Here is a 57,671-nt window from a genome sequence, read left to right as displayed (position 1 = left end):
TTCGCGCAGTCGGCAGCCGCTCTGGTCGTGCTCGCCGTGATGGCGGCCGTCACGATGGTCGGCTCGGCACTCGCCGCACTCGCCCAGGACGACATCAAGCGGGTCCTCGCGTACTCGACCATGGGCCAGCTCGGCTACATGTCAGGAGCCCTGGCCGTCGGCGACCGCGGAGCCGCCGTCTTCCACCTCCTCTCGCACGGCGCGTTCAAGGCACTGCTCTTCCTGGCCGCCGGCGTGATCATCCACGCCGCGGGCACCAACTCACTGACCGCCATGTCCCGGATGAGCGGCCTGGCCAAGCGCATCCCCGACGCCTACTGGACGATGACGATCGCCCTGCTCGCGCTCGTGGCCATTCCTCCCTTCGCCGGCTTCTTCTCCAAGGAATCCGTGCTCGTGGCCGCCGAGCACACCGCGCTCGGCGAGTCCGACTTCGCCCCGGCCGGGGCGGGCTGGACCGTCCTGGTCGCCGGTCTCCTCACCGCCCTCCTCACCGCGGCCTACGCCACCCGGCTGTGGCTGCTCGCCTTCCGGGGCCGCGGCGCCGAGGTTCCCGACCACGGCAAGCAGCCTCTTGCCATGAACGCCGTGCTCTGGGTGCTCGCGATCCCGTCACTCGGTTTCGGCCTGACCGCGGTGTACGTCGACGACTGGTTCGACGGACGCCCCCTCACTCCGACACTCACGACCGCGGTGCTCGGCACGGGCGTGGCCCTCGTCGGCGCACTGGTCACCTACGGCACCTGGCGGCACACCACAGCGATGGCGGCCCGGGCCCGGGCAGGCAAGCCCGCCCCGGTGCAGCCGCAGGTCGTGGCACATCCCGACGCCGAGCCCGCCCTGGTCGAGGCAGAGGCCCTGCACATGCCGCACCCCTCGGCGGACCCCGCCGACCCCGGCCGGCTGCTCCTTGGCCCGCTGCACCGCCCGGCGGCGGCCGGCTTCCACCTCGACGCCGTCTACCGCACCCTGTTCGTCCGCCCTGTCCTGGCCGCCGCCGAGCTGGTCCGCTTCCTCGACCGCGAGGTCGTCGAGACCTACGTACGCGGCGCGGGCACCGGGGCCAACGGGCTCGGACGGCTCGTCCGCCGCGCCCAGACAGGCAATGTGCAGACCTACCTCAGCGTCCTGCTCGCCGGCTCCGTCGTCCTGGCGATCGCCGCCGTACTCGTCGCCGCCGGAGTGTGAGCCGTGACCGATATCAGCGAATCCGTGATGCAGTTCCTTCTCGCGTTCATCGTCGTCGGCCCGCTCATCGGCGCCGCGGCGGCCTTTCTGCCGGCCCCGCCCGGGCTGAAGGGGAAGTCGCCCGACCAGGCCGTGCTCCGCCACGGGGTGACGGTCACCGGCGTGATCCTGGCCGCCGCGATCGTCCTCACCCTCGGCTTCGACCATGACCAGCCGTCGAGGATGCAGGCCACGACGGACATCAGCTGGATCCCGGCCCTGGACGTGCGGATCCACCTCGGCATCGACGGCATTTCCCTCCCCCTTCTGGTCCTGACCGCGCTGCTGACCTTCCTCTGCGCGCTGTACAGCTACTTCAAGATGCCCGCGGGCCCGTCCCCGAAGGCTTTCGTCGCCCTGCTGCTCGTCCTCGAGTCCGGCACCCTGGCCACCTTCGCCGTCCTCGACCTGCTGCTCTTCTTCCTCGCCTTCGAGATGGTCCTCATCCCGATGTACTTCCTCATCGCCCGCTGGGGCGGCGAGGGCCGCCGCCTCGCGGCCTGGAGGTTTATCCTCTACACACTGCTCGGCTCGGTCGTCATGCTGCTCGGCCTGCTCCTCGTCGGAGTCAAGGCCGGCACCTTCGACATGGTGGCACTCGCCACTGACAACGGCCGGGGGCTGAGCACATCCGTGCAGCTCATCGCCGTTTTCGCGATCGGGATCGGTCTCGCCGTGAAGACCCCGATGTGGCCGCTGCACAGCTGGCTCCCGGACGCCCACACGGCCGCCCCGACCGTCGGCTCGGTACTCCTCGCCGGGGTCCTACTGAAGATGGGTACGTACGGTTTCGTCCGTATCGTCCTCCCGATCACGCCTGACGGGATGCACACCCTGGCCCCGTACCTCGCCGCCTTCGCGGTCGCCGGCATCATCTACGGATCGCTCGCCTGCCTCGCGCTCGCCAGGCCCGGCGCGAAGGGCGACCTCAAGCGCCTCATCGCCTACTCCTCCGTGGGCCACATGGGCTTCGTGCTCCTCGGCATCGCGACCATGACCCCGACCGGTGTCAACGGCGCGCTCTTCGCCAACATCGCCCACGGCCTCATCACCGGCCTGCTCTTCTTCCTGGTCGGCGCGGTCAAGGACCGCTACGGCACCGCGGACCTCGATGCCCTCGCCGGAGCCACCGGCGCGGCGCTGTACGGCAGCGCGCCCCGTCTCGGCGGGCTGCTCGCCTTCTCGGCCGTCGCCTCCCTGGGCCTGCCCGGCCTCGCCGGCTTCTGGGGCGAGATGCTGGCGCTGTTCGGGGCCTTCGACCCCGCCGACGGCCTCAGCCGCCCGGCCTTCCTCACCTTCATGGTGATCGGCGGTCTCGGCACCCTGCTCACGGCCGCCTACCTCCTCGTGGTCGTCCGCCGCGTCTGCATGGGCGCGGTCAGGCCGGCCGGCGAGGTGAAGATCGCCGACGTCCAGGGGTACGAATTCGCCGCCTGGACGCCGCTCGTCGCCCTCACCGTCCTCGCCGGGCTGTGGCCCGCGGTCCTCCTCGGCCTCACCGACCCGGCCGTGCAGAAGCTCCTCGCAGGAGGAAAGGCATGACCTCCCTGGCCGCCGCCACCCATGTGCTGTCCGCACCCGTCGTCCAGTCCGTCGACTGGCTCGCGATCGCCCCGCCCACCATCGCCGCGGTGGCCGCGCTGGTCATCCTGGTCGCCGACCTCTTCGTCCCGGAGCGGAACAAGGCATTCCTTGGCTATGCGGCCATCGCCGGTCTCGCCGCCGCGGTGCTCTCCCTGGCCCCGCTGCGCAAGGGTGACCGCTCGACCTTCTGCCTCACCACCGCGCCGGACCACTGCAGCTACACGGCGGACCACTTCGCTCTGGTCATCCAGTTCCTGGTGCTCGGCGGCGCTCTGCTCACGGCGCTGATGTCGGTCACGGAAACGAAGGACCGGCTGCCCGCCGGCGAGTACTGGTTCCTGCTGCTGTCGTCGGCCGCCGGAGCCGCCCTGCTGCCGGCCTCGCGGGACCTGGTCACGCTCGTCGTCGCCCTCGAAGTGGCCTCGCTGCCCGCCTTCGCCCTGGTCGGCCTGCGGCGCGGGAACCGGATGTCGAGCGAGGCGGCGCTGAAGTTCTTCCTCTCCTCGGTGACGGCCACCGCCGTGATGCTGCTCGGCGTCAGCTTCGTGTACGCGACCACCGGCAGCCTGCACCTGACCCGGATCGCCACGCGCCTGGACGACGTCCCGGCACAGCTGGAGACCCTCGCCCAGGTGGGCGTCGCGCTGACCCTGGTCGGCTTCGCCTTCAAGACCGCCGCTGTTCCGTTCCACTTCTGGGTGCCCGACAGCTATGTGGGCGCGCCGCTTCCCGTGGCCGCGTACCTCTCCGTCGTCGGCAAGGCGGTCGGCTTCTCGGGGCTCATCCTGGTGACCGTCATCGCGTTCCCGGCGTACGCGGACGTGTGGGGGCCCGCGATCGCCGTGTTCGCGGCCCTGACCATGACCGTCGGCAATGTCGCCGCCGTGCGTCAGTCGGCCACGCGCGCGTGGAGCGCGGTCCGGCTGCTGGCCTGGTCGTCGGTGGCGCAGGCCGGCTACATCCTGGTGCCGATCGCGGCGGCGGCGTACTCCAGCGACGACCAGATCGGCTCCACCGTCGCGTACGCGCTGATGTACGCCGTCGTCAACCTCGGTGCCTTCGCCGTCGTCGCCCTCGTCGCCCGGACGAGCCCGCTGAACCGTATCGCCGACTACCGCGGGCTTTACGCCACCCGCCCGGTGACCGCGGTGGTGATGGGCTTCTTCCTGCTCTGCCTGGCCGGGCTGCCGCCCGGCATCATCGGTCTCTTCGCCAAGGTCACGGTCTTCTCGGCCGCCGTGGACGCCGGCCTGGGCTGGCTCGCGGTCATCATGGCCGTCAATGTCGTGATCGCGCTCTACTACTACCTGCAGTGGACCGCCCTGCTCTTCCGGGCACCCGAAGGGGCCGCCGAAGGAGCGTCCGGGGAACCGGCGGTACGGCACCGCGCCCCCGCTCTGGTCATGGCCACGATCGCCGTCACCGCTGTGGCGAGCGTTCTGCTCTCCGGCTGGCCCCAGCTCGTGCTGCGCTTCGCCGCGGTCAGTCTTTTCTGACCCGATCCGGGCGGTTCGACAAGCGGTGCCCGTAGAGGGCACCGTGTTCAGCGCACAAGGACACAGCGAACAGCGAGGGAGAGCCGGCTGTGCTGAGCGGGTTCAAGGACTTCATACTGCGCGGAAACGTGATCACGATGGCGATCGGTCTGGCCGTCGGGGCCGCCTTCACGGCGGTCGTGACCGGGTTCAGCAACGCCTTCATCACCCCTCTGATCGGCGTCGCCACCCGCGGCACCGGTGACTTCAGCAAGGCGGCCTTCCAGGTCCAGGACGTGAAGTTCCCGTACGGGCTCTTCATCAGCGCCACCATCGCCTTCGCGATCACCGCCGCGGTCCTCTACTTCTGCGTCGTCGTCCCGATGATGAAGGTGCAGAACCGCTTCACCAAGGAGGAGCCGGTCAGCATCAAGGTGGCCGTACGCGACTGTCCCCGCTGTTACAGCGAGATCCCCGCGATCGCCAGCCGCTGCGCACACTGCACCAGCGAGGTCGAGCCGGTCGCCGAGGCCCTGGAGAAGGCCGGGCTGCTGCCGGCCCAGCGCTGACCGGGCCGCTGTCACCCGAACGGCCCAAGCCCCCACCCGTGAGGACGGGGGAACCCGCTGCTCCCGCCTGGCGTTGACCAGTACGGGAGGGTCCACTGGAGAGCGGACCACGACCAGCGAAGGGTTCCCCTGCCGCACGACTTGGAGGGCGTACCGTGCACCGCCGGCACAACGGGCTGAGGACCGCAGTTCTCCTCGGGGGACTGTCCGCCCTCATCATTGTCATCGGCAGTCTCTTCGGCCGTACGGGCCTGATCATCGCCGTCCTCGTGGCGGTCGGGACGAACGCGTACGCGTACTGGAACAGCGACAAGCTGGCGCTGCGCGCCATGCGCGCGCGCCCCGTCAGCGAATTCGAGGCACCCGCGCTCTACCGGATCGTCAGGGAGCTCTCCACGGAGGCCCGCCAGCCGATGCCTCGTCTGTACATCTCGCCGACCCAGGCCCCCAACGCCTTCGCCACGGGACGCAATCCGCGCAACGCGGCGGTCTGTGTCACCGAAGGGATCCTCAGGATCCTGGACGAGCGCGAGCTGCGGGGCGTCATCGGCCACGAGCTGAGCCATGTCTACAACCGGGACATCCTGATCGCGTCGGTCGCCGGAGCCCTCGCCTCCGTGATCATGTTCCTCGTCAACTTCGCCTGGCTGGTCCCGATCGGCCGCTCCGACGACGACGAGGGCCCGGGCCTCCTCGGCATGCTCCTGATCATGATCCTCGGCCCGCTCGCGGCGTCCGTGATCCAGCTCGCCATCAGCCGGTCCCGTGAGTACGAGGCGGACGAGTCCGGTGCCCGGATCACCGGCGACCCGCTCGCCCTCGCCAGCGCCCTGCGCAAGCTGGACGCGACCACGAAACAGCTGCCGTTGCCGCCCGAACCGAAGATCGAGGCCACGAGCCATATGATGATCGCGAACCCGTTCCGCCCGGGCCAGGGAGTCGCGAAGTTGTTCTCCACACACCCGCCGATGGCAGAACGTATCGCCCGGCTCGAGCAGATGGCAGGTCGCCGATCATGAGGACAGTCCTGAATGTCATCTGGCTCATCCTGTGCGGCTTCTGGATGTTTCTCGGCTATCTCCTGGCCGGCGTGCTGCTCTGCATCACGATCATCGGTATCCCGTTCGGCCTGGCCGCCTTCCGTATCGGTGTGTACGCGCTCTGGCCGTTCGGCTACACGGTCGTCGAGCGGCGGGACGCGGGCGCGCCGTCCTGCATCGGAAATGTCCTGTGGCTGGTCCTGGCGGGTTGGTGGCTGACGCTCGGTCATGTCGTCACAGGCATCGCCCTGTGCCTCACGATCATCGGCATCCCCCTGGGGATCGCGAACTTCAAGCTGATCCCGGTCTCGCTGCTGCCGCTGGGCAAGGAGATCGTCCCGAGCGACCAGCCGTTCGTGGGCCGGTGAGCCGGACCGGACGACGGGAGTTCCCGGGCCGTTCACGGCCGCCTGCCCGAGCGCACACCGGGAGCCTGCCCGGTCGCTGACGCCGGCGCCGCCGGGTGCGCAGCCCTACGGGGGCATCGAGGCGGTCCTCGGCTGACGCGCACGGCCCGATTTTCAGTGCCGTGGTCCAGCATGAACTCATGACGAAGAGCGAGCAGTTGCCGGGCCGACGCGCCCACGGTGCGGGCATGCTCCGATGGGAGCCGCGCGCCCGAATATGAGCCGCTCCGGTATGAGCCGCGCGGCCTACGAGGGTCTGCGCTGCGCCCGTAGCGCGTACGCGATCGCCCCCACTGCCAGCACCGCCGCCCCCGGCACCACCGAGGACAGCGGAAGGGTGAACGCGAGCGCCAGACACCCCGCGAGACCGCACGCGGCGAGTACACGCCACCTGGAACCGAGCGTCCAGGCCGAGGCGTTGGCGATGGCGTAGTACACGAGCACCCCGAACGACGAGAAGCCGATCGCGCCCCGCACATCCGCCGTCGCCGCCACAACGGCCACCACCGCGCCCACCGCCAGCTCCGCGTGGTGCGGTACCCGGAAGCGTGGATGAACGACCGACAGCGTGCGCGGGAGGTGGCCGTCCCGGGCCATTGCCAGCGTGGTACGCGAGACGCCGAGGATCAGCGCCAGAAGTGAACCGAGCGCGGCCACCACCGCGCCCACCCGCACCACCGGGACGAGGCGGTCCGCCCCGGCCGCCCGCACTGCCTCCGCCAGCGGAGCCGTCGCCCGGCCCAGCTCGTCCGCCCCCAGCACGGAAAGGACCGCCACAGCGACGACCCCGTACACGACCAGCGCGATGCCGAGCGCCGACGGAATCGCACGCGGGATCGTCCGGGCCGGGTCCCGGACCTCCTCGCCGAGCGTGGCGATCCGGGCGTACCCGGCGAACGCGAAGAACAGCAGCCCGGCCGCCTGCAGTGCGCCGCCCACCCCGCTGCCGGGTCCGCCCGCACCCAGCCGCCCCGGATCCGCCGACGACGACATGAGAGAGGAGACGACCACTGCCGCCAGCACAGCGAGCACGACCGCCACGATCGCCCGGGTCAGCCACGCCGACTTCTGAACACCCCCGTAGTTCACGGCAGTCAGCGCCACGACCGCGGCGACTGCCACCGCGTGCGCCTGCTCCGGCCAGACATAGACGCCGACGGTCAGCGCCATCGCCGCACAGGAGGCGGTCTTGCCGACGATGAATCCCCAGCCCGCCAGCCAGCCCCAGAACGGGCCGAGCCGCTCGCGGCCGTACACATAGGTTCCGCCCGACGCGGGGTAGCGGGCCGCGAGCCGTGCCGACGCCATCGCGTTGCAGTACGCCACCACCGCGGCCAGCCCCAGCCCCAGGAGCAACAGCGGACCGGAGCCGGCGGCCCGGGCCGCGGGTCCCAGCGCCACGAAGATCCCGGCACCGACCATCGAGCCCAGCCCGATGACCACCGCGTCGACCACGCCCAGTGACCTGCGCAGCTCCTGTGTCATGGGCCGCACCCTACTGTTCACCGCAACCACGCCCCGCACGCCGGGCGTCCTCCACGACAGCAACGTACGAAGGTACGAAGGACGTACGAAGAAAGGCAGGTCACGGCGTGAGCATCGTCAGCTGGATCATTCTTGGACTGCTCGCCGGAGTGATAGCCAAGATCCTTCTTCCCGGTCGCGACCCGGGTGGGCTCATCGGCACCACCCTCATCGGCGTCGCCGGTGCCTTCATCGGCGGCTGGATATCGTCCCGCTGGCTGGACCGGCCGATCACCAAGGAGTTCTACGACGGCGCCACATGGGTGTCCGCCATCGGCGGCGCGCTCGTGCTGCTCATCGCGTACCGGATCCTCTTCGGTCACTCGCGTTCACGCTAGGCCGCCGGTACCGGGCCGCCCGCTCAGTCCTGGAGACCGGTCTCGCGCAGAGTGATGTTCAGCCGGCCGGTCAGGCCCAGTGCCGGATCGGCCGTGCCCGGATACACCTTCGGCACGCCGTGGTACGCGAACCGCGAAGCGCCGCCGAAGACGAACAGGTCCCCGGACGTCAGTTCCACATCCGTGTAGGGCCGCCCCCGGTTCTCGGTGTTGCCGAGGCGGAAGACGCAGGTGTCACCGATGCTCAGAGAGACCACGGGGGCACCGGAGCGCTCGTCCTTGTCCTGGTGCATGCCCATCTTCGCGTCGCCGTCGTAGAAGTTGATCAATGCGGTGTCCGGTGTGTACGGCTCCCCGCCGGCGTCCCCGTACGCCCCGGCCAACGCCTCGCGCCCCAACGCCACCAGCCAGTCCGGGAACTCCGCGACCGGCTCGCCGTTCACGTCGTCGGCCGTGCGCGAGTAGCGGTACGGCTGCCAGTGCCAGCCCACGCACACCGTCTGCACGGACATCACCCCGCCACGCGGCAGCCGGGTGTGCCTGATGGGCACCGGCCCGCGGGCCCAGCTCCGGCATGCCTCGACGAGCTCCCGCTGCCTGGCCGGCGGCAGCCACCCGGGGACATGTACCGCCCCGGGCGCCACCACGGCCCGCTCCTTGGGGAAGAGCCCCGCAGTCACGACACCAGCGCGCCTTCCAGGCCGAGCAGTCGCTCCTTGCGCGCCAGCCCGCCCGCGTAGCCGCGCAGCGCGCCGTCGGCACCGATCACCCGATGGCAGGGCCGGACGACCAGCAGCGGATTCCGCCCGATCGCGGTCCCGACCGCCCTCACGCCGGCCCCCGTGGAGCCGACCCGCGCGGCGATCTGCCCGTACGTCACGGTCTCCCCGTACGGGATCTCCTCCAGCGCCCGCCACACGCGCCGCTGGAAGTCGGTGCTTCCGCCGTCCCGCTCTGCGTACTCGATCGCGAAGCGGGTCAGTTCCCCGGCAAAATACGCCCGCAACTGCCCGGCGATCCCCACGAACGTCTCCGGATCGTGACGCCAGCCCTCCCGGACCACCGCCGCGCCCTTCTGCCCCGGAACGGAGAGCGACACAAGCGCCGTACCGCCGGGGGCGGTGACGGACTCCTCGCCGACCAGCAGCAGCTCACCCAGCGGGCTGTCGACCGTCGCGTACACCGTCATGGCTCTGTCCTCTCCTCGTACCGTTCTCGCGGCTACGAGTCTGGTCCTTGGACCCCGACTCCGGCTGGCGGTATTCGGACGTCGCACACGGCGGGGGCGGAGCGACCCGCCGCTCCGCCCCCGGGTGCCGGGAACCGCTCGCCGAACGCGTCAGCGGTAGTTCACGAACTGCAGGGCGAAGTCGAAGTCCTGGCCCTTCAGGAGCGCGATCACCGTCTGCAGGTCGTCCCGGCTCTTCGAGCTGACCCGCAGCTCGTCGCCCTGCACCTGCGCCTTGATGCCCTTCGGGCCCTCGTCGCGGATGATCTTCGCGACCTTCTTGGCGTTGTCCTGGGAGATGCCCTCCTCGATCGAGGCGAAGATCTTGTACTCCTTGCCGGAGAGCTGCGGCTCGCCCGCGTCCAGCGCCTTGAGCGAGATGCCACGCTTGATCAGCTTGGACTGGAAGACATCGAGGATGGCGTTGACCCGCTCCTCGGAGTTCGCCTCCATCAGGATCTTCTCGCCGGACCATGAGATCGAGGCGCCGACGTTCTTGAAGTCGTAGCGCTGCGAGATCTCCTTGGCGGCCTGGTTGAGGGCGTTGTCGACCTCCTGCCGCTCGACCTTCGAGACGATGTCGAAACTGGAGTCGGCCATGTGCTGTGGCTCCTTGAAGTCGGGGGCGAACGGATGCGTGGACAGGCGGCCGGACTCCCGGACCGCTGCGGCAAGCCTAGTCACCCACGAACCGCCCGGGAGCTGATCAAACCGGTGGCGGAGCACCCCCGAGCATCAGGTATCGTTTACGTCGTTGCCACGGAGCACCGCAGAAAAGCGGCCACTCCGACAGCAATCCCATGGCGGTGTGCCCGAGTGGCCAATGGGAACGGACTGTAAATCCGTCGGCTTAGCCTACCCAGGTTCGAATCCTGGCGCCGCCACGCGATGTGAGACCCCCGTTGACCTGCGGAAACGCAGGATGGCGGGGGTCTTCTCGTTGCTCCGGGCCGATGGTCCCGCACCATGGCTACCCTCCGCCCGAACGATCGCCCGACGGCCACTCCGGCGCCGGCCTCAACAGCTGTCCATACAGGCGACTTGCCGTGATGCCCGGCCACCCGAACCGGTTCCTCGATCACCGGCGATGAACGGGACCCCATGCCGCCGACTGGGGCGAGCTCACCGAGCCGCTCCCGGGCCTCGACCGTGGACGCACAGCGGCAGGTCACCGGCGCCCTCAGGGGAGCGGATGTTCCAGAGCCTCCCGGGCAGATCGGACGGCACCTCGGCCGGTCGTCGGTCGTTCCGGTTCTTCTTTCGGCCATGAGGATGTCCGATCCCGTGCATGGCATCAGAATTGGCGCTATCCACTGTTTCTGCCGGATCGGAGACAGCCCATGAAGGACCTCAAGTTTGAGCAGAAGCGCTCGCTGTCACGCCTTGAGGCGGCTGATCAGCTCATGGCGCTCGCGGCCGCGCTGAGGGAAGGCGGGGATGCCGAACTGGAATTCGGCCCCGGGACGCTGAGTTTGCGGATCCCCGACGACCTTCGCACCGAGATGGAGGTCGAGGTCGGTGACGGGGAGATCGAGCTGGAGATCGAGTTCAAGTGGCCGACCGCACTCACCCGAACAGCGCCGTCGCAGGCGGCGGGCACAGAAGAGGTCCCGAGGAGGCGGAAGAGCGCACCCGCCAAGCCCAGGCGGAGCAGCACCGCCACCAGCAGGAGCACAAACGCGAAGCGGTCCAGCACCAAAGCGCCCTGAGCCGCGCCGAGGCCCTTGTGCCGGCCACCACGGCCCAGCCGGCCGAGCGGGGGGCCGAACACAAGATCCGGGACGGCTCCGGGCCACCGGGAGGCGCCGAGCCGTTGCGCCGGGCGTATCCGCAGGTGAGAGGCACGACTGCGGAGACGCAGGACGGCGGGGGTTTGGGTTGTCTCGTTGCCCCGCAGCGATCAACAGCCGGGGCCGGAACCGTCACTGGAGAGCGTCGAGCAACTCGCGCTCGCGCCGGGCGCTGAGGCCGGCACGCCTGGCACGGTCCAGACCCTGCTCGCGTTCCCAGAGGAGTGTGTCGGACAGCAGCTCCGCCCGGGGGCGATGACGCAGCCCGGCGGCGCGCGCCGCGGACCCGTTCCGTGCCGACCACCCTCCCCAGCCCGGCTCGACCAGCCACATCGGCAGGGACTCGGCCCCCATGTACTCGGCCACGCTGTTCGCGAGCAGCCATGCGGAGTCGGCGGTGACCACCGGACCGGTGTGCCCGCCGACGGTGCGGGACAGGTCGATCCACTCTCCGAACGGAACGACCGGACCGACGGCGTCGTAGGTGCCGATGCGCCCCGCCTCTGCGGCGTCGAGCAGCCAAGCGGTGAGGTCCCGCACATCCACCGCCTGTGTCGGCATGGCCGGTGCATCGGGAACCAGCATCGGTCCTTGCGGATCGCGTGCGGCACGGGCGACCCAGTAGCCCGAGCGTCCGCTGTGATCGCCCGGACCGCCGATGAGACCGGCACGTGCGATGAGGAGGCGGTCGCCCACGGCGGCCGTCGACGCCTGCTCGCAGGCGGCCTTCGCCTCCCCGTACAGCGCGCGGTCGACCTCGCTGCGGTCGGTCGGAGCAAGGAGAGCTGCGGACTCGTCCGCGTCCGTCGTGGCGTGGGAGGCGTAGGCGCTGACGGAGGAGACATAGGCCCAGTGCCTGGCCCTGCCGCCCAGTGCCCCGAGCGCGTCACGAACGAAGCCTGGCTGCCACGAGACCTCGACGACCGCATCCCAATCGCGGTCGAGCAGTGGTCCGTACGCCGAAGGGTCGCGCCGGTCGGCGGCCACCAGCGTGGCTCCGTCCGCGACTTCCCCGCTCTCGCCGCGAGCGAGGCACGTCACCCGATGACCGCGCTCGACCGCCGACCGCGACAACTCCCGGCCCACCCATGCTGTTCCGCCCAGAACCAAGATCTCCATCCCGGCACCCAAGCACCTCGGACACCGAGCGTCCGGGCAGGTTCGCTGACGGCGGACCTGTCGGCGTCGACCGATGGACCGCGCACCCCACGTACCCCACTGGCCCGGCGACCCGCGGTGGAAGAGTCGTCCGGGACCCCGTGAGCAACTCGAGAGCCATCGGCATTGGCATACCCGGGGCCCGGGGCCCGGGCCCCGCGGCCTCCCGGGCAGTCGAATCCCGTGTGGGGACGCCCCGAGCTCCACGATCTTGGGTCATATACGCTGCGGCTACTTTTGTGCACCACGCCCGGGGGGCTTCCATATGACCGTCCTGTCCCGCGCGCTCCTGAGGAGCGCGCTCATTCCCGTGCTCGCGCTGACTGCCGCCCTGCCGAGCGCTCAGGCGACTCCGGCAGCGGCCGCTGCCGGCCGCGCCGGCGCCGTCCCGGTCGGGCCCGGCCCGTGGACCGCCCCGAAGGATCTGCCCGGGGTCACCCAGGTCGTCGATCTGCAGTCGGCCCGGAACGGCACCCTGGCCGGACTCTTCACGCAGGGCGGACAGACCGTGCTCTCGGTCAGGCCCGCCGGCAGCAGCACCTGGCAGTCGACCAGGCCGGCGCCCGGCGCCACGCTCCAACGGACGGACGACGGCGCGCTCACGCTCCTGTGGTGGGTGACGGCGGCAGACGGAGCGAACAGCACGCTGCGGATGTCCCGGCTGTCTCAGGACGCCACTGCCTTCGGTCCCGCCGAGGACGTCGCGACGGGCACGCTCGGGACCGACTGGATCGGCCCGCGGACGCGCGCCACCACGATCGCGGCCAACGCTTCGGGCCGCCAGGCGGTCGCCTGGATGGACAAGGACCACCGGTTGACGGTCGTCGAGCGGGCGGGCGCCCAGGAGGCGTGGTCCGCGCCGGTGACCCTCGACCAGCTCCCGGACCCGGTCGTCCGGGCCGACAACGACTACGTCTACACGCTCCGGGACCTGCGGCCGGCCGTCGCCGAGGACGGTGCCCTGGCATTGGTCTGGGGTGGCAACACTCACTACACGGGCGACGGGGTGGACCCGGACCCGACCGCTGACAAGTGGCACTACAAGTTCTTGGAGAAGCCCGCCGGGGCAGGCTCCTGGACCGCGCCGCGCGATCTGCCGCAGCTGGGCGCGAAGCCTGATCAGGTCGCGCTGGCCGCCCATCCGCAGGGCGGGTTCCACCTGCTCTCCCTCGGCAACTACGCCCGCAAGCCGGCCGGTGCGGCGGCATGGGGGCCGGCACAGAGCACAGGGGTCGGCGCGAGCAAGTACGCCCCCGCCGAGCTCTTCACTGCCCCGAACGGCGATGTCACGGCGGTGGGCGGGGGGTCAGGCCCGGTCGTGGCGACACGTCTGTCCTCCCGGGGAACCTGGGGCGCCGGACAGCAGCTGACCGGCTACGCCGAGGGGGACTCGCTCAGCAGCACCCGGACCGCGAACGGTTCGGTCGTCGTCACCTACACGCAGAAGCGTTTCGAGAGCAGCCGCACGATCCGCCGCGATTTCGTCGTCCAGACCGTCGCGGGCGGCAGCGTGTCGAAGCCGCGCACACTCAACGCCCTGAAGGACGGGACCAGCAGCGCGGGCCGGGTGGCCACCGATGGCAGCGGCCGTCCGCTGGCGATCTGGACGCAGTCGGCCGATGACGGCTCCTCACGCTCGTCGTTCACGGCGACCACGGGTGTCCGGGCCCTGCCCAAGTGGCACGACTACGCCGACAGCACCCGCTCGGACATCCTGGGCACGTCCTTCAGCGAGGCGATGAACCTGCTCACGCAGGACACCGCCAACCCGGTCCGCACCTTCCAGGTGCGCCCCTGGGCGCAGGGGACCCGCATCGTGCCCTTCGGGGACTTCGACGGCGACCGCTGCAACGACCTCGTCGTGCGGCTGCCGGGCGGCGAGACCCGCCTCCACACCCCCGTCTGCGGCGGCCTGCCCGCGCCCGACTCCGCCTACCGACGCCTGTCGCGGGACTGGAGCGCGTACGACACCCTGGTCTCCAGCGGCGACCAGAACGGCGACGGCCGGCCCGACCTGCTGGCCCGCGACGCGTCCTCCGGCAACCTCTACCTCTACGCCCACAACGGGACCGACGGCTTCCTGCCCCGCGTGAAGGTCCGCTCCGCCTGGACCGGGTACAAGCGCGTCATCGGCGCCGGCGACCTCAACGGCGACGGCATCGGGGACGTCCTGGCCCTCGACAGGTCCGACGAACTCTGGCGCTACAACGGCACCCGCAGCGGAACCCTCAAGGACCGCGTCCTGGTCTTCAAGGACTGGGGGCGCTCCTACAAGGACGTCATCGGCGCCGGGGACCTCGACGGCGACGGCAGGAACGACCTCGTCTCCCGCGACACCTCCAACCGCCTCTGGCTCAACGCGGGCACCGGCACCGGCACGTTCGCCGACCGCGTCCAGGCGGGAGACGCCACCTACTGGAACAACTGGGCGTCCATCGCCTGACCACGCATGCCACGCGGCGTGCCCGCCACCGGTTCGCGGAACGTGGGGTGGCGGGCGCGACCGGGGCCCGGGCCGGTCCTGCCATTTCCAAAGGGAACGCGTCGTCCCCGGTGGCCGGGGTGTGGTCGCTGGCCGGCTCGATGTCGGAGTCCGTCTCCATGAGCTGCGCGGTCGTCGGCATCGAGGCGTGCCGGGCTGGCTCCTGACACCCGTTCACGCCTGCCCGGGCCCGGAAAAGGGAGTGCGGCGGGGGAGAGCCGAGCCGCACACTCCCGGAGTGATTCTGGTGCAGCCCGTCCTGGAGATCCGCGTCCCCGACGGCTTCAGCCTCTGGCCGGTCGCCGAGTGCGAACGGTACGGCTTCCTGACGCTCAGCGGCGCCCTCGATCCTGCCGGGATCGGCACGGCGGTCGCGAGCATCGCCGACTGCAACGACACCGGTGCCGAGGCCGACGACCGCACGCCGAGGCTGGACGATCCGCTCGGAAGCTTCCTCCACGGACTGCGCACCGTGGACGCCCCTGTGGCGTCCGGCGGCCTGCGGGTCACGGACGCCTCAACGGGCACCACCCTGGTGCCGGGCTGCTGCAACGGGCTGGAGGAGCGGCGCGAGTGGCTCGAGGTCGTCGACGGCGACGGCTTCGCCTCCTTCGGTCATGGACCCTCCCCGCTCGCAGAACGGCTCGGTGACATGGTCCGGTTGACGGTCGACACCGAGCGGAGCGACAGCCCTGTGATCGAGCTACCGGTCGGCGAGCTGCGCCGCCTGCTCACCGACGTGGAGCGAGACCTGACCGACTTCCTTCGGTCGGCCGCCGTCTGGGCCGTCCGGCACCTGCCCGGCCACGCCGCCCATGTGATCACCGGCGTCGCCGGCGCCCTCGCCCTGCCCGCGCCGGCCGTACCGCCGAATCCGTAAGCCACCGCGCCTGCCCGGTGCAGGTTTCCGGACGCACTCCCGCGGCCACGCGCCACCGCGAAGGGCCCTGCGCCGGCCGTCGGGCGGATCGGTCGGCCCGTCCATCCGCTCCGCGCGAGAGCCGGGGACGCCAGGGAAGCGAAAAGCGCCCGGAAGGGGCCAGGACCGACGGTCCGGGCCCCTTCCGGGCACTGGTCGGCACGGCCCTGTGGGGCCGTGGGATGCCTCAGGTTCCGGGCTTGCGGCCGTAGACGAAGACGTCGTCGCCGTTGCGGAGCAGGCTCCAGTACTTCGCGGCGTCGGTCTTGGTCATGTTCACGCAGCCGTGTGAGCCGGGCGGCGCCCACACGCTGATGCCGACCGAGTGGAAGGCCTGGCCGCCGTCGAAGAACTGGCTGTACGGCATCGGCACGTTGTACAGGCTGGAGACGTGGTCGATGTCCCGCCAGTAGACCTTCTTGAGGCCGGTACGCGTCTCGTGGCCGTCGCGGCCGGTGCGCACGGGGACCGGTCCGTACACCAGCCGGCTGCCGTCCTGGATCCAGCTGAGCTGGAGCGTCAGGTCGACGCAGGCGATGCGGCCCTTGTTCGTCGGGCACCTGCCGGACTTGTTCGGGTTGGTCCCGACGGCCTTCTGCCTGGTCATGAGATCCATGACGCCCCAGGTGACGGGCCCCGCCAGCCCGACGTTCGGGCTGATCGAGTGCTTCGTCTGGAATGCCTGGATCGCCTTGCAGTCGGCGGCCGACTGCCTGCCGTCCACCGGGCGGCCGAGGAACTTCTCGACCTGCTTCTGGTACGGCCCGGTCTGCGTGGTGCACGACGGCGCCGCATGAGCGGTCGTGCTCCCCATGGCCAGGGTGAGCGGGGCCACCAACGCGGTGATCCCGAGTGCGACGACTCCTCGTCGGCGAATGTCCCCCACGTCTGTCGACTCCTTATGCGCGTGGTCCGAGTTCCGCCTGGTAGACGGCGGGCGGGACGCAGTAGTTGCACGGGAATCGGAGACGGTTCAGTAACAGCCGCCGGGCGGGCAGGGGCCGGACGGCTCGTGGCCCGACCGACCGCCTCACCTCCGGTCGACGGGTCCGGCGACCCGGCCCGGCGTGGCCGCGACGGTGACCCAGCGGTTGTGGGCGGGGCCGCCCGGGGCCTGCGGCCTGGACAGGTGGGCGATCAGGACGCTGCCACGGCCGTGCTCGTCGGCGGCGCAGCTACTGGTCCAGGGGCCGGGCACGGCGGCGGGGCCGCCGTCGCTGACCTTGATGCGCACGTCCGGCGAGCCGACGGCGGGGGCCGCGGGACGGAGACGGAGACGTAGCCGGAGCGGTGGGCGGGCGTGTTCGACCGCGTTGGTGACGAGTTCGGACACGACCAGCACGGCGGCGTCGATGCTGTCCGGTCGCCAGCCCCAACGAGCCAGCAGGGAACGGGTGATACGGCGGGCAGCCGCGGGCGCGGTGGCGTCGTGCGGCAGACGGCGGGTGGTTGAGCGCGGCGCCCGGCCGTAGGTGATGGGGGACATGCGGTGGCTCCAGTACTGCCCGTCCGGTGCGTGGGGGAAGGCAGCTCGTACGGCCGTCGGGGGGTCGTTGCGGCGAGTCCGACGCGGCCGTCCCGGACCCCGGGCTGTGTCCCGACGGTCCGTCGAGGCCGCGCGGTACACGCCTGGGGTCCTTGGACGGGCCGCTCGTCCGCCCGGCCGGGGTGGCTACGGGGCCTGTGCGGCCTCCGGGACCAGGGCGGTGATCGCGTCCACTTCCTCGGCCGAGAGGCCGATCGCGGCCGCGGCGAGGTTCTCGTCCAGATGGGCCGGCGAAGAGGTGCCGGGGATCGGAAGGATATGGGGCGACCGGTGCAGCAGCCAGGCGAGCGCGATCTGCGGCACCGTGGCGTTGTGCTTCTCACGGATGGGGTCGAGTACGGCGTCGAAGCGAGCGGTGTCGTCGCTCGCGTCCGCCGAGCCGGTCGGGAACTTCGGCAGGCTGGTGGGGAACCAGGGGGAGAAGACCGCGCCCGACTCCTCGGCGGCCGCGAGCAGAGCGGCCCCGGTGCGGTCGCCCAGGTTGTACAGCGCGGTGACTGCGGCGATGTCGACGATCGAGGTGGCTTCGCGGAACTGCTCGGGGCTGACGTTGGACAGGCCGATGTGCCTGATCACACCCTGTTCGCGCAGTTCGGCGAGCGTGGCGACCTGGTCGGCGAAGGGCACGTCGGTCGCGTTGGGGCTGTGCAGGTAGTACAGGGCGATCTGCTCGACGCCGAGGCGCCGGGCGCTGAGATGGGCCGCCTGGCGCAGATACTCGCGGTTGCCGACGGCGCCGAAGTCCGCGTAGTCGGGCCCGCCCCGGATGAATCCTCCCTTGGTCGCGACGACGAGGTCGGCGGGGTAGGGATGCAGGGCGTCGTGGATGAGCGTCTCGTTGGTGTGCGGGCCGTAGGCGTCGGCGGTGTCGATGAAGGTGACTCCGGCGTCGACGGCACGCCTGAGCAGCGCCGTCCCGGCCTCACGGTCGGGGAAGTCCCCCCACTGGCCGCTGCCGGTCAGGCGCATCGCGCCGTAGCCGAGCCGGTTCACCACCAGATCGGATCCGATGGTGACGGTGCGGGCGACCGGAGAAGCGTCGTGCTGGGGTATGGGCATGTCGAGTTCCTTGATCGATCGGCAATGGGTGCTGGAGGCTGCGCGACGGGCGCTGTGCCCTGGGCAGGCGCTGCCCTGTGCGGCCCGAGCGGCGCTCCCGGGCGGTCACCATCGTTCGGCGGAGCCCGTTTCGGCCGGTACATCCAGCTAACCGCCTGCCGGGCACGCGTGGTCCCGCAAAAGGGGCCCCCTTCACCCGGGGCCCGCCGGTCCAGGTCCTGCCGGACCCCCTTTCGGTCCCGTCCCCTTTCGGGCCCGCCCCCTGCCGCCCGACGACCCCCGCCCACCCGACGAACCCGGCGCCCGCGCCCAAGGGACGGACGGTCCCCCGGCCTATGCTGGATGGCATGACGAGCGCGTCTTCCGGCGCCGGCGACAACACGCAGCTGAGCGACTTCCTGCGGTCCCGCCGGGCCCGGGTGACCCCGGAGCAGGTGGGCCTCACGGCCGGCTCCGGCCGTCGCGTACCGGGGCTGCGCCGCGAGGAGGTCGCCCTTCTGGCCGGGCTGAGCGCGGACTACTACATCCGTCTGGAGCGCGGCCGCCCCGTCAACGCCTCGGAATCAGTGCTGGACGGTATCGCCCGGGCGCTGCGCCTGGACGACACAGAACGCACCCATCTGTTCGACCTGGCCAGGCGCACCGGCACGCGCACGCCGTCCCGCCCGGCACCCCCGCAGCGCGTACGGGCCGGCCTGCACCGTCTGCTGGACAGCCTCCACGACACACCGGCCATGATCGTCGGAAGCCGTATGGACGTCCTGGCCGCCAATCGACTGGCCCGCGCCCTGTACACCGACTTCGACGCCATGCCGCGCCGCGAACGCAATGTGGCGCGCTTCGTCTTCCTCGACCCCGCGGCCCGGGAACTCTTCGCCGACTGGCCGGCCGCCGGCCGCGATGCCGTCGCGTCGCTCCGCCTGTACGCGGGCCGTCATCCGCACGACCCGCTGCTGACCGAGCTGACCGACGACCTGTCGGCGCGGGACGAGGACTTCGGCCGCTGGTGGGAAGCCCATGACGTGGTCGAGCACACCTACGGCACCAAGAACTACCGCCATCCGCTCGTCGGTGCCGTCACTCTGGACTACGAAGCACTTCCCGTGCCCGGCGACCCCGACCAGGCGCTGATCCTGCAGACCGCGGAACCGGGTTCCCCCTCCGCGCGGGGCCTGCGGCTGCTCGCCGACCGGGCCGCCGACCCGGACCGGACGCAGGCGCTCGACGTCCTCGGCTGAAGGCCGTGTGCCCGCCGGTCCGGACGGCCCGCCGGTCCTGACGGCCCGCCGGCCCGAGCGGCGGTGCGCGACGCGGAACCCGGCGGTCAGTCGGCCAGCCGGAAAGCCAGTTCCATCTCCCACTTGCTCATGTCCGGCTCTACGGCGGGGTCCGTGAGGTACGACTCGATACGGCAGCCCCAGCGTTCCACGCCGTCGGGGTCGGTGATCAGGTCCCACTCCACGCCTTCGGCCACCGCCCACTCGCGCAGCCGCTTGATGCTGTCGAACAGCCCGTCGGGATGGCCGACATGGCGGAGGGTCGCATAGCGGCCCGCAGGGAGGGCGCCCACGATGATGTCGCCCTCGGGCTCGGGTGCGGAGGCGACGGGCACACCCGCCTCGACCTTGGACTCGCCGTCCATGTCGATGGCGAAGAAGCGGAAGAACGGGGCTCCGGCCGGAGCGGTGCCGTAGGAGGCGAGCCAGCCGAAGATCTCGGGAAGGCGGTCGGCGACGACATCGAAGGCGTCCATACGGACGGACCTTCTGACGCCCACGTAGATCTGCTCGGCGCGTTCGACGACAGTCGGTCGGGGCTGCATCTGCTCCCTCACGTCATCCGATTCATCCGTGGCACCCACGGTATCCGTCGCACCCGTCGCACCCGTCGCATCCACGGCATCAACGACCGTGTCCGTGGGCGCGACTCATAGGTCCGGCGGGCAACTGCGGTCAGTTTCCTGCGACGCCCTTCACGGCGACGGTCACCGGCACCGTCCCGCTGATGAGTTCCAGCGTCAGTCCGGCCGTCGCGGGAGTCTCGAGGAGCTCGGCCAGCACCGCCGCGACATCGTCGCGGGGCACGGTCCCGGGTCCGGTCCTGACGCCCAGCTGCACCAGCCCCGTACCCGCGTCGTTCGTCAGCATCCCCGGGCGCAGAATCGTCCAGTCCAGGCCCGTCTTGGCCTGGATGTGCGCGTCGGCCCGGCCCTTCGCCCGCAGATACACGTCGAAGACGTCGTCGCCCTCGTGGCTGGGGTCGGCGCCCATCGAAGAGACGACGAGGTGCCGCCGTGCGCCCGCCCGTTCGGCCGCGTCGGCGAACAGCGTGGCCGCGCCCTCGTCCACCGTCTTCTTGCGGGCGGGGCCGCTACCGGGTCCGGCGCCCGCCGCGAAGACGCCCGCGTCGGCGCCCTGCAGCACCGCCGCCACCTGTTCCACCGAGGCCGACTCCAGGTCCAGCAGGACCGGCTCCGCACCGGCCGCTCGCAGGTCCGCACCCTGCTCCGGCTTGCGGATGATGCCCGCGACCTCGTGGCCACCTGCCGAGAGCAGCCGCTCAAGGCGCAGCGCGACCTGTCCGTGTCCTCCAGCGATGACTATGCGCATGCTCACGACCGTACGCCGGTCCGATGCGACTCGCTCGTGGCGTCCGGCGCCCTGTCCGCCTCGACCAGGGCGTCTCCTCCCCGGAACGAGCAGGTCCCAGCCGGCTCAAGGGCCCGTTTCCGTCCGCCCCTGGCGCGGCAGTTCGAGCGCGAAGGCCGCCGCCGAGTCGCAGTACTCGCGGACCGCGCTCGTCCGTGCCACCACCCTGCCCCGGTGTACGACGATCCTGCTGTACGCGAGCGAGAGCACGCCCCCGAGCTCCTGCCCGCGCACGGCGAGCAGTTCGGCCGGAAAGCCCGCCTCCACCTTCACCTCGGGCAGCCCCATCGCCTCACGTGCCGCCGAGCTGACCGCGTCGTAGGCCTCCGTGATGCGCAGCCCGGCCTGTGAGGCCAGCAGATACGCCGCCTCCAGCGGGTCCCCGCGCCCCACCGGGTTCGCCACGTCGCGCATCGCACCGCTGCCCGCCGCGACCCGCACCCCGGCCGCCCGCAGCAGCCGGACCGGTGCACCGCCGCGCCGTTCCGCACCCGCGCAGCCGCCTTGCGGCAGACAGACCACCGTCACGCCGGCCGCCGCCAGCTGGTCCGCCGTGCGGGAGGCGATATCGGCGGGCACCCGGGACAGGCCCGCGCACGGGCCGATCGAGACGCCCGGCCGCAGGCCGCCCGCCATGACCGCGAGGCGGGCCAGACGCGCGGGGTCGTCACCGTCGGTGTGCAGATCGACAGGGCTGCCGTGCTCCGACGCGACCTCGAGCACGGTCTCGGTGTAACCGGTCGGATCCGGGTCGAGGTCCGGGCACCCGCCCACCACGGACGCCCCCATCTTCATCGCGTCGCGCAGCATCGCGAGCCCGTCCGACCCCGCCACGCCCGTGAGCAGCCGGGGCATGGCGACGGTGGTCAGGTCGGCCAGTCCGCGCAGCGAACGCCGCGCCTGCAGCACGGCTTCCAGCGGGTCGAGGCCCTGCACATCGCCGATCCGTACGTGCGAGCGGAGTGCCGTCGCGCCATGCCCCAGTTGCAGCAGCGCGGCCTCGGTGGCGCGCCGCTGGACCTCCTCGACGGCGTACGACACCGGCCCCTCGGACGTCGGCGCGGTCAGCGCCGTATCGCCGTGGGCATGCGGCTCCGCGGGGGCGGGCAGCAGCAGGAAGCCGCTGAGGTCGACGCGCGCGGAGTACGCCTTCGGCGCTGTGGTGAGGCTTCCGGCGGTGCCGACGGCCTCGATGCGGTCTCCGCTCAGCCGTACGTCGACGGTCCGCCCATCGGTGAGGCGGGCGCCGCACAGGAGCAGCGCCGTGGTGTCGGCGGTGGCGCCGTCGGGTGGCTGCGCCTGGCTGTCGGGCATCGCGCTCCTGAGGGGCGGGGGACGAGCGGCCGGCCCGTGACCGGGACGGGCCTGCGGACGATCAAGATCACCCGGAGTGGGTCGAGCCTAGGGGCGTGCGGACCGCGCATCGAGGAAGAGCGCAATAGTCGTACCGGTGTGACCACGAGTGGCGTACGGGATGGGCGTGGCGGTCGTCCCGTGTGCCCGCCCCGGGGCGCTCCCACCCGTGCCGCGCCTGGGCCGTGGCCGTGCCGTTCGTACGCTCCCGAGGGCCGTGAAGGGGGCTCGTAAACGGATTTGGGCGAACGGCGACCGACCGTGTAATGTCTTCATCGCTCGCCCCAATAGCTCAGTCGGCAGAGCGTCTCCATGGTAAGGAGAAGGTCTACGGTTCGATTCCGTATTGGGGCTCTGGTGTTGGAAGATCCTCGCCTTCGGGCGAGGTGATTCCGGCATCAAAGCGGTGTAGCTCAGTCGGTAGAGCAAGCGGCTCATAATCGCTGTGTCACCGGTTCAAGTCCGGTCACCGCTACACACAGTAGCCGATTGTGGGGTCGGTCCTTCGATCGGCTACTCTTTTCTGCGTTCACCCGTTCATCCGTCCGTCCAAGGAGCACTCACGTGGCTGCCACCGACGTCCGCCCGAAGATCACGCTGGCCTGCGTGGAGTGCAAGGAGCGGAACTACATCACCAAGAAGAACCGGCGCAACAACCCGGACCGTCTTGAGATGAAGAAGCACTGCCCGCGCTGCAACGCGCACACTGCGCACCGCGAAACGCGCTGAATCAGGCTCGTACACGAGGCCGTCCCCACCACGGGGGCGGCCTCGTGTCGTTTGTTCCGGTGTCCGGTAGATGGTCCGGTGCCCGGCCGGTGTCCGGGATCCGGCAGTGTTCAGGCAAGCGAGAAATACAGGAGGTAGCGAGTCCATGGCGCTCGACCAGTCCTTCGTCGGGCGGACCTATCCGCCCACCGCGCCGTACGAGGTCGGCCGGGAAAAGATCAGGGAGTTCGCGGAGGCGGTGGGGGACGCGAATCCGGTTTACACGGATCCCGATGCCGCCAAGCACCTCGGTCACTCCGATGTGATCGCTCCACCGACTTTTGTGTTTGCCATCACTTTCAAGGCCGCGGAACAGGTCACCGCCGACCCGCAACTGGGTCTGGACTACAGCCGCGTGGTGCACGGCGACCAGAAGTTCGCCTACACCCGTCCGGTGAAGGCGGGGGACCGGCTCACGGTCACCTCGACCATCGAGGCGATCAAGTCCATGGCGGGCAACGACATCCTGGACGTCCGCGGTGAGGTGCACGACGAGGCGGGCGAGCACGTCGTGACCGCCTGGACCAAGCTGGTGGCGCGCGGCGCCGAGGAGGCCTGATCCTGATGGCGGCGAAGATCGCATACGCGGACGTCGAGGTCGGCACCGAGCTGCCGGCCCAGACCTTTCCCGTGAGCCGGGCCACGCTGGTGCGCTACGCGGGCGCCTCCGGGGACTTCAACCCGATCCACTGGAACGAGAAGTTCGCCAAGGAGGTCGGGCTGCCGGACGTCATCGCGCACGGCATGTTCACGATGGCCGAGGCGGCGCGCGTGGTGACCGACTGGGTGGGCGACCCGGGGGCGGTCGTCGAGTACGGAGTGCGCTTCACCAAGCCCGTGGTCGTGCCCAACGACGACGAGGGCGCGCTCATCGAGGTCAGCGGCAAGGTCGCGGCGAAGCTGGACGACAACCGGGTGCGGGTCGACCTGACGGCGATGTCGGCAGGGCAGAAGGTGCTGGGGATGTCGCGGGCCGTCGTACGGCTTGCCTGACCTCGCGCGCGGGGCCGGAACGCCGGAGGAACGAGGGGCGCTGCTCACCGGGCAGCGCCCCTCGCGCCTGTCCGCAAGGCGACCGTTCCTGCCCCCGAGGCGACCCGTTGACGTAGTTAGTGATTGCGTACTAACTTAGCTCCCATGGTCCGGATGAGTGCAGAAGAGCGGCGCGAGAGCGTCATCCGTGCGGCGATGTGGGAGTTCGCACACGGCGGCTACAGCGCCACGTCCACCGAGTCGATCGCCAAGCGGGTGGGCGTCTCGCAGCCGTACCTCTTCCGGCTCTTCCCCGGGAAGAAGGCCATCTTCCTCGCCGCCGCGGAGCGCTGCATGGCGGAGATGCGCCAGGTCTTCGAGGAGGCGAGCGAGGGGCTGGAGGGCGAGGAGGCCCTGCATGCCATGGCCACGGCGTACACACGGATCATCGATGAGCAGCCCGAACGGCTTCTCATGCAGATGCAGACCTATGTCGCCGTTGCTGCCGCCGAGGCCGCGGGTGACCGTGCATTCGGCGAAACGATCCGCGCCGCCTGGATGGAGCTCTGGGAGGCCGCCCATCTGCCGCTCGGGGCGGACGTCGGTGAGACCACGCAGTTCATGGCGTACGGGATGCTGATCAACACGCTGGTCGCCATGGGCTTCCCGTCCGGTCATCGGGTCTGGGAGGGCTTCTACGCCTCCGCCCGGCGCCCGGGTCCGCAGGACTCCTGATTCCTAGTGCCGGGACGGCGGACTTGTTCATGATCAAGAAAGTTAGTCAGCAATAACTAACCAAGCAGGGGGAAGAGCTCATGAACCAGCAACCGGCCCGGAGCAGCGGCTCCGCCGTATGGGCCCTCGTCATCACCAGCGTCGCCGGCTTCATGGCGGCACTCGACAACCTCGTCGTCACCACCGCGCTGCCCTCCATCCGCGAAGATCTCGGCGGCGCCCTGGAGGACCTCGAATGGACGGTGAGCGCATACACCCTCACCTTCGCGGTCCTGCTGATGTTCGGCGCCGCCCTCGGTGACCGCTTCGGCCGCCGCCGGCTCTTCATGGCCGGGCTGACCGTCTTCACCGGGGCCTCCGCGGCGGCAGCCCTCGCATCCGGCATCGACTCCCTCATCGCCGCACGCGCCGTCCAGGGAATCGGCGCCGCGGTGATGATGCCGCTGACGCTCACCCTGCTCACGGCCGCGGTGCCGGCCGCCCGGCGCGGGGCGGCGCTCGGTCTCTTCAGCGCTGTCACCGGCCTTGCCGTTGCCAGTGGTCCGCTGATCGGCGGCAGCCTCACCGAGCACATCTCCTGGCAGTGGATCTTCTGGCTGAACGTGCCGATCGGGATCGTCCTGCTGCCCCTCGCCCGGCTGCGCCTGGACGAGTCGTACGCGCCGGGCGCCCGGCTCGACCTGCCCGGCACGCTCCTGATCAGCGCCGGACTCTTCGGCGTCGTCTACGCCCTGGTCAACGGGCAGGCGGACGGCTGGACCAGCGCCCCGATCCTCGCCGGGCTCATCGTCGGCACCCTGCTGATCCTGGTGTTCGTACGTCACGGCATGGTCGCCAGGAACCCGATGCTCCCGATGCGCCTCTTCCGTGACCGCGCCTTCCTCGGCATCAATCTCGCGAGCCTGCTGATGTTCCTGGGCATGTTCGGGTCGATCTTCCTGCTCAGCCAGTTCCTGCAGGGTGTCGCCGGGTACTCGCCCACAGAGGCGGGGCTGCGGATGCTTCCCTGGACGGGCATGCCGCTGATCGTCGCCCCGATCGCCGGGTATCTGTCCGACCGGATCGGCGGCCGGCCGGTCGTCGCCACGGGTCTCGCGCTCCAGGCGGCCGGGCTCGCTCTCTTCGCGGCGGTCCTCGAGCCGGGAGTGTCGTACACGGCCCAGCTCCCCGGTCTGATACTCAGCGGCATCGGCATGGCCCTCTACTTCGCCCCGGCGGCCAGCGTGGTCATGTCCAGCGTCCGGCCGGCCGAACAGGGCATCGCCTCCGGCGCCAACAACGCGCTGCGCGAGGTCGGAGGAGCCCTCGGCGTCGCGGTTCTCGGCGCGGTCTTCGCGGCGCGGGGCGGATACCGGACCCCTGAGGCCTTTACCGACGGAACCGTCCCCGCGCTGTGGATCGGTGCCGGAGCAGTGGCCGTCGCCGCGCTCGGCGCACTGCTGATCCCGGCCCGTCGGCCCGGCCCGGCGGAACCCGCGGGGAAGGCGGCGGACGCCGGGGAGCGGGAACTCGCGGCGGCGTGATCGAACCTTCGTACGAGTACGGTCCGTGGCCCGGCCCGAGCGCCCGGGCCACGGACCGTACTCTTGTCCCCGTGCAGGAACTCCATGACGCTCCCCTCGCCGCGCTGACCACCTTCCGCCTGGGCGGACCGGCCACGCGCCTCGTCACCGCCACGACGGACGACGAGGTGATCGCCGTCGTCCGGGAGGCGGACGCCACGGGGGCGCCGCTGCTTCTGATCGGCGGCGGGAGCAACCTCGTCATCGGGGACAAGGGGTTCGACGGCACGGCCCTCAGGATCGCGACCACGGGGTTCGTGCTGGACGGCACGAAGCTGGAACTGGCCGCGGGCGACGTCTGGGACCAGGCCGTCGCGCGGACCGTCGAGGCGGAGCTGGCCGGGCTCGAGTGCCTGTCCGGGATTCCCGGCTCTGCCGGAGCCACGCCGATCCAGAACGTCGGGGCGTACGGCCAGGAGGTCTCCTCGACGATCACGGAGGTCGTCGCGTACGACCGCCGCAGTGGGGAGACGGTGACCATCCCCAACGCCGAGTGCGGTTTCTCGTACCGGCACAGCCGCTTCAAGGCCGAGCCCGACCGCTATGTCGTGCTGCGCGTCCGGTTCGAGCTGGAGGCGGCGGGAGGCATGTCCGCGCCGGTCAGGTACGCAGAGACCGCGCGCGTGCTAGGTGTCGAGGTGGGGGAGCGTGTTCCGGCCGCGGTGGCCCGCGAGGCCGTTCTCAAGCTGCGGAGCGGCAAGGGCATGGTCCTGGACCCCGAGGACCACGACACCTGGTCGGCCGGGTCGTTCTTCACCAACCCGATCCTGAGCGCCGACGAGTACGAGACCTTTCTCACTCGGGTACGCGAGCGCCTCGGCGACGACGTCACCTCGCCCGCGTACCCGGCGGGCGACGGACACACCAAGACGTCCGCGGCCTGGCTCATCGACAAGGCGGGCTTCACCAAGGGATACGGCGACGGCCCTGCCCGGATCTCCACCAAGCACACCCTCGCCCTCACCAACCGCGGCGCGGCCACCACAGAGGACCTGCTCGCTCTCGCCCGCGAGGTCGTCGCCGGAGTCCGCGACGCCTTCGGGGTCACCCTCGTCAACGAGCCGGTGACGGTCGGTGTGAGCCTCTGAGCGACCGGGCGGCCCCGGTCCTCGCCGGACACGGCAGGGACCTCCGCCGGGCCCCCCGCCGCCCCTCGACGAGTTCGCCGGGGGACTCCGCCCGCACCTTGCTGCAGCGGAATCTCCGTTGAGGCGGGGCCCCGCTGAGCGTCATCCTGGGGACCATGTCCACCGACATGTCCGACCTCATATGCGGCTGAGGCTCTACGAGTTCAGACCGCGCACCGGCCCCAAGACGTACCGGACCGTGCAGCCCCGGCATCCTCTCCGGCACACCACGCTGAACGACCCCCTGCACGACAGATGGGGCTATCTGCTCGGTGACCACGAAGGGCTGTCCCGGCTCGCGGGACTGTTCTCCTTCGCCGCGTTCTCACGGCACACGCTCGTCCATGTGCCCCTGCGCGAGAGCCTGCCGAGGGCGTTCCACCCGGGCGTGCCCGTCGACATCGTCCTCGCCCACCACTCACCGGGGCTGCGGCCGGCCGCCTGGCCGGAGCTCCGCGCCAGGCTCCGCAACGGCACACCGCTGACGGTCCGGACGGACGAGCGTCGCACCGCGGCCCGCGCCGCCGCCTGGCGGAAGGAATGGGAGGACCACAACTGGCGCAGCTCCCAGTGGCTGCGCCCGGCCGTCCACGCACGGACCCTGTTCCTCTTCGGCAGCCGCGACGTCTTCGCCGAGGCCGCCACCTGCTTCGAGGCCGCGGCGGGGCACGGCCCCTTGACGAAGCGAGTGGAAAAGGGCCACGACGCCCTCGTCTCTTCCCTCACGCCGCTGTTCGAGCCCGACCACCGCTGGGACCGGCCGGAACTGGACATCGGCTTCCAGGCGTATCCGCCCTTCCACGACTTCAGGCCGCCGGGCCGGCCAGCCAGTCGTCGATCCCGGACAGCAGCTTCCCCCTGATGTCCTCCGGCGCCGAGGAGCCGCGCACGGACTGGCGGGCCAGTTCCGCCAGCTCCGTGTCCGTGAAGCCGTGGTGGCGCCTCGCGATCTCGTACTGCTCCGCGAGCCGTGACCCGAACAGCAAGGGGTCGTCCGCACCCAGGGCCATCGGCACGCCCGCGTTCCACAGCGTCCTCAGCGGCACGTCCTCCGGCTTCTCGTACACACCGAGCGCCACATTGGACGCCGGGCACACCTCGCACGTCACGCCGCGCTCGGCCAGCTTGCGCAGCAGCCGCGGGTCCTCCGCCGCCCGCACGCCGTGCCCGATCCGCGTGGCATGGAGGTCGTCGAGGCAGTCGCGTACCGAGAAGGGCCCGGTCAGCTCGCCGCCGTGCGGGGCTGCCAGCAGCCCGCCCTCGCGCGCGATCGCGAACGCCCGGTCGAAGTCGCGCGCCATGCCGCGCCGCTCGTCGTTGGAGAGCCCGAAGCCGACCACGCCCCGGTCCGCGTAGCGCACCGCGAGCCGGGCCAGCGTGCGCGCGTCCAGAGGGTGCTTCATACGGTTGGCGGCGACGACGACGCGCATCCCCAGGCCGGTCTCGCGGGCCGCGTCGTCCACCGCGTCCAGGATGATCTCCAGCGCGGGGATCAGCCCGCCGAGCATCGGGGCGTACGACGTCGGGTCGACCTGGATCTCCAGCCAGCGGGAACCGTCCCTGACGTCCTCCTCTGCGGCCTCCCGCACCAGCCGCCGGATGTCCTCGGGAGCGCGCAGGCACGACCGCGCGATGTCGTACAGCCGCTGGAAGCGGAACCAGCCGCGCTCGTCCGTGGCCCGTAGCTTCGGCGGCTCGCCACCGGTCAGGGCGTCGGGGAGGTGGACTCCGTACTTGTCGGCGAGTTCGAGCAGGGTGGCGGGCCGCATCGAGCCGGTGAAGTGCAGATGCAGATGGGCCTTGGGCAGCAGGCTGAGATCGCGGACTTGCTCCATTCACAGATCTTGCCGCAGAGGCCGCCCGCCCGGCAGCCCCTTTCCCCGATCGGGTCCTTGCCCGAACGAAGAAACGGGCTCCCGGCGGATGCCGGGAGCCCGTCCCCGAACGACTCACAAGCGGAAGCGGAACCTTAGTCCCGGGCCTCCGCGAGCAGCTTCTGGAGCCGAGAGACACCCTCGACCAGGTCCTCGTCGCCCAGCGCGTACGACAGCCGCAGATAGCCCGGAGTGCCGAACGCCTCACCCGGTACGACCGCGACCTCGGCCTCGTCCAGGATCAGCGCCGCCAGCTCCACCGACGTCGCCGGACGCTTGCCGCGGATCTCCTTGCCGAGCAGACCCTTCACCGAGGGGTACGCGTAGAAGGCGCCTTCCGGCTCCGGGCAGAGGACGCCGTCGATCTCGTTCAGCATCCGCACGATGGTCTGGCGGCGGCGGTCGAAGGCCTCACGCATCTTCGCGACCGCGTCCAGGCTGCCGGAGACGGCGGCGAGCGCGGCGACCTGCGCCACGTTCGAGACGTTGGACGTGGCGTGCGACTGCAGGTTGGTCGCGGCCTTGACGACGTCCTTCGGGCCGACGATCCAGCCCACCCGCCAGCCCGTCATCGCGTACGTCTTCGCCACACCGTTCACGACGATGCACTTGTCCCGCAGCTCGGGCACGAGCGCCGGCAGCGAGGTGAACTTCGCGTCCCCGTAGACGAGGTGCTCGTAGATCTCGTCCGTCAGCACCCACAGGCCGTGCTCCAGGGCCCAGCGGCCGATCGCCTCGGCGTCGGCCTCGCTGTAGACGGCACCGGTCGGGTTGGACGGGGAGACGAAGAGGACCACCTTGGTCCGCTCCGTGCGGGCCGCCTCGAGCTGCTCCACCGACACCCGGTAGCCGGTGGTCTCGTCGGCGACGACCTCCACCGGGACACCGCCGGCGAGGCGGATCGACTCGGGGTACGTCGTCCAGTACGGCGCCGGGACGATGACCTCGTCACCCGGGTCCAGGATCGCCGCGAAGGCCTCGTAGATCGCCTGCTTGCCGCCGTTGGTCACCAGGACCTGGGCGGGGTCGACCTCGTAGCCGGAGTCGCGGAGCGTCTTCTCGGCGATGGCCTTCTTCAGCTCAGGGAGGCCGCCGGCCGGCGTGTAGCGGTGGTACTTGGGGTTCTTGCAGGCCTCGACGGCGGCCTCGACGATGTAGTCGGGCGTCGGGAAGTCGGGCTCGCCCGCGCCGAAGCCGATCACGGGGCGGCCTGCGGCCTTGAGGGCCTTCGCCTTGGCGTCGACGGCGAGGGTCGCGGACTCGGAGATCGCGCCGATGCGGGCGGAGACCCGGCGCTCGGTGGGAGGAGTTGCAGCGCTCATGAAACCCATCGTCGCAGACCCCGGAGGGCCCGGGCACGAGGGTTTCGAGGGGCGGACGGGGGGCGCACAGGAGCTGGGCAGGCCCACGAGGAGCTCCGGCCCCGGAGCCGGACCGGGAGCCGGACCGGGGGTCGTCCGAGCCGTGACGGAACACGGACAGAGACCGCCGCGGAGCTATCTGTTCGACGCACGCCCGCTGACCACGTACACTCTTGGCTCGTTGGCCCTCACCGACCACCTCCACCCATGGGGTAGGTTTGGAGAGAACCACAAAGGGTCGTAGCTCAATTGGTAGAGCACTGGTCTCCAAAACCAGCGGTTGGGGGTTCAAGTCCCTCCGGCCCTGCTCCACACACCTTCGCCAGGATGTGTGCGCAGGTACGTACTTCAATGCATCGCCGTGCGGCTCCACCGGGCGCGGCACGGCCATGACCCGGAATCAGGTGAGAGACGTGACGGACGCCGTGGGCTCCATCGACATGCCTGATGCCGAGGACGAAGCTCCTGAGGCCCGGAAGAAGGCCCGGAAGGGCGGCAAGCGCGGGAAGAAGGGCCCTCTGGGTCGCCTCGCGCTGTTCTACCGCCAGATCGTCGCCGAGCTCCGTAAGGTCGTCTGGCCCACGCGCAGCCAGCTGACGACGTACACCACAGTGGTGATTGTCTTCGTTGTCGTCATGATCGGCCTTGTGACTGTGATGGACTATGGCCTCCAGGAAGCAGTCAAGTACGTCTTCGGCTGATCCCGCGGAGGGCGCCTCGACCGGCGCCCCTTTCGCATGTTCCACCCATCTGTATCCAGGAAGAAGCAGCCACCGTGTCTGACCCGAACCTGAACGACGCCGTTGAGCCGCGCGTAGATGCAGCGGAGTCCGCTGAGGACCAGCTCGACATCGTCGAGGCGGCGGACGCTGTGGACCCGGACCAGGCGGACGCTGCCGACGTCGCCGCGGGCGAGCCGGCCGAGGAGACCGCGATCCACCTCGAGGAAGAGGCCGAGGCTGTCGCCGAGGTCGACGAGGACGCGGAAGCCGCCGAGGCCGTGGCCGACGCCGACGAGGTTGAGGACGAGCTCGAGGCAGAGGCCGAGGACGCCGACGCCGAGGATGTCGACGCCGAAGCCGAGGTCGAGGCCGAGCCCGAGGCTCCCGCCGATCCGATCGCCGCGCTGCGCGACGAGCTTCGCGGTCTGCCCGGCGAGTGGTACGTGATCCACACCTACGCGGGCTACGAGAAGCGCGTGAAGGCCAACCTGGAGCAGCGTGCCGTCTCGCTGAACGTCGAGGACTTCATCTACCAGGCCGAGGTCCCCGAGGAAGAGATCGTCCAGATCAAGAACGGCGAGCGCAAGAACGTCCGGCAGAACAAGCTGCCCGGCTATGTGCTCGTCCGTATGGACCTGACGAACGAGTCCTGGGGCGTCGTCCGCAACACTCCGGGCGTCACCGGCTTCGTGGGCAACGCCTACGACCCGTACCCGCTGACCCTGGACGAGATCGTCAAGATGCTCGCCCCGGAGGCCGAGGAGAAGGCCGCCCGCGAGGCCGCAGAGGCCGAGGGCAAGCCGGCTCCCGCCCGCAAGGTCGAGGTCCAGGTGCTGGACTTCGAGGTCGGCGACTCGGTCACGGTCACCGACGGCCCGTTCGCGACGCTGCAGGCCACGATCAACGAGATCAACGCCGACTCGAAGAAGGTCAAGGGCCTCGTCGAGATCTTCGGCCGCGAGACGCCGGTCGAGCTGAGCTTCGACCAGATCCAGAAGAACTAGGCCCCGGACGGGGCCCAGTCGGCACAGGTTTCCGACCAGGTCAGAACGGCCCTCGTGGCTGTTCTGACCTGCTCGGTTTTTGGCCGCGCAGCTATACCCGTTATCGTTGTGCGGTATGCCTCCATCCGGATGATCGGGTGGAAGGCGGATAACTCTCACTAGGACCCGGAGAGAGCAATGCCTCCCAAGAAGAAGAAGGTCACGGGGCTTATCAAGCTCCAGATCCAGGCCGGTGCGGCCAACCCGGCTCCGCCGGTCGGCCCCGCACTGGGTCAGCACGGCGTCAACATCATGGAGTTCTGCAAGGCCTACAACGCCGCGACCGAGTCGCAGCGTGGCATGGTCGTGCCGGTGGAGATCACGGTCTACGAGGACCGTTCCTTCACCTTCGTCACCAAGACTCCGCCGGCCGCCAAGCTGATCCTCAAGGCCGCGGGTGTGGACAAGGGCTCCGGCGAGCCGCACAAGACCAAGGTCGCCAAGCTGACGCGCGACCAGGTCCGTGACATCGCCACCACCAAGATGCCCGACCTGAACGCCAACGACCTGGACGCCGCCGAGAAGATCATCGCCGGCACCGCCCGTTCCATGGGCATCACGGTCGAGGGCTGACAGCCCCGCACGACCTCAGTGGCAGGGCCAGCGCCGGCCCGGACCACGACTCCACGCCCACCCTGCGGCGGAGCCGCATGGTGTTACTCCCACAGGAGAAGAAGTGAAGCGCAGCAAGGCTCTCCGCAACGCGGACGCCAAGATCGACCGGGAGCGTAACTACGCCCCGCTCGAGGCCGTCCGTCTTGCGAAGGACACCGCCACCACCAAGTTCGACGGCACCGTCGAGGTCGCCTTCCGCCTGGGCGTTGACCCGCGCAAGGCCGACCAGATGGTCCGTGGCACCGTGAACCTTCCGCACGGCACCGGCAAGACCGCCCGGGTCCTGGTCTTCGCGACCGGTGACCGTGCTGCGGCCGCGGAAGCCGCGGGCGCCGACATCGTCGGCTCCGACGAACTGATCGACGAGGTCTCGAAGGGCCGTCTGGACTTCGACGCCGTCGTCGCCACCCCGGACCTCATGGGCAAGGTCGGCCGCCTCGGCCGTGTGCTCGGTCCCCGTGGTCTGATGCCGAACCCGAAGACCGGCACCGTGACCATGGACGTCGCCAAGGCTGTCAACGACATCAAGGGCGGCAAGATCGAGTTCCGCGTCGACAAGCACTCGAACCTGCACTTCATCATCGGCAAGATCTCCTTCGACGAGACGAAGCTGGTCGAGAACTACGCCGCGGCGCTGGAGGAGATCCTCCGTCTGAAGCCGTCCGCCGCGAAGGGCCGCTACATCAAGAAGGCGACCCTGACCACCACCATGGGCCCCGGCATCCCGCTGGACTCCAACCGCACCCGCAACCTCCTCGTCGAGGAGGACCCGGCCGCCGTCTGATCCGACGGCAGCCGCGGGCTTCGCGTGCTGTGAGACCGGCCCCCGCACCTCTCCGGAGGTGCGGGGGCCGGTCTTTGTTTCCGTGGGACTGTCGGCGTCGGCCGGTAGCGTCGGGACTCTGAGATCAACATGTACATCCGTGGGGGGAACGTGCGTTCGATGTATCGGAAGGCGGCTGGAGCCGTGCTCGCCGGGGGGCTGCTGTGCGGCACCGCGGCCTGTACGGACGGCAGCGGGCAGGCGGCCGGCCGGAAGCCCGCACGGACGACCGCACAGAAGCCCGTGGAGGTCACGCCGGCCGTGGCCGTCAAGCGGGCGAGCGACAAGAACGGCAAGCTGGCCTCGGTCTCGTACACGATGAACGGCCAGGTGCCCGGAGGCGTCCGGGTCGAGGGCAGGGCGGCGGTGAGCTTCAAGCCGCTCGCCATGAGCATGAAGATGAAGCAGCGGGGTGCGGGGAACGGCGCCGACGTGGAGGTCCGCCTCGTCGACGGTGCCATGTACCTGAACGGCGGCAGGGAAGCGGCTGCCGAGATGGACGGCAAGAGCTGGCTCAAGTTCGACTTCAAGGCGCTGGGCAAGGCCACCGGAGGTCAGGACCCGCTGGCCGGGCTCGGCAGCCAGGCGGACCGGAACCCTGCCGAGGACTCGGCGTCCCTGACGGCTGCCAAGGACCTCGAGAAGGTCGGTGAGGAGACCGTCGGCGGGGTGACCATCACCCACTACAAGGGCACCGTGACGCCGGCCAGGATGCGCGAGAGCCTTAGGAACGTGGACGCGGCCACCCGCAAGCGCCGGGAGCGGGGCCTCGAGCGGTACGAGCAGATGGGCATCAAGGCCCTCACGATGGACATGTGGATCGACGGCGAGGACCGCACCAAGCGGTTCCGCACCCGGGCCGCCTCGGCGCAGGGCCCGCTGGACCTGACGATCACGTTCCTCGACTACGACAAGCCGGTCACCGTCGCGGCTCCGCCGGCCTCGGCCACCACCGACCTGGCCGAGATGTTCAAGGGCATGAAGAGCGGCAGGGCCTGAGGCGCCCGGGCGGATTTGCCTGGCGGGGATCCGTTCCCGTACGCTTCCCCGGAAGCCAAAGACCGCTGGTCGTTGCTGCGCCCTCAAAGGTGCGGCGGCCGAAGGATCCGCTGACTGCGGACGACCCGCGCAGGTGAATGTGGAAGTGCTCCCGGATGCCGCTCTTCAAAGAGCGCAGCCGGTCGAGCTACGCCCCGTGCGCCTGCGCCGGGGCGTTTCGTTTTGTTCAGTCCCTTCTGAGCGGTCCTCATCACCCGGAAGGAGGCCGACGCTCTATGGCAAGGCCCGACAAGGCTGCCGCGGTAGCCGAGCTGACGGACCAGTTCCGCAGCTCGAACGCCGCCGTGCTGACCGAGTACCGGGGTCTCACCGTGGCCCAGCTCAAGCAGCTGCGCCGTTCACTCGGTGAGAACGCCCAGTACGCCGTGGTGAAGAACACGCTGACCAAGATTGCGGCCAACGAGGCCGGGATCACTTCGCTCGACGACCAGTTCACTGGTCCGACGGCGGTTGCCTTCATCACCGGTGACCCGGTGGAGTCGGCGAAGGGTCTTCGTGACTTCGCCAAGGACAACCCCAACCTGATCATCAAGGGCGGTGTCCTTGATGGCAAGGCGCTGTCCGCCGATGAGATCAAGAAGCTTGCGGACCTCGAGTCCCGCGAGGTTCTGCTCGCCAAGCTGGCGGGCGCCATGAAGGGCAAGCAGTCCCAGGCTGCCTCGCTCTTCCAGGCGCTTCCCTCGAAGTTCGTCCGCACTGCGGAAGCGCTTCGCGTCAAGCTGGCCGAGCAGGGCGGTGCCGAGTAATTCGGCTCGCGCATTGATCAGCGCCACCTGAGGCGCTGGTCGTAGCGGGCCGCACGCCCGCCGACATGTACATCTCGGCACCAGCCGAATTAGTGGAAGGATCGCCCATCATGGCGAAGCTCAGCCAGGAAGACCTGCTCGCGCAGTTCGAGGAGATGACCCTCATCGAGCTCTCCGAGTTCGTGAAGGCGTTCGAGGAGAAGTTCGACGTCACCGCCGCCGCCGCGGTCGCCGTTGCCGGCCCCGCCGGCCCGGGCGCCGTTGTCGACGCCGTCGAGGAGCAGGACGAGTTCGACGTCATCCTCACCGGTGCCGGCGAGAAGAAGATCCAGGTCATCAAGGTCGTGCGTGAGCTGACCTCCCTGGGCCTGAAGGAGGCCAAGGACCTCGTCGACGGCACCCCGAAGCCGGTCCTCGAGAAGGTCGCCAAGGAGGCCGCGGAGAAGGCTGCCGAGTCCCTCAAGGCCGCCGGCGCCTCCGTCGAGGTCAAGTAAGTCTCGGCTTACAGCCTGCGCCACGCGGCACGGGGTCGCCTTCTGACTCCCGCGCTGTAACGCACAAGCACTGAAGAGCGATCACCCATCCGGGTGGTCGCTCTTCGGCGTTCGTGGACGCCCCGGCGGTCGCCTTGCACTGTCGGCTGCGGAGAGTAAGGTGATCTTCGCCGTGCGCCAGGTGACGATCTCCACCAGGTGGGGGGCCTTGACGAACCGCACGCAGCGCGCAATTCTCAGGACGCGTCGTCACAACGATCCGGGTTCGAGGCATGGATCGACGACTGAACGGGCAGGATCGGTGTGCGCCTTCCAGCGCACGGCATACCGCGGAGTTGAGAAAAACGAGGGTCCCGGAAAACCCGACCTGGACATCAGTGGGCCAAGTGGCTACACTGACCCTTTGCGCTGCCTGTTAGCTGCCCCCTGCCCGTCACCAGGGGCATCCCCTCGCAAGAGCACCGACGACCGAATAGTCCTGACCTGGCCTTTTGGCCAAATTCAGGAACGTCTGTCTCCGTGCCCGGCTTGGGACCGGTACGCGCGTAGTGAGTCCGAGCCCTCGGAAGGACCCCCTCTTGGCCGCCTCGCGCAACGCCTCGACCGCGAATACGAACAACGGCGCAAGCACTGCCCCGCTGCGCATCTCCTTTGCAAAGATCAAGGAGCCCCTCGAGGTTCCGAACCTCCTTGCGCTGCAGACCGAGAGCTTTGACTGGCTGCTCGGCAATGCCGCCTGGAAGGCTCGTGTCGAGGCAGCTCTGGAGTCCGGACAGGACGTCCCCACCAAGTCCGGTCTGGAGGAGATCTTCGAGGAGATCTCGCCGATCGAGGACTTCTCCGGGTCGATGTCGCTGACCTTCCGCGACCACCGCTTCGAGCCCCCGAAGAACTCGATCGACGAGTGCAAGGAGCGCGACTTCACGTACGCCGCGCCGCTCTTCGTCACGGCCGAGTTCACCAACAACGAGACCGGTGAGATCAAGTCCCAGACGGTCTTCATGGGCGACTTCCCGCTCATGACCAACAAGGGCACCTTCGTCATCAACGGCACCGAGCGTGTCGTGGTGTCGCAGCTGGTCCGCTCGCCGGGTGTCTACTTCGACTCCTCCATCGACAAGACGTCCGACAAGGACATCTTCTCGGCCAAGATCATCCCGTCCCGGGGTGCCTGGCTGGAGATGGAGATCGACAAGCGCGACATGGTCGGTGTCCGTATCGACCGCAAGCGCAAGCAGTCCGTCACCGTCCTCCTGAAGGCGCTCGGCTGGACCACCGAGCAGATCCTCGAGGAGTTCGGCGAGTACGAGTCGATGCGCGCCACCCTGGAGAAGGACCACACCCAGGGCCAGGACGACGCGCTGCTCGACATCTACCGCAAGCTGCGCCCGGGCGAGCCCCCGACGCGTGAGGCCGCGCAGACCCTTCTTGAGAACCTGTACTTCAACCCGAAGCGCTACGACCTCGCCAAGGTCGGCCGCTACAAGGTCAACAAGAAGCTCGGCGCGGACGAGCCGCTGGACGCCGGCGTGCTCACCACCGACGACGTCATCGCGACCATCAAGTACCTGGTCAAGCTGCACGCCGGTGAGACCGAGACGGTCGGCGAGAGCGGTACCCAGATCGTCGTCGAGACCGACGACATCGACCACTTCGGCAACCGTCGTCTGCGTAACGTCGGCGAGCTCATCCAGAACCAGGTCCGCACGGGTCTGGCGCGTATGGAGCGCGTCGTGCGTGAGCGCATGACGACTCAGGACGTCGAGGCGATCACGCCGCAGACCCTGATCAACATCCGGCCGGTCGTCGCCTCCATCAAGGAGTTCTTCGGCACCAGCCAGCTGTCCCAGTTCATGGACCAGAACAACCCGCTCTCGGGCCTGACCCACAAGCGCCGTCTGTCGGCGCTGGGCCCCGGCGGTCTGTCCCGTGAGCGGGCGGGCTTCGAGGTCCGAGACGTGCACCCGTCCCACTACGGACGCATGTGCCCGATCGAGACCCCCGAAGGCCCGAACATCGGTCTGATCGGTTCGCTCGCCTCGTACGGCCGCGTCAACGCGTTCGGCTTCGTCGAGACGCCGTACCGCAAGGTCGTCGACGGCCAGGTCACCGACGAGGTGGACTACCTGACCGCAGACGAGGAGGACCGCTTCGTCATCGCGCAGGCCAACGCCGCGCTGGGCGACGATCTGCGCTTCTCCGAGGCCCGCGTACTGGTCCGCCGCCGTGGTGGCGAGGTCGACTACGTGCCGCCGACCGAGGTCGACTACATGGACGTCTCGCCGCGCCAGATGGTGTCGGTCGCGACCGCCATGATCCCGTTCCTCGAGCACGACGACGCCAACCGTGCCCTCATGGGCGCGAACATGATGCGCCAGGCCGTTCCGCTCATCAAGGCGGAGGCCCCGCTCGTCGGCACCGGCATGGAGTACCGCTGTGCCACCGACGCCGGCGACGTCATCAAGGCGGAGAAGGACGGTGCGGTCCAGGAGGTCTCGGCCGACTACATCACCGTCGCCAACGACGACGGCACGTACACCACGTACCGCGTCGCCAAGTTCTCCCGCTCCAACCAGGGCACCTCGGTCAACCAGAAGGTCGTCGTCTCCGAGGGCGACCGGGTGATCGAGGGCCAGGTCCTCGCCGACGGCCCGGCCACCGAGAACGGTGAGATGGCACTCGGCAAGAACCTGCTCGTGGCGTTCATGCCGTGGGAGGGTCACAACTACGAGGACGCGATCATCCTGTCGCAGCGCCTCGTCCAGGACGACGTCCTCTCCTCGATCCACATCGAGGAGCACGAGGTCGACGCCCGTGACACCAAGCTCGGCCCCGAGGAGATCACCCGGGACATCCCGAACGTCTCCGAGGAGGTCCTCGCGGACCTGGACGAGCGCGGCATCATCCGTATCGGTGCCGAGGTCGTCGCCGGCGACATCCTGGTCGGCAAGGTCACCCCGAAGGGTGAGACCGAGCTGACCCCGGAGGAGCGCCTGCTCCGCGCGATCTTCGGCGAGAAGGCCCGTGAGGTCCGTGACACCTCGCTGAAGGTGCCGCACGGCGAGACCGGCAAGGTCATCGGCGTGCGCGTCTTCGACCGCGAGGAGGGCGACGAGCTGCCGCCGGGCGTGAACCAGCTGGTTCGCGTGTACGTCGCGCAGAAGCGCAAGATCACCGACGGTGACAAGCTCGCCGGCCGTCACGGCAACAAGGGCGTCATCTCCAAGATCCTCCCGATCGAGGACATGCCGTTCCTCGAGGACGGCACCCCGGTCGACATCATCCTCAACCCGCTGGGTGTCCCGTCCCGAATGAACCCGGGACAGGTCCTGGAGATCCACCTCGGCTGGCTCGCCAGCCGTGGCTGGGACGTCTCCGGTCTCGGCGACGAGTGGGCCCAGCGCCTGCAGTTCATCGGCGCGGACCAGGTCGAGCCGGGCACCAACGTCGCGACCCCGGTCTTCGACGGTGCGCGTGAGGACGAGCTCGCGGGTCTGCTGCAGCACACCATCCCGAACCGCGACGGCGAGCGCATGGTGCTTCCGTCCGGCAAGGCCCGGCTGTTCGACGGCCGCTCCGGCGAGCCGTTCCCGGACCCGATCTCGGTCGGGTACATGTACATCCTCAAGCTCCACCACCTGGTCGACGACAAGCTGCACGCCCGGTCGACCGGTCCGTACTCGATGATCACCCAGCAGCCGCTGGGTGGTAAGGCTCAGTTCGGTGGCCAGCGGTTCGGTGAGATGGAGGTGTGGGCGCTGGAGGCTTACGGCGCCGCATACGCCCTCCAGGAGCTGCTGACCATCAAGTCCGACGACGTCACCGGCCGCGTGAAGGTCTACGAGGCCATCGTCAAGGGCGAGAACATCCCCGAGCCCGGCATCCCCGAGTCCTTCAAGGTGCTCATCAAGGAGATGCAGTCCCTGTGCCTCAACGTGGAGGTGCTGTCCTCGGACGGCATGTCCATCGAGATGCGCGACACCGACGAGGACGTCTTCCGCGCGGCGGAGGAGCTCGGCATCGACCTGTCCCGGCGCGAGCCGAGCAGCGTCGAAGAGGTCTGACGGGTCGGCCGGGGCTCTCACCAGGAGCCCCGGCCCCTCCCCGGACCCCGTACAGACCATGATTGAGACACGACCCTGAGAGGGATTGACGCATAGTGCTCGACGTCAACTTCTTCGACGAGCTGCGGATCGGCCTGGCCACCGCTGACGACATCCGTCAGTGGTCCCACGGCGAGGTCAAGAAGCCGGAGACCATCAACTACCGCACCCTGAAGCCCGAGAAGGACGGACTCTTCTGCGAGAAGATCTTCGGTCCTACCCGGGACTGGGAGTGCTACTGCGGCAAGTACAAGCGTGTCCGCTTCAAGGGCATCATCTGTGAGCGGTGTGGCGTCGAGGTCACCCGCGCCAAGGTGCGCCGTGAGCGGATGGGCCACATCGAGCTTGCCGCACCCGTCACCCACATCTGGTACTTCAAGGGCGTTCCGTCGCGGCTGGGCTACCTGCTCGACCTCGCCCCGAAGGACCTGGAGAAGGTCATCTACTTCGCGGCGTACATGATCACGTACGTCGACGAGGAGCGCCGCACCCGCGACCTGCCCTCGCTGGAGGCACATGTCTCCGTCGAGCGCCAGCAGGTCGAGAACCGTCGCGACGCCGACCTTGAGGCCCGCGCCAAGAAGCTCGAGGCCGACCTGGCCGAGCTCGAGGCCGAGGGCGCCAAGGCCGATGTGCGCCGCAAGGTGCGCGAGGGTGCCGAGCGTGAGATGAAGCAGCTGCGCGACCGTGCGCAGCGCGAGATCGACCGTCTCGACGAGGTGTGGAACCGGTTCAAGAACCTCAAGGTCCAGGACCTGGAGGGCGACGAGCTGCTCTACCGCGAGCTGCGCGACCGCTTCGGCACGTACTTCGACGGTTCGATGGGTGCCGCGGCGCTGCAGAAGCGCCTGGAGTCCTTCGACCTGGAGGAGGAGGCCGAGCGCCTCCGCGAGATCATCCGTACCGGAAAGGGCCAGAAGAAGACCCGTGCGCTCAAGCGCCTCAAGGTCGTCTCCGCCTTCCTGCAGACCAGCAACAGCCCCAAGGGCATGGTGCTGGACTGCGTCCCGGTGATCCCGCCGGACCTGCGTCCGATGGTGCAGCTGGACGGTGGCCGCTTCGCGACCTCCGACCTGAACGACCTGTACCGCCGGGTCATCAACCGGAACAACCGTCTGAAGCGTCTGCTCGACCTCGGTGCCCCCGAGATCATCGTGAACAACGAGAAGCGGATGCTCCAGGAGGCCGTCGACGCGCTGTTCGACAACGGCCGCCGCGGCCGTCCGGTCACCGGTCCCGGTAACCGCCCGCTGAAGTCCCTCAGCGACATGCTGAAGGGCAAGCAGGGCCGCTTCCGTCAGAACCTGCTCGGCAAGCGCGTCGACTACTCGGCCCGTTCGGTCATCGTCGTCGGCCCGCAGCTGAAGCTGCACCAGTGCGGTCTGCCCAAGGCCATGGCGCTGGAGCTCTTCAAGCCGTTCGTGATGAAGCGCCTGGTCGACCTGAACCACGCGCAGAACATCAAGTCGGCCAAGCGCATGGTCGAGCGCGGCCGCACCGTCGTGTACGACGTCCTCGAAGAGGTCATCGCCGAGCACCCGGTGCTGCTGAACCGTGCGCCCACGCTGCACCGCCTCGGCATCCAGGCCTTCGAGCCGCAGCTGGTCGAGGGCAAGGCCATCCAGATCCACCCGCTCGTCTGCACCGCGTTCAACGCGGACTTCGACGGTGACCAGATGGCCGTGCACCTGCCGCTCTCCGCGGAGGCGCAGGCCGAGGCCCGCATCCTGATGCTGTCCTCGAACAACATCCTCAAGCCGGCCGACGGCCGTCCGGTCACCATGCCGACCCAGGACATGGTGCTGGGCCTCTTCTTCCTCACCACGGACGAGGAGGAGCGCGAGGTGCGCGGCGAGGGCCGTGCGTTCAACTCCTCCGCCGAGGCGATCATGGCCTTCGACGCCCGGGAGCTCTCGCTCCAGGCGAAGGTCGACATCCGCTTCCCGATCGGCACCGTCCCGCCGCGTGGCTGGACCCCGCCGGTCGAGGAGGAGGGCGACGACACCGTCGGGGCCGGGGCGTGGCAGCAGGGTGACTCGTTCCGTCTGCGGACGACCCTGGGCCGTGCGCTCTTCAACGAGCTGCTGCCCGAGGACTACCCGTTCGTCGACTACTCGGTCGGCAAGAAGCAGCTCTCCGAGATCGTCAACGACCTCGCCGAGCGCTACCCCAAGGTCATCGTGGCGGCGACGCTCGACAACCTGAAGGCGGCCGGCTTCTACTGGGCGACCCGTTCCGGTGTCACCGTGGCCATCTCCGACGTCGTCGTTCCCGAGGCGAAGAAGGAGATCGTCGCGGGTTACGAGGCGCAGGACGAGAAGGTCCAGAAGCAGTACGAGCGCGGTCTGATCACCAAGCAGGAGCGCACGCAGGAGCTCATCACCATCTGGACCAAGGCGACCAACGAGGTTGCCGAGGCGATGAACGCGAACTTCCCGAAGACCAACCCCATCTTCATGATGGTCAACTCGGGTGCTCGCGGAAACATGATGCAAATGCGTCAGATCGCCGGTATGCGTGGTCTGGTGTCGAACGCCAAGAACGAGACCATCCCGCGTCCGATCAAGGCGTCCTTCCGTGAGGGCCTGTCCGTGCTGGAGTACTTCATCTCCACGCACGGTGCCCGAAAGGGTCTGGCCGACACCGCGCTGCGTACCGCCGACTCGGGTTACCTGACGCGTCGTCTGGTCGACGTCTCGCAGGACGTCATCATCCGCGAGGAGGACTGTGGCACCGACCGCGGTCTGAAGCTGCGGATCGCCGAGCGCGGCGCCGACGGTGTGCTGCGCAAGGCGGAGGACGTCGAGACGTCCGTGTACGCGCGGATGCTCGCCGAGGACGTCGTCGTGGACGGCAAGGTCATCGCGCCGGCCAACGTCGACCTCGGTGACGTGCTCATCGACGCGCTGGTGGGCGCGGGTGTCGAGGAGGTCAAGACCCGCTCGGTCCTGACCTGTGAGTCCGCGGTCGGTACGTGTGCGTACTGCTACGGCCGTTCGCTCGCCACCGGCAAGCTGGTCGACATCGGTGAGGCGGTCGGCATCATCGCCGCCCAGTCCATCGGTGAGCCCGGTACCCAGCTGACGATGCGTACCTTCCACACCGGTGGTGTGGCCGGTGACGACATCACCCAGGGTCTGCCGCGTGTCGTCGAGCTCTTCGAGGCCCGTACCCCGAAGGGTGTCGCCCCGATCTCCGAGGCCAACGGCCGCGTCCGGATCGAGGAGACCGAGAAGACCAAGAAGCTCGTCGTCACCCCGGACGACGGCAGCGACGAGACGGCGTTCCCGATCTCGAAGCGTGCCCGTCTGCTGGTGGGCGACGGCGACCACGTCGAGGTGGGCCAGAAGCTCACCGTGGGTGCCACCAACCCGCACGACGTGCTGCGCATCCTCGGTCAGCGGGCCGTTCAGGTCCACCTGGTCGGCGAGGTCCAGAAGGTCTACAACTCGCAGGGTGTGTCGATCCACGACAAGCACATCGAGATCATCATCCGGCAGATGCTGCGCCGCGTGACGATCATCGAGTCCGGCGACGCGGAGCTGCTGCCGGGCGAGCTCGTGGAGCGCTCGAAGTTCGAGACCGAGAACCGTCGTGTGGTCACCGAGGGCGGTCACCCCGCCTCCGGCCGTCCGCAGCTGATGGGTATCACCAAGGCCTCGCTCGCCACCGAGTCGTGGCTGTCGGCGGCGTCCTTCCAGGAGACGACCAGGGTCCTCACCGACGCGGCGATCAACGCCAAGTCGGACTCCCTGATCGGCCTCAAGGAGAACGTCATCATCGGTAAGCTCATCCCGGCCGGTACGGGCCTGTCCCGCTACCGCAACATCCGGGTCGAGCCGACCGAGGAGGCCAAGGCCGCGATGTACTCGGCCGTCGGCTACGACGACATCGACTACTCGCCGTTCGGCACGGGCTCCGGCCAGGCCGTTCCGCTGGAGGACTACGACTACGGTCCGTACAACCAGTAAGGCGTAGGTTCGACCGAAGGGCGCTCACCCCGTTTCGTACGGGGTGAGCGCCCTTCGGCGTTTCTCCGGGCGCTCAGCCTCCGGAACCCTCGGCGTGAGGGGCCGGGTGCTCCAGGGGGGCCTCCGGGCCGGGATCGCGCCCGTGGGGTGGGCCTCCGCCCACCCGTGCGCCGGTCGCCGGAGGGGGACGGGGAGGGGGAGGGGACGGGGAGGGGGACGGGCGTCGGGCGTTGCGGGACGGCCGGTGAGCTACGGCCGGATACACCCGGCCGTCGTTCCGAGTACCGCGACCAGGACGAATGCCCTGCTGACGGGCCCCGGCGGCGCAATGATGGATCATGAACGAATCAGGGTGACAAGTCCGGCGTGTCGCAGTGGACTGCATTTGTTTTGACCGAACTCGGTGAGGTAGGTACGCTCAGACCTTGTGCCTGGGGTGTGCCTGGGCTCATGTGCGTGTCTTCAGCCGCACACCGAGCCAAGACCGGCCACCGTAATCTGCGCCCTTTCCGCCATACGGCGGGAGCATGCAGCATTCGACACACCCGACCGCGTGGGTCGGTGACGTTCCAGGTTAGCTTTACTGCACGGCACACAGAAACCGGAGAAGTAGTGCCTACGATCCAGCAGCTGGTCCGTAAGGGCCGGCAGGACAAGGTCGAGAAGAACAAGACGCCCGCACTCGAGGGTTCCCCTCAGCGTCGTGGCGTCTGCACGCGTGTGTTCACGACCACCCCGAAGAAGCCGAACTCGGCCCTCCGCAAGGTCGCGCGTGTGCGTCTGACCTCCGGTATCGAGGTCACGGCCTACATTCCGGGTGAGGGACACAACCTGCAGGAGCACTCCATCGTGCTCGTGCGTGGTGGCCGTGTGAAGGACCTGCCGGGTGTTCGCTACAAGATCATCCGCGGTTCCCTGGACACCCAGGGCGTCAAGAACCGCAAGCAGGCCCGCAGCCGCTACGGCGCCAAGAAGGAGAAGTAAGAATGCCTCGTAAGGGCCCCGCCCCGAAGCGCCCGGTCATCATCGACCCGGTTTACGGTTCTCCTCTGGTGACCTCGCTGATCAACAAGATCCTGCTCAACGGCAAGCGTTCCACCGCTGAGCGCATCGTCTACGGCGCCATGGAAGGCCTCCGCGAGAAGACCGGTGCCGACCCGGTCATCACGCTGAAGCGCGCCCTCGAGAACGTCAAGCCGTCTCTCGAGGTCAAGTCCCGCCGTGTCGGTGGTGCCACCTACCAGGTGCCGATCGAGGTCAAGCCCGGTCGCGCCTCCACCCTCGCGCTGCGCTGGGTCGTGGGTTACTCCCGCGCCCGCCGTGAGAAGACCATGACCGAGCGCCTCATGAACGAGCTGCTGGACGCCTCGAACGGCCTCGGTGCTTCGGTCAAGAAGCGCGAGGACACGCACAAGATGGCCGAGTCCAACAAGGCCTTCGCGCACTACCGCTGGTAGTCGCACCCACATCGAGACCGAGAGAAGACTGAAGCCTTATGGCTACCACTTCACTTGACCTGGCCAAGGTCCGCAACATCGGGATCATGGCCCACATCGACGCGGGCAAGACGACGACCACCGAGCGGATCCTGTTCTACACCGGTGTTTCCTACAAGATCGGTGAGGTCCACGACGGCGCTGCCACGATGGACTGGATGGAGCAGGAGCAGGAGCGCGGCATCACCATCACGTCCGCCGCGACGACCTGTCACTGGCCGCTCGAGGACGTCGACCACACCATCAACATCATCGACACCCCGGGTCACGTCGACTTCACCGTCGAGGTGGAGCGTTCGCTCCGCGTCCTCGACGGCGCTGTGACCGTGTTCGACGGTGTCGCCGGTGTGGAGCCCCAGTCCGAGACCGTCTGGCGTCAGGCGGACCGCTACGGCGTTCCGCGTATCTGCTTCGTCAACAAGCTCGACCGTACGGGCGCCGAGTTCCACCGCTGTGTCGACATGATCAAGGACCGCCTCGGCGCGACCCCGATCGTGATGCAGCTGCCGATCGGTGCCGAGGCCGACTTCAAGGGCGTCATCGACCTGGTTCGTATGAAGGCCCTCGTCTGGTCCGCCGAGGCGGCCAAGGGCGAGATGTACGACGTCGTCGACATCCCGGCCACGCACGCCGAGGCCGCCGAGGAGTGGCGCGGTCAGCTGCTCGAGACGGTCGCCGAGAACGACGAAGAGATCATGGAGCTGTACCTCGAGGGCCAGGAGCCTTCCGAGGAGCAGCTGTACGCCGCGATCCGTCGTATCACCATCGCCTCCGGCAAGTCCAAGGACATCACGGTCACCCCGGTGTTCTGCGGCACCGCGTTCAAGAACAAGGGTGTCCAGCCCCTGCTCGACGCGGTCGTGCGCTACCTGCCCTCTCCCGTCGACATCGAGGCCATCGAGGGCCACGACGTCAAGGACGCGGAGCTGGTCGTCAAGCGCAGGCCGTCCGACGACGAGCCGCTGTCGGCGCTGGCGTTCAAGATCATGAGCGACCCGCACCTCGGCAAGCTCACCTTCGTGCGCATCTACTCCGGTCGTCTGGAGTCCGGCACCGCCGTGCTGAACTCCGTGAAGGGCCGCAAGGAGCGCATCGGCAAGATCTACCGCATGCACGCGAACAAGCGTGAGGAGATCGAGTCGGTGGGCGCCGGTGACATCGTCGCCGTCATGGGCCTGAAGCAGACCACCACCGGTGAGACGCTCGCGGACGAGAAGAACCCGGTCATCCTGGAGTCCATGGACTTCCCGGCGCCGGTCATCGAGGTCGCGATCGAGCCCAAGTCCAAGGGTGACCAGGAGAAGCTGGGTGTAGCCATCCAGCGTCTCGCGGAGGAGGACCCCTCCTTCCAGGTGCACACCAACGAGGAGACCGGCCAGACCGTCATCGGCGGTATGGGCGAGCTTCACCTCGAGGTGCTGGTCGACCGGATGAGGCGCGAGTTCAAGGTCGAGGCCAACGTCGGCAAGCCTCAGGTCGCGTACCGCGAGACGATCCGCAAGGCCGTCGAGCGCGTGGACTACACCCACAAGAAGCAGACCGGTGGTACCGGTCAGTTCGCCAAGGTGCAGATCGCGATCGAGCCGATCGAGGGCGGCGACGCCGCTTACGAGTTCGTGAACAAGGTCACCGGTGGCCGCATCCCGAAGGAGTACATCCCTTCGGTCGACGCCGGTGCGCAGGAAGCCATGCAGTTCGGCATCCTCGCCGGCTACGAGATGACGGGCGTCCGCGTCACGCTTCTCGACGGTGCCTACCACGAGGTCGACTCCTCCGAGCTCGCGTTCAAGATCGCCGGTTCGCAGGCCTTCAAGGAGGCCGCGCGCAAGGCGTCCCCGGTTCTCCTCGAGCCGATGATGGCCGTTGAGGTCACCACGCCCGAGGACTACATGGGCGATGTCATCGGTGACATCAACTCCCGCCGTGGCCAGATCCAGGCCATGGAGGAGCGTGCCGGCGCCCGCGTCGTCAAGGGCCTGGTGCCGCTGTCGGAGATGTTCGGCTACGTCGGCGACCTCCGCAGCAAGACCTCGGGTCGCGCAAGCTACTCGATGCAGTTCGACTCCTACGCCGAGGTTCCCAGGAACGTCGCCGAGGAGATCATCGCGAAGGCCAAGGGCGAGTAACTCACCCGAGTACACGCTTTAGGCTTGACGCCGTAACCGTCGGGGCGTTTCCCGCGAACCCGTGAGGCTCGCCCCGGCGGACGGCAATACCAGCAAAGATCACCCTGGCGCCGATGAGTAAGGCGTACAGAACCACTCCACAGGAGGACCCCAGTGGCGAAGGCGAAGTTCGAGCGGACTAAGCCGCACGTCAACATCGGCACCATCGGTCACATTGACCACGGTAAGACGACCCTCACGGCCGCCATTACCAAGGTGCTGCATGACGCGTACCCGGACCTGAACGAGGCCTCGGCCTTCGACCAGATCGACAAGGCTCCTGAGGAGCGCCAGCGCGGTATCACCATCTCCATCGCGCACGTCGAGTACCAGACCGAGTCGCGTCACTACGCCCACGTCGACTGCCCCGGTCACGCGGACTACATCAAGAACATGATCACCGGTGCTGCCCAGATGGACGGCGCCATCCTCGTGGTCGCCGCCACCGACGGCCCGATGCCGCAGACCAAGGAGCACGTGCTCCTGGCCCGCCAGGTCGGTGTTCCGTACATCGTCGTCGCCCTGAACAAGGCCGACATGGTGGACGACGAGGAGATCCTGGAGCTCGTCGAGCTCGAGGTGCGTGAGCTCCTCTCCGAGTACGAGTTCCCGGGCGACGACCTGCCGGTCGTCAAGGTCTCGGCGCTCAAGGCTCTCGAGGGCGACAAGGAGTGGGGCCAGTCGGTCCTGAACCTGATGGCCGCCGTCGACGAGGCGATCCCGCAGCCCGAGCGTGACGTCGACAAGCCGTTCCTGATGCCGATCGAGGACGTCTTCACGATCACCGGTCGTGGCACCGTCGTCACCGGCCGTATCGAGCGTGGTGTCCTCAAGGTCAACGAGACCGTCGACATCGTCGGTATCAAGCAGGAGAAGACCACCACCACGGTCACCGGCATCGAGATGTTCCGCAAGCTGCTCGACGAGGGCCAGGCCGGTGAGAACGTCGGTCTGCTCCTCCGTGGCATCAAGCGCGAGGACGTCGAGCGCGGCCAGGTCATCATCAAGCCCGGTTCGGTCACGCCGCACACCGAGTTCGAGGCCCAGGCCTACATCCTGTCGAAGGACGAGGGTGGCCGTCACACCCCGTTCTTCAACAACTACCGCCCGCAGTTCTACTTCCGTACCACGGACGTGACCGGCGTCGTGACCCTCCCCGAGGGCACCGAGATGGTCATGCCGGGCGACAACACCTCCATGACCGTCTCGCTGATTCAGCCGGTCGCCATGGAGGAGGGCCTGAAGTTCGCCATCCGTGAGGGTGGCCGGACCGTGGGCGCCGGCCAGGTCACCAAGATCACCAAGTAAGTCCTGGTGGTTTGACCTGGTAGCTCCCCAAGAGCACCAAGCAGGAGGCCCCGCACCGTAAGGTGCGGGGCCTCTTCGCCGTTCGGGGCGCGCCGTTACTGCTACGGGTACGGGATGCTCGCCGGGCACGGACCGGCCGGCCGCGCACACGCCGACCGGTGCCTGCGGTCACCCGGCCACGCGGGCCTCCGTGTGCCAGATCCACGGGTGCGCGTCCGCACCCATGCCCACCGCTGTCGCACCGGAGCGGCCCATGTGGAGAGCGGGAAGGCCGAGCGCCTCCGCACCCTGGCGACGGGCCAGGGGCCGTCCGCCACCGAGGAGTTGGACCCGGCCCCGCAGATCCTCGCCCAGCAGCACCGGGCCGTTGTGGGTGGTGGCCGCGCTGACCGCTCCGTACCCGTCGAAACGCTCGTTGCGCGGGCGGGCGGGGGAGCCGCCGGCCCGCACGGCGATCAGGGCCGCGGACGCCGGCTTGCGGTAGTAGACCTCCACCCCTCCGTCGCTCGTCGCAAGAGCGGCGAGCGGGCCGCCGGGCGCGGGGAGCCCGCTGCCGCCGTCCGGCTTGAACGTGATCTCCTCGCCGAGGACGTCCTGCGCCCAGTGGTGCACCGTGTCGGAGCCCGCCGCGAAGACATGGACCCGTCCGGCGCCGTCCACGACCGCTGTCAGCCCGTCCTGTACCTCGCCGCCTCCGAGGTCCCGCCAGCCGTCCCAGCGGCCGTCCGTGTCCCGTACCCGCGTGCTGATGCCCTTGTCCGCGTTGCGTACGAAGAGATGGACCCGCCCGTCGGGGGCGGTCACCGCGACCGGTACACCGATGCGGCGGCCCCGGTCGTCGTCCCGCTCCGGATTGCCGAGCCCCTTCCAGGCCCGGAAGTCCCCGTCCGCGGAGCGCTGTTCGAGCAGCACCACCTCGCGCCGGTTGGCCCCGCCGTGCCCGCCGAGCGCGGCGAAGCGCAGCCCGAACAGCAACTGCCGCCCGTCCGCGAGCGTGGCCGATCCCAGCGCGGGTGCCAGCGGTCCGCCGCCGAGGTCGTCAGGGGCGCCCCACCGACCGCTGCCGCGCCCGGTCTCGCGCCAGCGAACGGCCCGCAGCCCCAGCACCCCGTACGCGGAGAGCCGGCCGTCGGTCCCGGTGGCGACGACGGGCTTGGCGCCCGGATAGCGGTGGTGGGTCGAGCGGACCCAGCCCTTCTTGTTCTTCAGCGGGCGAGTACCGCCCACGTTGTAGTCGCCGCAGCCCGAGGGGTTGCCGCAGTCCCAGCCGGGGTCGCCGCCGTAGGGAACGAGATGCGCGGCCTTCTCCCCGAGGACCTGCGGGGGGAGGTTCTTCGGCCAGTGGCGGTTGTAGTAACCGCGGAACGCCGTGGCGACGAACCCCGGCACCTGACCGCCGTCCTTCGTCGCCTCGGCGACCCAGCGCAGCATCGCGGCCCAGCTGAAGCACGCCACGGCGGTGTGGTCGGCGTGGTCGGAGTAGCCGGGCTGCTCACTGTCCCGCTTGCGGGTCGCCTCGTCGCTGTGCTGGATGTCCGGGTCGGGATCCAGGGTGTGGATCACCGTCGGGCGGTACTGCTCCATGAGCCCGAGCAGCACGTCGACGAGCTCGTCGTAGTCGTACGACACGGTCCTGCGCAGCGGCGAGTCCGCGGCGACGACGGTGTGGAGCCCGAGCGCGCGGTCGTGCCAGAGGCTGGGCAGGGCCTCCCAGCGGCGGGGCGTGTGCATGGGGAGGTTGAGGAAGACCAACTCGACGCGGCGACTTCCGTTGGAGAGCGTGTTGATCTCGGCGCGGTGGTCCCCGCGGAGCGTCGCCACACCCTTCTGCCACTCGGTGAAGCCGTCGAGGCCCAGGAGGTGGGCGTAGGCCTGGCGCAGGCCCTGGTGACGTGCGGACGAGTAGGCGGGCCGGTCGGCGGGGACGTCCCAGCCGCCGGGGACGTGGTTCTTGCCGTCGTGCTCGCCCGCGGTGACGTAGACGCAGACGAGGGGCACTCCGGAGTCCAGCATCCGCTGGGCGTCCGGGTTCATGAAGTACAGGTCGTCGTCGGGGTGCGCCAGGATCTGCATCAGCAGCGCGCGGCGGGTGCTGGCTATCGGCATGCCCGGCGCGGGGTCCGCGGTCGGCGTGGGGCGCCGGGGCGAGGGGACGGAGCACGCCGAGAGCGCGGTCGCGCCGGTGAGGGCGGCGATGGCGGCGACGACGGAGCGGCGGCGGGGGCGTGGACGGGCGTGCGCCGGATCGGCGTCGCGCCCCGGGCCGGGTCTCTCGAAGAGCACGCCACCGGATCTTGCCGAGGGCGTGCTGCGCGCAGCGCTGTCGTCCACTTGTCGTGCTCCGTCCGCTTCCCCCGCAGCGGGCGGGCATGTGCCCCCGTCTGCGTACCGTGATCTCCCGTGATGCGGACGGCAGGGCCGGTCGGAGCCGCCTTCCGCAACCAGTCAGACGGGATTGCGGTGTCCCGGGTTGCCCGTTTCTCGTGGTCGGTGCCGGATGTCGCTCCGGGGGCGGTTCCGGTCCGGACGAAGACCGTTTCGGTGCGGGCGGAGATGTTTTCGGCGCGGTGGGGAGGAGGCTCGAGGCGACCGTGGTCCCGGCCCGACGCGCAGGTCAGCGCAGAGTCGGGACCTCGCCCGGGCCCGCCCATGTGAGGGTGGTGCCGGTCAGGCCACGGAGCCATCGCCCCGCGATCTCCGTGAGGCGGTCCCTGCTCGGGGGAGTCGCACCGAGGCCGATGGCGTAGCGGGTGGCCGCCGGTCCGGATGCGAACGGGCGCGGCCAGGCGTGGGCGCCGGTCACGCCCGCGCCCTCCAGTTCGGTGAGGAGAGCGCGGACACGGCCGCGCACCCGGCCTTCCTCCGGGCCCGTGGGCACGGTCACGACCGCCCACGCCGCGTGGCGGCGGTGCATCGGCGGCGGGGAGAGAAGCCAGGGCCAGGGGTCGGTGCCGGACGCGGCCGCCGTCTCCAGGAGTTCCCAGGCGTCGTAGAGCTCCTGCGCCAGCAACTCCCGGCCGCCTTCGCCGAGCCCGCCGGTGCAGGAGCGGACCGGCTCGGTCGGGGTCAGGACCGGCTCGCGCCAGTCCCGGGCGGCCCCGGTGGCGAAGAAGTGGCGGAGCAGGTCGAAGGCCGGGAGGTCACCGGCCTCGTGGACGGTACGGGCCGCGAGCAGGGACCAGACCAGCCCCGGCAGCCCCCCGAAGGGAGCCGAGTCCAGGCCGCGCGCCCTCGCCCAGGCCTTGACCTCCCTGGCGAGGCGCGTGAACGCGGCGCGGTGGGCGCCCGCCTCTTCGAGGACGGCGTCGGCGTCGCTCACCGCACTGAGGGCGGCGGAAGCGGCGTCGCCCAGTTCGGCGCGGCGGGCGATCGCCTCGTCGGGAGCCGCCGTACCCGTGGGGACCACGATCAGGTCCACGTCGAGGCCGTCGACCACCAGCCGCAGCCCCGGGACCCTCGCCCCGATCACCTCGCGTACGCCGGTGGCCTCCGGCAGCGCCGCCGCGACCCGGGCCCGTACCTCCGCGATCCCGGCAACGCCCGGCAGTGCCGCCACCAGATCCAGGTCCGCGCCCGGCAGGGCACACCCCATGCGCCGCGAGCCGACGACGTGGACCACTCCGTCGGCCAGCGCTTCTGACAGCCGCTGCGCCGTCCGGCGTGCGCGGGCGGCAGCGGCGGCGTCCTCTGCGGGGGGAGGAGTGGAGTCCGGCGCGGCTGTTCCCTCCGGTCCGGCCGCGTCGTCAGACCCGCCTGACCGGGCTCCCGACGCGTACCCGAATGCGTGGTCATCGCCCGGCACGAGGTCGTCGTCGCCGGACTCCCGTACCCACCGCACCTCGCCCGTCCCGAGCGCGACGGTCGCCCGTACCCGCATCGGTTCGTCACCTCTTCGCGACAGCAGGGCCAGTTCCCCGACCCGCGCGTGCAGCGGCCCGCCGAGCCTCGCGGCGCACTCGGTGCTCAGCACGTGCGGATCGCGGGTTCGGCCCAGGCTCAGATGTGCGGTGAAGCCGTGCCGGTGGCCGCGGCAGCGTGGGAAGCGTTGTTCCAGGGCCCGTCGCAGCTCCGCCCAGGGCTCCTCGCCGGCCGCGGCCGGGTCGAGCCATACGGTCGCGTCCTCCCGATGCCCGAAGCTGTGGACGCCCTCCAGCCGGGCGGCAAAGGGAGCCACCACCGCGGCCGCGGAAGCCAGCAGCGGCGCCGCACGTTCGAAGTCGGACTCCGGTACGAAACCGAACAGCAGGTTCACATGCGGCGGCCAGCGCCGGATCTGCGGGTCGTGGTCGCGGCGGATGTCCTGGAGCGGGGACCACAGCTCCCGCGGTGGAATCCACGCGACCGCCGTCCGTGCCGTCGGCCGTGCGTCCAGCACGCCCGCCGGAGCCTCCCCTCCACCGCCGTCGAGGCTCAGGTCGGCCTCGACGGCGTAGTGGTCGGAGATGTACAGGCCCTGCGCGTCCGGTGTCTCGCCCAGCAGCGCCACGCCGTCCACCCGCAGGCCCTGCGCGCGCAGCAGCACCCGGTCGAGCCGCGACGCCCGCCCGGTGAGCGAGGACACCGCGGCCAGCGGATTGACTCCGGGGTCGAAGGTCGGTGTGCGGTCGGCCGGCCCGTGCACCTCGCTCCACGCGTCCCGCATGCCGAGCGTCGTCTCCGGCAGGTCCCCTCCGTCGTTGAAGTCGCCGAGCAGCACCACATCGCCCGCGACACCCGCCAGCCCTTCGGCGAGCTCGACGAGCTCGGCCTCCCGCCGCCCGGCGCCGTTCTCCGAGTGGTCGCTGCTCAGATGTGTGGCCGCGACCACGAGCGGCGCCGACCCGGTCTCCAGGACGAGGGACGCGACGGCCTTGTGCGGGCCGAGGACATGCACACCCGCCTCACGCACGGGCAGCCTGCTGAGCAGGAGCAGCCCGCAGTCGGCGACGTCCTTGCCCGCCGGGTCGGTGCCGATCGTGTACGCCTCCCTCACCCACGACGACTCGAGCAGCATGGTGAGCAGCTCCGGCTCGACCTCCTGCAGCGCGATGACATCGGCGTCGGCGTCACGCAGCGCCGCCAGGAGCAGAGGCCTGCGCAGTGCGGTGTCGATGCGGTCGCCGTCGTAGCGGTCCCACAGGGTGTTCCAGGTCAGCACGCGCAGCCCGGCCGTGGCGGGCAGCCCTCGAGGTGCCTCCGACGCCACCCAGCCGCGCGCAGCGTCCCATGCGTACGGCGTCCGCGCCGCGAAGAACGGCGCCCGCAGCAGCCGCGGGTCCCGCACCCGGCCCGCGTCCGTCGCGTCGATCCGGTCGACGCCCGTGGCCCGGTCCCAGACCGTCTCGCCGTCGGCCTCGAAGAACAGGACCCGGTGCCAGGGGATCTCGCCCCCGGGCACGAAGTCGTCCAGCGGCATCCGCTTGGGCGCCGCGCCGCGCTGGTTGATCCCCACCACGAACCGGGCGGGGTCGAAGCGGGCATCCCAGCGCACCCGGTGGTAGATCTCCTCGCTGGTACGCACCTACGCCTCCTCCTCGACGGTCCCGCCCGCGCCGATGTACCAGGTGCGGTGGGCCTGGCCGGGGTACGGAGGGACGAACCGGTGCAGCTGCGAAGCGAGCACCTCCGGCGGCACCGCGTGCGGCCGTGCCGCGTTGCGCCGGACCAGCTCGTCCTCGTCGACCAGCACCACCGCGTGGGTGACGAGCGCGTCGCGACGCCGCGCGACCGCGTGCACCAGGGAACGCTGGTGCGGGTTGAGGGATGTGGCGTCCCACACCACGGTCCCACCTGTGGCCAGGGCGGTGTCGAGCCGGGCCAGGGCCGTGCGGAGGATGTCACCGTTGGCGCGCTGATCGGCGCGCGCACCGCGCGCCTCGCGCAGCTCGTCGAGGGACACATACGCATCGACACCGGCGAGGCCGCGCGCGAAGGTGCTCTTGCCGCTGCCCGAAGGCCCGACCAGATGGATCAGGCGCGGAAACTCTCCCGACCGCCACCGCCAGGTCGCGGCGACGGCTTCCTCGACGGTCCGGATCCGTCCCTGCGCGAAGGCCTCCCTCGCCTCTGCCCAGCAGCGGTCGGCCGCTTCCTTCGACAGATCCGGATCCCTGAACGTCTCGCGCAGTGAGTCGAGGGGGCGGACGTCCTCCGCGTGCAGCGCGGACCACTCCACCTGCTCGCGTGCCCCGGCATCCGGTGCGACCGCCCCGGCGACGGCATGCAGCACGTCCAGGCCGACCGCGTACGACATCCTGACGAGCCCGGTCCGGCGGTCCTCGTCGGGATACGGGCGGTGCAGGCTCGCATGCAGCCCGACCAGATCCGCGACGCGCCGTGCGAACGGCAGGCCCAGCCGGGCGGCCAGCCGGCCGGCCAGCGCACCCCGGCGGCCGTGGTGCAGCAGCGCGGCCAGCACTCCCGCGAGCCGCGCGTCCCCGGACAGCCCCAGCGCATCGAGCCGTGCGGCCGCGTCATCGGCGGCCGCCTCGTCCCCCGTGGGTACGCCGACGGCGGCGAGCAGCGCGCCGGCATCGGGCGCCGCCCCCGACCTGACCGCCCACAGTGCCGCGGCCGGCCCAAGCCCGTTCTCCACCACCTGCGCGTGCATCCAGTGCGTGTCGGTCGCCACGTGCCCTGGCCGGACCCACTTCGCGACCCGCAGGCCGAACTCCCCGGCGTCGAAGCCCTCCACGGTCCGTACGACGTATCCCTCGTGCCGCGAGGTGTCGAGCTTCAGGGCGCGAACGGCCCGCTCCGCCCGCTCGTCGAGGACTCCCCGCCACAGCACGTGCGGTACCGGCACGCCGATGCCCCGCAGAAAGCTCACGGTCCGGTCCCAGCCCAGGCACCGGCCCTCGGCGTCCCAGACCGAGAAGCCGTAGAACCAGCTGTCCAGCTCGTCGTACGCGAGCGAGTGCCGCGCAAACACGTTCTCCCCGCACACACGCCAGCCGACCGGGATCCGGTCCCCGATCCGCCCCTGCAGACCCTTCACCCAGGCCCGCGACGGGTGGTGCGCCGAGTCCAGCGACCGCGCGTGCATCCCGTCCGCGTACAGGGTCGTGTTCTCGCCGTCGAGCTTCTCGGTGACCACGACCTCCCGGCCACGCAGCCCGCCCAGATCCACGATCCGCACGTCGTCCGACGTTGCGCCGGGGGACCACGGCAGATGTGGCGTGCGCGGATAGTGCGTGCGCGGTTGGTGCGTACGCATGGTGATCGGCCCCCCGACGGCTCGCAGATGGTGCTGCCCGTTCACTTTAGGAGCGCGGGGGAGGCGTGATCGAAGGGTTTTCGCCTGACCGGCAGGGGAGTCGGTGTGCGTCGTCGCTCCAGACCCTCCACCCGCTGGTCGGCGGCCGGGCCGTCGAGGGGGCTGCGGGACAGGCCGTGCGGGTCGCGGACGACCACGGTGCAGCGGGTGGCGAGGTCCGCGGCCGTCCCCTCGTCGAGTCCGGCATCGGCGGCGCCGCCGGGGATCAGCAGCAGGACCGGGCCGCCGCCGCGCTTCCCGTGGTGAAGCGTGGCGCGCCGGGCACGTCGAGGGTGCCGGTCGCGGGCTTGCTCACCCCTGGCTCCCGTCGCCCGGGGACGGCCAGTTCTCCAGGAGGGAGTGCAGCGCGTCGAGCGAACGCGACCAGGACTCCTGTACGTCGCGGGGGTGTCCGAAGCCGCCGCCGAGCTCAAGGTGGACATAGCCGTGGAAGGTGCTGCGCAGCAGGCGCCCCGCGTCGGTCAGGTCCGGTTCTGTGAGGCCGTAGGCGCGCAGCATTCCGTACGTCAGCTCGACGCTGCGGCGGAATCCGACCGAGTCGGCGACATCCTCGGGGGCGAGCCGCATCTGGCTCGCCGCGTAGCGGCCGGGGTGCTCCAGGGCGTAGTCCCGGTAGGCACCGGCGAAGGCGACGAGCGCGTCCTTGCCCGCCCGGCCCGCCACCGCTGCTCCGATACGGTCGGTCAGCTCCTGGGCAGCCAGCAGGGCGACCCGGACCCGCAGGTCCCGCAGGTTCTTCACATGCGAGTACAGACTCGCGTCCTTGACGCCGAAGCGCCGCGCGAGCGCGGACAGCGTGACCTTGTCCAGCCCGACCTCGTCCGCCATCTCCGCGGCCGCTTCCGTCAGCCGGGCGGCGGTGAGCCCTGCGCGCGCCATGCGGAATCCCCCTGAAGCAAGCTGAAAGCTAATGCACTTAGGTTGCAGCCTAGAGGGCATCGGGGAGAGCGTAAAGCCAGGGCTCACCAGGGCGCGGTCCGTGCCCGCGCGCAGGACGTGAGGCGTGGGGCCTGGCAGCCCCGATCAGCCGTCCGTGAAGATTGCCTCCGTGGAGGGGGCTGTGACGGCGCGTGCGAGCCAGTGGCGCAGGATCTCGGGGTCGGTGCACCCGGTGATCCGGTCGCG

Annotated in this window: 48 protein-coding genes and 4 tRNA genes (1 of these 52 cut by a window edge); 35 read left to right on the top strand and 17 right to left on the bottom strand. The window is 69.9% G+C overall.

The features are described from left to right. The 6 genes from ACFU5O_RS10635 to ACFU5O_RS10610 form a co-directional block, all read left to right on the top strand. On the top strand, positions 1-1,188 hold the 3' portion of the coding sequence (locus ACFU5O_RS10635; protein ID WP_384238718.1) for an NADH-quinone oxidoreductase subunit L. 804 nt of this gene lie to the left of the window's left edge; only the last 1,188 of its 1,992 coding nucleotides appear in the window; the start codon falls outside the window, past its left edge; it ends in the stop codon at positions 1,186-1,188. 27 nt (positions 1,189-1,215) lie between these two features. Continuing rightward, the gene (locus tag ACFU5O_RS10630; protein WP_384238962.1) at positions 1,216-2,769 is read left to right on the top strand and encodes an NADH-quinone oxidoreductase subunit M; all 1,554 of its coding nucleotides are present in this window, start codon (positions 1,216-1,218) and stop codon (positions 2,767-2,769) included. Then, a complete protein-coding gene (locus ACFU5O_RS10625) occupies positions 2,766-4,307 on the top strand; it encodes an NADH-quinone oxidoreductase subunit N (protein ID WP_384238716.1) in 1,542 nt (513 codons plus the stop codon). The genes ACFU5O_RS10630 and ACFU5O_RS10625 overlap by 4 nt, the downstream gene beginning before the upstream one ends. Positions 4,308-4,396: 89 nt before the next feature. Continuing rightward, positions 4,397-4,855, top strand: coding sequence for a large conductance mechanosensitive channel protein MscL (gene mscL, locus ACFU5O_RS10620; protein WP_384238715.1), 459 nt, complete (start codon positions 4,397-4,399; stop codon positions 4,853-4,855). Positions 4,856-5,010: 155 nt separating this feature from the next. Then, a complete protein-coding gene (htpX, locus tag ACFU5O_RS10615; protein WP_384238714.1) occupies positions 5,011-5,874 on the top strand; it encodes a zinc metalloprotease HtpX in 864 nt (287 codons plus the stop codon). Then, the gene (locus ACFU5O_RS10610; protein WP_384238712.1) at positions 5,871-6,263 is read left to right on the top strand and encodes a YccF domain-containing protein; all 393 of its coding nucleotides are present in this window, start codon (positions 5,871-5,873) and stop codon (positions 6,261-6,263) included. Before htpX ends, ACFU5O_RS10610 begins: the two co-directional genes overlap by 4 nt. Positions 6,264-6,548: 285 nt before the next feature. On the opposite strand, the gene ACFU5O_RS10605 is transcribed toward ACFU5O_RS10610, so the two are convergent. After that, entirely contained in the window at positions 6,549-7,787 is a 1,239-nt protein-coding gene (locus ACFU5O_RS10605; RefSeq protein WP_384238710.1) for an APC family permease, read from the bottom strand. Between the two features lie 107 nt (positions 7,788-7,894). On the opposite strand from ACFU5O_RS10605, the gene ACFU5O_RS10600 reads away from it, so the two are divergent. Then, positions 7,895-8,164: a GlsB/YeaQ/YmgE family stress response membrane protein gene (locus tag ACFU5O_RS10600; RefSeq protein WP_384238708.1), complete on the top strand. Its 270-nt coding sequence runs from the start codon at positions 7,895-7,897 to the stop codon at positions 8,162-8,164. Positions 8,165-8,187: 23 nt separating this feature from the next. Here the strand turns inward: ACFU5O_RS10600 and ACFU5O_RS10595 are convergent, their stop codons facing one another. From ACFU5O_RS10595 to ACFU5O_RS10585, 3 genes are all read right to left on the bottom strand, one after another. Next, positions 8,188-8,844: an alpha-ketoglutarate-dependent dioxygenase AlkB family protein gene (locus ACFU5O_RS10595; RefSeq protein WP_384238706.1), complete on the bottom strand. Its 657-nt coding sequence runs from the start codon at positions 8,842-8,844 to the stop codon at positions 8,188-8,190. Further along, positions 8,841-9,353: a methylated-DNA--[protein]-cysteine S-methyltransferase gene (locus ACFU5O_RS10590; RefSeq protein WP_384238704.1), complete on the bottom strand. Its 513-nt coding sequence runs from the start codon at positions 9,351-9,353 to the stop codon at positions 8,841-8,843. The genes ACFU5O_RS10595 and ACFU5O_RS10590 overlap by 4 nt, the downstream gene beginning before the upstream one ends. A 150-nt stretch (positions 9,354-9,503) precedes the next feature. After that, complete coding sequence (locus ACFU5O_RS10585) at positions 9,504-9,992, bottom strand: YajQ family cyclic di-GMP-binding protein (protein WP_384238703.1); 489 nt, start codon at positions 9,990-9,992, stop codon at positions 9,504-9,506. Positions 9,993-10,194: 202 nt separating this feature from the next. On the opposite strand from ACFU5O_RS10585, the gene ACFU5O_RS10580 reads away from it, so the two are divergent. Together ACFU5O_RS10580 and ACFU5O_RS10575 are read left to right on the top strand one after the other, a co-directional pair. After that, positions 10,195-10,276 (top strand) — tRNA-Tyr (locus ACFU5O_RS10580). A gap of 456 nt (positions 10,277-10,732) precedes the next feature. Beyond that, positions 10,733-11,101: an amphi-Trp domain-containing protein gene (locus tag ACFU5O_RS10575; protein ID WP_384238701.1), complete on the top strand. Its 369-nt coding sequence runs from the start codon at positions 10,733-10,735 to the stop codon at positions 11,099-11,101. A 213-nt stretch (positions 11,102-11,314) separates the two neighbouring features. Here ACFU5O_RS10575 and ACFU5O_RS10570 read toward each other — a convergent pair whose 3' ends face one another. Beyond that, the gene (locus ACFU5O_RS10570; protein WP_384238699.1) at positions 11,315-12,301 is read right to left on the bottom strand and encodes an NAD-dependent epimerase/dehydratase family protein; all 987 of its coding nucleotides are present in this window, start codon (positions 12,299-12,301) and stop codon (positions 11,315-11,317) included. A gap of 304 nt (positions 12,302-12,605) precedes the next feature. On the opposite strand from ACFU5O_RS10570, the gene ACFU5O_RS10565 reads away from it, so the two are divergent. Further along, positions 12,606-14,783 (top strand): FG-GAP repeat domain-containing protein, encoded by a 2,178-nt coding sequence (locus tag ACFU5O_RS10565; RefSeq protein WP_384238698.1) that lies wholly within the window; start codon positions 12,606-12,608, stop codon positions 14,781-14,783. 277 nt (positions 14,784-15,060) lie between these two features. Continuing rightward, positions 15,061-15,702, top strand: a complete 642-nt coding sequence (locus tag ACFU5O_RS10560) for a hypothetical protein (protein WP_384238696.1) — start codon at positions 15,061-15,063, stop codon at positions 15,700-15,702. Positions 15,703-15,928: 226 nt separating this feature from the next. On the opposite strand, the gene ACFU5O_RS10555 is transcribed toward ACFU5O_RS10560, so the two are convergent. The 3 genes from ACFU5O_RS10555 to ACFU5O_RS10545 form a co-directional block, all read right to left on the bottom strand. Beyond that, positions 15,929-16,627 (bottom strand): L,D-transpeptidase, encoded by a 699-nt coding sequence (locus ACFU5O_RS10555; RefSeq protein ID WP_384238694.1) that lies wholly within the window; start codon positions 16,625-16,627, stop codon positions 15,929-15,931. Between the two features lie 144 nt (positions 16,628-16,771). Continuing rightward, positions 16,772-17,227, bottom strand: coding sequence for an ATP-binding protein (locus ACFU5O_RS10550; protein ID WP_384238692.1), 456 nt, complete (start codon positions 17,225-17,227; stop codon positions 16,772-16,774). 186 nt (positions 17,228-17,413) lie between these two features. Next, a complete protein-coding gene (locus ACFU5O_RS10545; protein ID WP_384238690.1) occupies positions 17,414-18,346 on the bottom strand; it encodes an aldo/keto reductase in 933 nt (310 codons plus the stop codon). 347 nt (positions 18,347-18,693) lie between these two features. On the opposite strand from ACFU5O_RS10545, the gene ACFU5O_RS10540 reads away from it, so the two are divergent. Beyond that, positions 18,694-19,584, top strand: a complete 891-nt coding sequence (locus ACFU5O_RS10540) for a helix-turn-helix transcriptional regulator (RefSeq protein WP_384238688.1) — start codon at positions 18,694-18,696, stop codon at positions 19,582-19,584. 86 nt (positions 19,585-19,670) lie between these two features. On the opposite strand, the gene ACFU5O_RS10535 is transcribed toward ACFU5O_RS10540, so the two are convergent. The 3 genes from ACFU5O_RS10535 to ACFU5O_RS10525 form a co-directional block, all read right to left on the bottom strand. Further along, positions 19,671-20,168, bottom strand: a complete 498-nt coding sequence (locus tag ACFU5O_RS10535; RefSeq protein ID WP_384238686.1) for a GyrI-like domain-containing protein — start codon at positions 20,166-20,168, stop codon at positions 19,671-19,673. A 130-nt stretch (positions 20,169-20,298) separates the two neighbouring features. Beyond that, the gene (locus tag ACFU5O_RS10530) at positions 20,299-20,955 is read right to left on the bottom strand and encodes an SDR family oxidoreductase (protein WP_384238684.1); all 657 of its coding nucleotides are present in this window, start codon (positions 20,953-20,955) and stop codon (positions 20,299-20,301) included. Positions 20,956-21,060: 105 nt separating this feature from the next. Continuing rightward, on the bottom strand, positions 21,061-22,308 hold the full coding sequence (locus ACFU5O_RS10525) for an amidohydrolase family protein (RefSeq protein WP_384238682.1): 1,248 nt from the start codon (positions 22,306-22,308) through the stop codon (positions 21,061-21,063). A 320-nt stretch (positions 22,309-22,628) separates the two neighbouring features. On the opposite strand from ACFU5O_RS10525, the gene ACFU5O_RS10520 reads away from it, so the two are divergent. The 9 genes from ACFU5O_RS10520 (at position 22,629) to ACFU5O_RS10480 (ending at position 28,373) form a co-directional block, all read left to right on the top strand. After that, positions 22,629-22,701 (top strand) — tRNA-Thr (locus ACFU5O_RS10520). Between the two features lie 48 nt (positions 22,702-22,749). Continuing rightward, positions 22,750-22,822 (top strand) — tRNA-Met (locus tag ACFU5O_RS10515). 89 nt (positions 22,823-22,911) lie between these two features. Further along, complete coding sequence (rpmG, locus tag ACFU5O_RS10510) at positions 22,912-23,076, top strand: 50S ribosomal protein L33 (protein ID WP_003948671.1); 165 nt, start codon at positions 22,912-22,914, stop codon at positions 23,074-23,076. 145 nt (positions 23,077-23,221) lie between these two features. After that, positions 23,222-23,674 (top strand): MaoC family dehydratase N-terminal domain-containing protein, encoded by a 453-nt coding sequence (locus ACFU5O_RS10505; protein ID WP_384238680.1) that lies wholly within the window; start codon positions 23,222-23,224, stop codon positions 23,672-23,674. Between the two features lie 5 nt (positions 23,675-23,679). Beyond that, positions 23,680-24,108 carry a MaoC family dehydratase gene (locus ACFU5O_RS10500; RefSeq protein WP_384238678.1) on the top strand — a complete coding sequence of 143 codons (429 nt, stop codon included), beginning with the start codon at positions 23,680-23,682 and terminating at the stop codon, positions 24,106-24,108. A gap of 144 nt (positions 24,109-24,252) precedes the next feature. Beyond that, positions 24,253-24,822, top strand: a complete 570-nt coding sequence (locus tag ACFU5O_RS10495) for a TetR/AcrR family transcriptional regulator (RefSeq protein WP_384238676.1) — start codon at positions 24,253-24,255, stop codon at positions 24,820-24,822. Positions 24,823-24,902: 80 nt separating this feature from the next. Next, complete coding sequence (locus ACFU5O_RS10490; protein WP_384238674.1) at positions 24,903-26,345, top strand: DHA2 family efflux MFS transporter permease subunit; 1,443 nt, start codon at positions 24,903-24,905, stop codon at positions 26,343-26,345. After that, positions 26,342-27,472, top strand: a complete 1,131-nt coding sequence (locus tag ACFU5O_RS10485; RefSeq protein ID WP_384238672.1) for a UDP-N-acetylmuramate dehydrogenase — start codon at positions 26,342-26,344, stop codon at positions 27,470-27,472. The genes ACFU5O_RS10490 and ACFU5O_RS10485 overlap by 4 nt, the downstream gene beginning before the upstream one ends. Positions 27,473-27,653: 181 nt before the next feature. Continuing rightward, positions 27,654-28,373, top strand: coding sequence for a hypothetical protein (locus tag ACFU5O_RS10480; RefSeq protein ID WP_384238670.1), 720 nt, complete (start codon positions 27,654-27,656; stop codon positions 28,371-28,373). Here ACFU5O_RS10480 and ACFU5O_RS10475 read toward each other — a convergent pair. Both ACFU5O_RS10475 and ACFU5O_RS10470 read right to left on the bottom strand, forming a co-directional pair. Continuing rightward, on the bottom strand, positions 28,318-29,346 hold the full coding sequence (locus ACFU5O_RS10475) for an adenosine deaminase (protein WP_384238669.1): 1,029 nt from the start codon (positions 29,344-29,346) through the stop codon (positions 28,318-28,320). The two genes, ACFU5O_RS10480 and ACFU5O_RS10475, sit on opposite strands and share 56 nt — an antisense overlap. Before the next feature lie 134 nt (positions 29,347-29,480). Next, the gene (locus tag ACFU5O_RS10470) at positions 29,481-30,707 is read right to left on the bottom strand and encodes a pyridoxal phosphate-dependent aminotransferase (protein WP_384238667.1); all 1,227 of its coding nucleotides are present in this window, start codon (positions 30,705-30,707) and stop codon (positions 29,481-29,483) included. 273 nt (positions 30,708-30,980) lie between these two features. Here ACFU5O_RS10470 and ACFU5O_RS10465 point away from each other — a divergent pair. The 14 genes from ACFU5O_RS10465 (at position 30,981) to tuf (ending at position 49,291) form a co-directional block, all read left to right on the top strand. Beyond that, positions 30,981-31,053 (top strand) — tRNA-Trp (locus ACFU5O_RS10465). A gap of 106 nt (positions 31,054-31,159) precedes the next feature. Further along, complete coding sequence (gene secE / locus ACFU5O_RS10460) at positions 31,160-31,447, top strand: preprotein translocase subunit SecE (RefSeq protein WP_384238665.1); 288 nt, start codon at positions 31,160-31,162, stop codon at positions 31,445-31,447. Between the two features lie 74 nt (positions 31,448-31,521). Further along, on the top strand, positions 31,522-32,472 hold the full coding sequence (nusG, locus tag ACFU5O_RS10455; protein ID WP_384238664.1) for a transcription termination/antitermination protein NusG: 951 nt from the start codon (positions 31,522-31,524) through the stop codon (positions 32,470-32,472). A gap of 177 nt (positions 32,473-32,649) precedes the next feature. Continuing rightward, positions 32,650-33,084, top strand: a complete 435-nt coding sequence (gene rplK / locus ACFU5O_RS10450) for a 50S ribosomal protein L11 (protein WP_003956479.1) — start codon at positions 32,650-32,652, stop codon at positions 33,082-33,084. A gap of 103 nt (positions 33,085-33,187) precedes the next feature. Then, entirely contained in the window at positions 33,188-33,910 is a 723-nt protein-coding gene (gene rplA / locus ACFU5O_RS10445) for a 50S ribosomal protein L1 (protein ID WP_351226598.1), read from the top strand. Between the two features lie 159 nt (positions 33,911-34,069). Beyond that, positions 34,070-34,948, top strand: a complete 879-nt coding sequence (locus ACFU5O_RS10440) for a DUF1396 domain-containing protein (protein WP_384238662.1) — start codon at positions 34,070-34,072, stop codon at positions 34,946-34,948. A 275-nt stretch (positions 34,949-35,223) separates the two neighbouring features. Then, a complete protein-coding gene (gene rplJ, locus ACFU5O_RS10435) occupies positions 35,224-35,754 on the top strand; it encodes a 50S ribosomal protein L10 (protein ID WP_384238661.1) in 531 nt (176 codons plus the stop codon). Between the two features lie 110 nt (positions 35,755-35,864). Continuing rightward, positions 35,865-36,248, top strand: coding sequence for a 50S ribosomal protein L7/L12 (gene rplL / locus ACFU5O_RS10430; RefSeq protein WP_384238660.1), 384 nt, complete (start codon positions 35,865-35,867; stop codon positions 36,246-36,248). A gap of 578 nt (positions 36,249-36,826) precedes the next feature. Continuing rightward, a complete protein-coding gene (gene rpoB, locus ACFU5O_RS10425; protein ID WP_384238658.1) occupies positions 36,827-40,312 on the top strand; it encodes a DNA-directed RNA polymerase subunit beta in 3,486 nt (1,161 codons plus the stop codon). A gap of 95 nt (positions 40,313-40,407) precedes the next feature. Next, complete coding sequence (locus ACFU5O_RS10420; protein WP_384238657.1) at positions 40,408-44,322, top strand: DNA-directed RNA polymerase subunit beta'; 3,915 nt, start codon at positions 40,408-40,410, stop codon at positions 44,320-44,322. 612 nt (positions 44,323-44,934) lie between these two features. Then, entirely contained in the window at positions 44,935-45,306 is a 372-nt protein-coding gene (rpsL, locus tag ACFU5O_RS10415; RefSeq protein ID WP_003948652.1) for a 30S ribosomal protein S12, read from the top strand. Between the two features lie 2 nt (positions 45,307-45,308). Continuing rightward, positions 45,309-45,779: a 30S ribosomal protein S7 gene (rpsG, locus tag ACFU5O_RS10410; RefSeq protein ID WP_006347241.1), complete on the top strand. Its 471-nt coding sequence runs from the start codon at positions 45,309-45,311 to the stop codon at positions 45,777-45,779. Between the two features lie 38 nt (positions 45,780-45,817). After that, a complete protein-coding gene (gene fusA / locus ACFU5O_RS10405) occupies positions 45,818-47,944 on the top strand; it encodes an elongation factor G (protein ID WP_384238654.1) in 2,127 nt (708 codons plus the stop codon). A 153-nt stretch (positions 47,945-48,097) separates the two neighbouring features. Next, positions 48,098-49,291, top strand: coding sequence for an elongation factor Tu (tuf, locus tag ACFU5O_RS10400; RefSeq protein WP_266381554.1), 1,194 nt, complete (start codon positions 48,098-48,100; stop codon positions 49,289-49,291). A 168-nt stretch (positions 49,292-49,459) separates the two neighbouring features. Here the strand turns inward: tuf and ACFU5O_RS10395 are convergent, their stop codons facing one another. The 4 genes from ACFU5O_RS10395 to ACFU5O_RS10380 all read right to left on the bottom strand — a co-directional run bounded on the left by ACFU5O_RS10395 (position 49,460) and on the right by ACFU5O_RS10380 (position 57,425). Next, on the bottom strand, positions 49,460-51,574 hold the full coding sequence (locus ACFU5O_RS10395; RefSeq protein ID WP_384238652.1) for a PIG-L family deacetylase: 2,115 nt from the start codon (positions 51,572-51,574) through the stop codon (positions 49,460-49,462). 331 nt (positions 51,575-51,905) lie between these two features. Further along, positions 51,906-54,791 carry an RNA repair domain-containing protein gene (locus ACFU5O_RS10390; protein WP_384238650.1) on the bottom strand — a complete coding sequence of 962 codons (2,886 nt, stop codon included), beginning with the start codon at positions 54,789-54,791 and terminating at the stop codon, positions 51,906-51,908. Then, positions 54,792-56,486 (bottom strand): RNA ligase family protein, encoded by a 1,695-nt coding sequence (locus ACFU5O_RS10385; protein WP_384238648.1) that lies wholly within the window; start codon positions 56,484-56,486, stop codon positions 54,792-54,794. Between the two features lie 351 nt (positions 56,487-56,837). After that, complete coding sequence (locus ACFU5O_RS10380) at positions 56,838-57,425, bottom strand: TetR/AcrR family transcriptional regulator (RefSeq protein WP_384238647.1); 588 nt, start codon at positions 57,423-57,425, stop codon at positions 56,838-56,840. Between the last annotated feature and the right edge of the window lie 246 nt (positions 57,426-57,671).

Source organism: Streptomyces sp. NPDC057445, from assembly GCF_042802855.1.
In the GTDB taxonomy this organism is placed as follows: Bacteria; Actinomycetota; Actinomycetes; order Streptomycetales; family Streptomycetaceae; genus Streptomyces.
The sequence above is the reverse complement of the archived record's forward strand: the minus strand, read 5'-3'. Positions and strand labels throughout refer to the sequence as shown.

Bases quoted from the DNA above. Each gene is read 5' to 3' on its own strand.
- ACFU5O_RS10480 (WP_384238670.1), top strand. From the start codon at position 27,654: ATGCGGCTGAGGCTCTACGAGTTCAGACCGCGCACCGGCCCCAAGACG.
- ACFU5O_RS10490 (WP_384238674.1), top strand. From the start codon at position 24,903: ATGAACCAGCAACCGGCCCGGAGCAGCGGCTCCGCCGTATGGGCCCTC.
- ACFU5O_RS10585 (WP_384238703.1), bottom strand. From the start codon at position 9,992: ATGGCCGACTCCAGTTTCGACATCGTCTCGAAGGTCGAGCGGCAGGAG.
- rplL (WP_384238660.1), top strand. From the start codon at position 35,865: ATGGCGAAGCTCAGCCAGGAAGACCTGCTCGCGCAGTTCGAGGAGATG.
- ACFU5O_RS10530 (WP_384238684.1), bottom strand. From the start codon at position 20,955: ATGCGCATAGTCATCGCTGGAGGACACGGACAGGTCGCGCTGCGCCTT.
- ACFU5O_RS10385 (WP_384238648.1), bottom strand. From the start codon at position 56,486: ATGCGTACGCACCAACCGCGCACGCACTATCCGCGCACGCCACATCTG.
- rplJ (WP_384238661.1), top strand. From the start codon at position 35,224: ATGGCAAGGCCCGACAAGGCTGCCGCGGTAGCCGAGCTGACGGACCAG.
- ACFU5O_RS10605 (WP_384238710.1), bottom strand. From the start codon at position 7,787: ATGACACAGGAGCTGCGCAGGTCACTGGGCGTGGTCGACGCGGTGGTC.
- ACFU5O_RS10525 (WP_384238682.1), bottom strand. From the start codon at position 22,308: ATGCCCGACAGCCAGGCGCAGCCACCCGACGGCGCCACCGCCGACACC.
- ACFU5O_RS10610 (WP_384238712.1), top strand. From the start codon at position 5,871: ATGAGGACAGTCCTGAATGTCATCTGGCTCATCCTGTGCGGCTTCTGG.
- ACFU5O_RS10565 (WP_384238698.1), top strand. From the start codon at position 12,606: ATGACCGTCCTGTCCCGCGCGCTCCTGAGGAGCGCGCTCATTCCCGTG.
- ACFU5O_RS10550 (WP_384238692.1), bottom strand. From the start codon at position 17,227: ATGTCCCCCATCACCTACGGCCGGGCGCCGCGCTCAACCACCCGCCGT.
- ACFU5O_RS10500 (WP_384238678.1), top strand. From the start codon at position 23,680: ATGGCGGCGAAGATCGCATACGCGGACGTCGAGGTCGGCACCGAGCTG.
- rpsG (WP_006347241.1), top strand. From the start codon at position 45,309: ATGCCTCGTAAGGGCCCCGCCCCGAAGCGCCCGGTCATCATCGACCCG.
- ACFU5O_RS10495 (WP_384238676.1), top strand. From the start codon at position 24,253: ATGGTCCGGATGAGTGCAGAAGAGCGGCGCGAGAGCGTCATCCGTGCG.
- ACFU5O_RS10575 (WP_384238701.1), top strand. From the start codon at position 10,733: ATGAAGGACCTCAAGTTTGAGCAGAAGCGCTCGCTGTCACGCCTTGAG.
- ACFU5O_RS10570 (WP_384238699.1), bottom strand. From the start codon at position 12,301: ATGGAGATCTTGGTTCTGGGCGGAACAGCATGGGTGGGCCGGGAGTTG.
- ACFU5O_RS10540 (WP_384238688.1), top strand. From the start codon at position 18,694: ATGACGAGCGCGTCTTCCGGCGCCGGCGACAACACGCAGCTGAGCGAC.
- ACFU5O_RS10505 (WP_384238680.1), top strand. From the start codon at position 23,222: ATGGCGCTCGACCAGTCCTTCGTCGGGCGGACCTATCCGCCCACCGCG.
- ACFU5O_RS10440 (WP_384238662.1), top strand. From the start codon at position 34,070: ATGTATCGGAAGGCGGCTGGAGCCGTGCTCGCCGGGGGGCTGCTGTGC.
- fusA (WP_384238654.1), top strand. From the start codon at position 45,818: ATGGCTACCACTTCACTTGACCTGGCCAAGGTCCGCAACATCGGGATC.
- ACFU5O_RS10380 (WP_384238647.1), bottom strand. From the start codon at position 57,425: ATGGCGCGCGCAGGGCTCACCGCCGCCCGGCTGACGGAAGCGGCCGCG.
- ACFU5O_RS10545 (WP_384238690.1), bottom strand. From the start codon at position 18,346: ATGCCCATACCCCAGCACGACGCTTCTCCGGTCGCCCGCACCGTCACC.
- ACFU5O_RS10590 (WP_384238704.1), bottom strand. From the start codon at position 9,353: ATGACGGTGTACGCGACGGTCGACAGCCCGCTGGGTGAGCTGCTGCTG.
- rplK (WP_003956479.1), top strand. From the start codon at position 32,650: ATGCCTCCCAAGAAGAAGAAGGTCACGGGGCTTATCAAGCTCCAGATC.
- ACFU5O_RS10535 (WP_384238686.1), bottom strand. From the start codon at position 20,168: ATGCAGCCCCGACCGACTGTCGTCGAACGCGCCGAGCAGATCTACGTG.
- ACFU5O_RS10475 (WP_384238669.1), bottom strand. From the start codon at position 29,346: ATGGAGCAAGTCCGCGATCTCAGCCTGCTGCCCAAGGCCCATCTGCAT.
- ACFU5O_RS10470 (WP_384238667.1), bottom strand. From the start codon at position 30,707: ATGAGCGCTGCAACTCCTCCCACCGAGCGCCGGGTCTCCGCCCGCATC.
- ACFU5O_RS10630 (WP_384238962.1), top strand. From the start codon at position 1,216: ATGCAGTTCCTTCTCGCGTTCATCGTCGTCGGCCCGCTCATCGGCGCC.
- ACFU5O_RS10625 (WP_384238716.1), top strand. From the start codon at position 2,766: ATGACCTCCCTGGCCGCCGCCACCCATGTGCTGTCCGCACCCGTCGTC.